53 protein-coding genes and 4 pseudogenes are annotated in these 50,263 nt (G+C 30.3%); 52 read left to right on the forward strand and 5 right to left on the reverse strand.

What is annotated here, in order from left to right:
- From FYJ26_RS10835 to mgtE, 4 genes and pseudogenes are all read left to right on the forward strand, one after another.
- Positions 1–2,895, forward strand: a pseudogene (locus tag FYJ26_RS10835) (hypothetical protein); the annotation flags it as partial.
- Between the two features lie 520 nt (positions 2,896–3,415).
- Complete coding sequence (locus tag FYJ26_RS08950; RefSeq protein ID WP_154541674.1) at positions 3,416–4,000, forward strand: DJ-1 family glyoxalase III; 585 nt, start codon at positions 3,416–3,418, stop codon at positions 3,998–4,000.
- Between the two features lie 453 nt (positions 4,001–4,453).
- Complete coding sequence (locus FYJ26_RS08955; protein ID WP_154541676.1) at positions 4,454–5,656, forward strand: S41 family peptidase; 1,203 nt, start codon at positions 4,454–4,456, stop codon at positions 5,654–5,656.
- 4 nt (positions 5,657–5,660) lie between these two features.
- Positions 5,661–7,019: a magnesium transporter gene (gene mgtE / locus FYJ26_RS08960; protein WP_154541678.1), complete on the forward strand. Its 1,359-nt coding sequence runs from the start codon at positions 5,661–5,663 to the stop codon at positions 7,017–7,019.
- 79 nt (positions 7,020–7,098) lie between these two features.
- On the opposite strand, the gene FYJ26_RS08965 is transcribed toward mgtE, so the two are convergent.
- From FYJ26_RS08965 to FYJ26_RS08980, 4 genes are read right to left on the reverse strand one after another with little or no spacing between them, the layout of a single operon-like run.
- Positions 7,099–8,343: a YkvI family membrane protein gene (locus FYJ26_RS08965; RefSeq protein WP_154541680.1), complete on the reverse strand. Its 1,245-nt coding sequence runs from the start codon at positions 8,341–8,343 to the stop codon at positions 7,099–7,101.
- Positions 8,344–8,364: 21 nt separating this feature from the next.
- The gene (locus tag FYJ26_RS08970) at positions 8,365–9,297 is read right to left on the reverse strand and encodes a 1-phosphofructokinase family hexose kinase (protein WP_154541682.1); all 933 of its coding nucleotides are present in this window, start codon (positions 9,295–9,297) and stop codon (positions 8,365–8,367) included.
- A 31-nt stretch (positions 9,298–9,328) separates the two neighbouring features.
- Complete coding sequence (locus FYJ26_RS08975; protein ID WP_154541684.1) at positions 9,329–10,708, reverse strand: UDP-N-acetylmuramoyl-tripeptide--D-alanyl-D-alanine ligase; 1,380 nt, start codon at positions 10,706–10,708, stop codon at positions 9,329–9,331.
- On the reverse strand, positions 10,701–11,750 hold the full coding sequence (locus FYJ26_RS08980) for a D-alanine--D-alanine ligase family protein (RefSeq protein ID WP_154541686.1): 1,050 nt from the start codon (positions 11,748–11,750) through the stop codon (positions 10,701–10,703). The genes FYJ26_RS08975 and FYJ26_RS08980 overlap by 8 nt, the downstream gene beginning before the upstream one ends.
- Positions 11,751–11,897: 147 nt before the next feature.
- Between FYJ26_RS08980 and pepD the strand changes: the two genes are divergently transcribed.
- From pepD to FYJ26_RS09025, 9 genes are all read left to right on the forward strand, one after another.
- The gene (gene pepD / locus FYJ26_RS08985; protein WP_154541688.1) at positions 11,898–13,316 is read left to right on the forward strand and encodes a beta-Ala-His dipeptidase; all 1,419 of its coding nucleotides are present in this window, start codon (positions 11,898–11,900) and stop codon (positions 13,314–13,316) included.
- A gap of 295 nt (positions 13,317–13,611) precedes the next feature.
- On the forward strand, positions 13,612–13,878 hold the full coding sequence (locus tag FYJ26_RS08990; protein WP_154541690.1) for an HPr family phosphocarrier protein: 267 nt from the start codon (positions 13,612–13,614) through the stop codon (positions 13,876–13,878).
- Between the two features lie 88 nt (positions 13,879–13,966).
- On the forward strand, positions 13,967–15,484 hold the full coding sequence (locus tag FYJ26_RS08995; RefSeq protein ID WP_154541692.1) for a bifunctional metallophosphatase/5'-nucleotidase: 1,518 nt from the start codon (positions 13,967–13,969) through the stop codon (positions 15,482–15,484).
- A gap of 153 nt (positions 15,485–15,637) precedes the next feature.
- Complete coding sequence (gene sufC / locus FYJ26_RS09000; RefSeq protein WP_154541694.1) at positions 15,638–16,369, forward strand: Fe-S cluster assembly ATPase SufC; 732 nt, start codon at positions 15,638–15,640, stop codon at positions 16,367–16,369.
- The gene (sufB, locus tag FYJ26_RS09005; RefSeq protein ID WP_154541696.1) at positions 16,356–17,786 is read left to right on the forward strand and encodes a Fe-S cluster assembly protein SufB; all 1,431 of its coding nucleotides are present in this window, start codon (positions 16,356–16,358) and stop codon (positions 17,784–17,786) included. Before sufC ends, sufB begins: the two co-directional genes overlap by 14 nt.
- The gene (locus FYJ26_RS09010) at positions 17,786–18,832 is read left to right on the forward strand and encodes a SufD family Fe-S cluster assembly protein (protein ID WP_154541698.1); all 1,047 of its coding nucleotides are present in this window, start codon (positions 17,786–17,788) and stop codon (positions 18,830–18,832) included. Before sufB ends, FYJ26_RS09010 begins: the two co-directional genes overlap by 1 nt.
- Positions 18,833–20,053, forward strand: a complete 1,221-nt coding sequence (locus FYJ26_RS09015) for an aminotransferase class V-fold PLP-dependent enzyme (RefSeq protein WP_154541700.1) — start codon at positions 18,833–18,835, stop codon at positions 20,051–20,053.
- Positions 20,053–20,493: a Fe-S cluster assembly sulfur transfer protein SufU gene (sufU, locus tag FYJ26_RS09020; protein ID WP_154541702.1), complete on the forward strand. Its 441-nt coding sequence runs from the start codon at positions 20,053–20,055 to the stop codon at positions 20,491–20,493. Before FYJ26_RS09015 ends, sufU begins: the two co-directional genes overlap by 1 nt.
- On the forward strand, positions 20,483–20,677 hold the full coding sequence (locus FYJ26_RS09025) for a hypothetical protein (protein ID WP_154541704.1): 195 nt from the start codon (positions 20,483–20,485) through the stop codon (positions 20,675–20,677). Before sufU ends, FYJ26_RS09025 begins: the two co-directional genes overlap by 11 nt.
- Positions 20,678–20,740: 63 nt before the next feature.
- Here FYJ26_RS09025 and FYJ26_RS09030 read toward each other — a convergent pair whose 3' ends face one another.
- Complete coding sequence (locus tag FYJ26_RS09030) at positions 20,741–21,571, reverse strand: Cof-type HAD-IIB family hydrolase (protein ID WP_154541706.1); 831 nt, start codon at positions 21,569–21,571, stop codon at positions 20,741–20,743.
- An 81-nt stretch (positions 21,572–21,652) separates the two neighbouring features.
- Here FYJ26_RS09030 and FYJ26_RS09035 point away from each other — a divergent pair, with 81 nt between their 5' ends.
- The 39 genes and pseudogenes from FYJ26_RS09035 to FYJ26_RS09205 all read left to right on the forward strand — a co-directional run bounded on the left by FYJ26_RS09035 (position 21,653) and on the right by FYJ26_RS09205 (position 49,697).
- Positions 21,653–22,870 (forward strand): LCP family protein, encoded by a 1,218-nt coding sequence (locus FYJ26_RS09035; protein ID WP_154541708.1) that lies wholly within the window; start codon positions 21,653–21,655, stop codon positions 22,868–22,870.
- A 9-nt stretch (positions 22,871–22,879) separates the two neighbouring features.
- Positions 22,880–23,899 (forward strand): type 2 isopentenyl-diphosphate Delta-isomerase, encoded by a 1,020-nt coding sequence (fni, locus tag FYJ26_RS09040; protein WP_154541710.1) that lies wholly within the window; start codon positions 22,880–22,882, stop codon positions 23,897–23,899.
- Positions 23,900–24,009: 110 nt separating this feature from the next.
- Positions 24,010–24,633, forward strand: coding sequence for an NfeD family protein (locus tag FYJ26_RS09045; protein ID WP_154541712.1), 624 nt, complete (start codon positions 24,010–24,012; stop codon positions 24,631–24,633).
- Positions 24,633–25,574, forward strand: a complete 942-nt coding sequence (gene floA / locus FYJ26_RS09050) for a flotillin-like protein FloA (RefSeq protein ID WP_154541714.1) — start codon at positions 24,633–24,635, stop codon at positions 25,572–25,574. Before FYJ26_RS09045 ends, floA begins: the two co-directional genes overlap by 1 nt.
- Positions 25,574–26,005, forward strand: coding sequence for a hypothetical protein (locus FYJ26_RS09055; RefSeq protein WP_154541716.1), 432 nt, complete (start codon positions 25,574–25,576; stop codon positions 26,003–26,005). Before floA ends, FYJ26_RS09055 begins: the two co-directional genes overlap by 1 nt.
- Positions 26,006–26,118: 113 nt before the next feature.
- Positions 26,119–27,078 (forward strand): PhoH family protein, encoded by a 960-nt coding sequence (locus tag FYJ26_RS09060; protein ID WP_154541756.1) that lies wholly within the window; start codon positions 26,119–26,121, stop codon positions 27,076–27,078.
- Entirely contained in the window at positions 27,047–27,511 is a 465-nt protein-coding gene (ybeY, locus tag FYJ26_RS09065) for an rRNA maturation RNase YbeY (RefSeq protein ID WP_154541718.1), read from the forward strand. The genes FYJ26_RS09060 and ybeY overlap by 32 nt, the downstream gene beginning before the upstream one ends.
- Entirely contained in the window at positions 27,508–28,326 is an 819-nt protein-coding gene (locus FYJ26_RS09070) for a diacylglycerol kinase (RefSeq protein WP_154541720.1), read from the forward strand. Before ybeY ends, FYJ26_RS09070 begins: the two co-directional genes overlap by 4 nt.
- Entirely contained in the window at positions 28,323–28,724 is a 402-nt protein-coding gene (gene cdd, locus FYJ26_RS09075) for a cytidine deaminase (protein WP_154541722.1), read from the forward strand. Before FYJ26_RS09070 ends, cdd begins: the two co-directional genes overlap by 4 nt.
- Positions 28,721–29,602, forward strand: coding sequence for a GTPase Era (era, locus tag FYJ26_RS09080; RefSeq protein ID WP_154541724.1), 882 nt, complete (start codon positions 28,721–28,723; stop codon positions 29,600–29,602). The genes cdd and era overlap by 4 nt, the downstream gene beginning before the upstream one ends.
- The gene (gene recO / locus FYJ26_RS09085) at positions 29,589–30,338 is read left to right on the forward strand and encodes a DNA repair protein RecO (protein WP_154541726.1); all 750 of its coding nucleotides are present in this window, start codon (positions 29,589–29,591) and stop codon (positions 30,336–30,338) included. The genes era and recO overlap by 14 nt, the downstream gene beginning before the upstream one ends.
- A gap of 11 nt (positions 30,339–30,349) precedes the next feature.
- Positions 30,350–31,225, forward strand: a complete 876-nt coding sequence (glyQ, locus tag FYJ26_RS09090) for a glycine--tRNA ligase subunit alpha (RefSeq protein ID WP_154541728.1) — start codon at positions 30,350–30,352, stop codon at positions 31,223–31,225.
- On the forward strand, positions 31,225–33,294 hold the full coding sequence (glyS, locus tag FYJ26_RS09095) for a glycine--tRNA ligase subunit beta (RefSeq protein ID WP_154541730.1): 2,070 nt from the start codon (positions 31,225–31,227) through the stop codon (positions 33,292–33,294). The genes glyQ and glyS overlap by 1 nt, the downstream gene beginning before the upstream one ends.
- An 8-nt stretch (positions 33,295–33,302) precedes the next feature.
- Positions 33,303–34,115, forward strand: a complete 813-nt coding sequence (locus FYJ26_RS09100) for a pyruvate, water dikinase regulatory protein (protein WP_154541732.1) — start codon at positions 33,303–33,305, stop codon at positions 34,113–34,115.
- Between the two features lie 61 nt (positions 34,116–34,176).
- On the forward strand, positions 34,177–34,692 hold the full coding sequence (locus tag FYJ26_RS09105; protein ID WP_154541734.1) for a GNAT family N-acetyltransferase: 516 nt from the start codon (positions 34,177–34,179) through the stop codon (positions 34,690–34,692).
- An 8-nt stretch (positions 34,693–34,700) separates the two neighbouring features.
- On the forward strand, positions 34,701–36,236 hold the full coding sequence (guaA, locus tag FYJ26_RS09110) for a glutamine-hydrolyzing GMP synthase (RefSeq protein ID WP_154541736.1): 1,536 nt from the start codon (positions 34,701–34,703) through the stop codon (positions 36,234–36,236).
- A 695-nt stretch (positions 36,237–36,931) separates the two neighbouring features.
- On the forward strand, positions 36,932–37,090 hold the full coding sequence (locus tag FYJ26_RS11105; RefSeq protein ID WP_326831250.1) for a helix-turn-helix domain-containing protein: 159 nt from the start codon (positions 36,932–36,934) through the stop codon (positions 37,088–37,090).
- On the forward strand, positions 37,087–39,060 hold the full coding sequence (locus tag FYJ26_RS09120) for an HsdM family class I SAM-dependent methyltransferase (RefSeq protein WP_154541738.1): 1,974 nt from the start codon (positions 37,087–37,089) through the stop codon (positions 39,058–39,060). Before FYJ26_RS11105 ends, FYJ26_RS09120 begins: the two co-directional genes overlap by 4 nt.
- Positions 39,047–40,117, forward strand: coding sequence for a restriction endonuclease subunit S (locus FYJ26_RS09125; protein ID WP_229771241.1), 1,071 nt, complete (start codon positions 39,047–39,049; stop codon positions 40,115–40,117). Before FYJ26_RS09120 ends, FYJ26_RS09125 begins: the two co-directional genes overlap by 14 nt.
- Before the next feature lie 2 nt (positions 40,118–40,119).
- Positions 40,120–40,650 carry a restriction endonuclease subunit S gene (locus tag FYJ26_RS11110; protein WP_326831251.1) on the forward strand — a complete coding sequence of 177 codons (531 nt, stop codon included), beginning with the start codon at positions 40,120–40,122 and terminating at the stop codon, positions 40,648–40,650.
- A gap of 140 nt (positions 40,651–40,790) precedes the next feature.
- The gene (locus tag FYJ26_RS09130) at positions 40,791–41,150 is read left to right on the forward strand and encodes a helix-turn-helix domain-containing protein (protein ID WP_154541740.1); all 360 of its coding nucleotides are present in this window, start codon (positions 40,791–40,793) and stop codon (positions 41,148–41,150) included.
- The gene (locus FYJ26_RS11115; protein ID WP_229771242.1) at positions 41,140–41,355 is read left to right on the forward strand and encodes a hypothetical protein; all 216 of its coding nucleotides are present in this window, start codon (positions 41,140–41,142) and stop codon (positions 41,353–41,355) included. The genes FYJ26_RS09130 and FYJ26_RS11115 overlap by 11 nt, the downstream gene beginning before the upstream one ends.
- A 27-nt stretch (positions 41,356–41,382) precedes the next feature.
- Positions 41,383–41,688, forward strand: coding sequence for an ImmA/IrrE family metallo-endopeptidase (locus tag FYJ26_RS11120; RefSeq protein WP_326831252.1), 306 nt, complete (start codon positions 41,383–41,385; stop codon positions 41,686–41,688).
- Complete coding sequence (locus FYJ26_RS09140; protein WP_154541742.1) at positions 41,681–41,863, forward strand: hypothetical protein; 183 nt, start codon at positions 41,681–41,683, stop codon at positions 41,861–41,863. The genes FYJ26_RS11120 and FYJ26_RS09140 overlap by 8 nt, the downstream gene beginning before the upstream one ends.
- On the forward strand, positions 41,826–42,545 hold the full coding sequence (locus tag FYJ26_RS09145; RefSeq protein WP_154541744.1) for a DUF4417 domain-containing protein: 720 nt from the start codon (positions 41,826–41,828) through the stop codon (positions 42,543–42,545). The genes FYJ26_RS09140 and FYJ26_RS09145 overlap by 38 nt, the downstream gene beginning before the upstream one ends.
- The gene (locus tag FYJ26_RS09150) at positions 42,538–42,954 is read left to right on the forward strand and encodes a hypothetical protein (RefSeq protein WP_154541746.1); all 417 of its coding nucleotides are present in this window, start codon (positions 42,538–42,540) and stop codon (positions 42,952–42,954) included. The genes FYJ26_RS09145 and FYJ26_RS09150 overlap by 8 nt, the downstream gene beginning before the upstream one ends.
- The gene (locus FYJ26_RS09155) at positions 42,954–43,538 is read left to right on the forward strand and encodes a hypothetical protein (protein WP_154541748.1); all 585 of its coding nucleotides are present in this window, start codon (positions 42,954–42,956) and stop codon (positions 43,536–43,538) included. Before FYJ26_RS09150 ends, FYJ26_RS09155 begins: the two co-directional genes overlap by 1 nt.
- Positions 43,539–43,617: 79 nt before the next feature.
- Positions 43,618–43,755 carry a hypothetical protein gene (locus FYJ26_RS09160; protein WP_154541750.1) on the forward strand — a complete coding sequence of 46 codons (138 nt, stop codon included), beginning with the start codon at positions 43,618–43,620 and terminating at the stop codon, positions 43,753–43,755.
- Between the two features lie 182 nt (positions 43,756–43,937).
- A pseudogene (locus FYJ26_RS09165) lies at positions 43,938–45,004 on the forward strand (IS3 family transposase).
- 62 nt (positions 45,005–45,066) lie between these two features.
- On the forward strand, positions 45,067–45,240 hold the full coding sequence (locus FYJ26_RS11500) for a helix-turn-helix domain-containing protein (RefSeq protein ID WP_456237000.1): 174 nt from the start codon (positions 45,067–45,069) through the stop codon (positions 45,238–45,240).
- Positions 45,241–45,397: 157 nt separating this feature from the next.
- Positions 45,398–45,562 (forward strand): annotated as a pseudogene (locus FYJ26_RS09175) (type I restriction-modification system subunit M N-terminal domain-containing protein); the annotation flags it as partial.
- 136 nt (positions 45,563–45,698) lie between these two features.
- On the forward strand, positions 45,699–46,268 hold the full coding sequence (locus FYJ26_RS09180) for a DJ-1/PfpI family protein (RefSeq protein ID WP_176269694.1): 570 nt from the start codon (positions 45,699–45,701) through the stop codon (positions 46,266–46,268).
- A 265-nt stretch (positions 46,269–46,533) separates the two neighbouring features.
- On the forward strand, positions 46,534–46,941 hold the full coding sequence (locus FYJ26_RS09185) for a GNAT family N-acetyltransferase (RefSeq protein WP_154541752.1): 408 nt from the start codon (positions 46,534–46,536) through the stop codon (positions 46,939–46,941).
- A 379-nt stretch (positions 46,942–47,320) separates the two neighbouring features.
- On the forward strand, positions 47,321–47,494 hold the full coding sequence (locus tag FYJ26_RS11260; protein ID WP_268234528.1) for an ATP-binding cassette domain-containing protein: 174 nt from the start codon (positions 47,321–47,323) through the stop codon (positions 47,492–47,494).
- A gap of 28 nt (positions 47,495–47,522) precedes the next feature.
- Positions 47,523–47,972, forward strand: a complete 450-nt coding sequence (locus FYJ26_RS11370) for an ATP-binding cassette domain-containing protein (protein ID WP_320595659.1) — start codon at positions 47,523–47,525, stop codon at positions 47,970–47,972.
- Positions 47,973–48,083: 111 nt separating this feature from the next.
- The gene (locus FYJ26_RS11135; RefSeq protein ID WP_216629212.1) at positions 48,084–48,317 is read left to right on the forward strand and encodes a hypothetical protein; all 234 of its coding nucleotides are present in this window, start codon (positions 48,084–48,086) and stop codon (positions 48,315–48,317) included.
- Positions 48,314–48,700, forward strand: a complete 387-nt coding sequence (locus tag FYJ26_RS11140; RefSeq protein ID WP_216629211.1) for an ABC-2 family transporter permease — start codon at positions 48,314–48,316, stop codon at positions 48,698–48,700. The genes FYJ26_RS11135 and FYJ26_RS11140 overlap by 4 nt, the downstream gene beginning before the upstream one ends.
- Before the next feature lie 65 nt (positions 48,701–48,765).
- Positions 48,766–49,053, forward strand: a pseudogene (locus tag FYJ26_RS09200) (recombinase family protein); the annotation flags it as partial.
- Between the two features lie 203 nt (positions 49,054–49,256).
- Positions 49,257–49,697 (forward strand): GNAT family N-acetyltransferase, encoded by a 441-nt coding sequence (locus FYJ26_RS09205; protein WP_154541754.1) that lies wholly within the window; start codon positions 49,257–49,259, stop codon positions 49,695–49,697.
- Positions 49,698–50,263 lie beyond the last annotated feature (566 nt).

The raw sequence follows: 50,263 nt of genomic DNA on the forward strand, positions 1-50,263 counted from the left end.
GAAGAACAAAAAACAGGTTTAACAGTTAAAAACCAAGACGAAACTACACCAACAACAGTAACAGCCAAAGATGAAGACGGAACAGAAATTCCAGTAAAAGTCGATCCAGAAACAGGAGAAATCAAGGTAACACCAGGAACAAATGTAGATGGACCAATAACTGTTACAATCAAAGATGAAGACTTCAAGACAGATGAAAATCCAGAAGGCATCATCACAAAAGAAGTACCAGTAACAGGACACACAAAAGGTGTAGACGATAACGGATCAGATAAAACACAAGCTGATACAACAAATCCATTAACTCCTGAAAAAACTCCGGTAGTAAACAAAGAAGATCTAACCGAAGAAGAAAAAGCAGAAGTTAAGAAGAAAATCGAAGACGCAAACAAAGATGTATTCCCACAAGCAAAAGAAGGTCAAGAAGCTACAAAAGTAGAAATTGGCAAAGATGGAACAGCAACAATCACCTATCCAGATAAGTCACAAGACACAATAAAAGGTGAAGATTTGGTAAGGGAGAAGACAAAACTAACAGGAACTCCAGTAGTTGTTAATCCAAGCGATGAAGAACAAGCAACAGGAGTGAAAGTAGAAAATCAAGATAAAGAAACACCAATAACAGAAATAACAGCTAAAGACGAAGATAACAATGAATTAGCAGTGTTAATAGATGAAAATGGAAATATCTTAGTAACTCCAACTGAAAAAGTAGATGGACCAATAACTGTAACAGTTAAAGATACTGACTTTGAAGGTGGAAGTCAAACATTTGAAGTACCAGTAACAGGTCACTCAAAAGGTGTAGACGATAATGGATCAGATAAGACACAAGCTGATACAACAAATCCATTAACTCCTGAAAAAACTCCGGTAGTAAACAAAGAAGATCTAACCGAAGAAGAAAAAGCAGAAGTTAAGAAGAAAATCGAAGACGCAAACAAAGATGTATTCCCACAAGCAAAAGAAGGTCAAGAAGCTACAAAAGTAGAAATTGGCAAAGATGGAACAGCAACAATCACCTATCCAGATAAGTCACAAGACACAATAAAAGGTGAAGATTTGGTAGTTGAGAAAGCTAAACCAGTTCAAACAGAAGCTGAAAAGAATCCGGCAGTAGCTCCAGAAAAGACAACTGTTGAAAACAAAGAGAAATTAACACCGGAAGAAAAGCAAGAAGTTGAAGCAAAAGTTAAGAAAGCAAATCCAGAAGCAACAAAAGTAGAAGTAAAAGACGATGGAAGCGTAACATTAACTTACAAAGATGATTCAACAAATACTTTAACACCAGAACAAACAATAGTTGAGAAAGCTAAGCCAGTTCAAACAGAAGCTGAAAAGAATCCGGCAGTAGCTCCAGAAAAGACAACTGTTGAAAACAAAGAGAAATTAACACCGGAAGAAAAGCAAGAAGTTGAAGCAAAAGTTAAGAAAGCAAATCCAGAAGCAACAAAAGTAGAAGTAAAAGACGATGGAAGCGTAACATTAACTTACAAAGATGATTCAACAAATACTTTAACACCAGAACAAACAATAGTTGAGAAAGCTAAGCCAGTTCAAACAGAAGCTGAAAAGAATCCGGCAGTAGCTCCAGAAAAGACAACTGTTGAAAACAAAGAGAAATTAACACCGGAAGAAAAGCAAGAAGTTGAAGCAAAAGTTAAGAAAGCAAATCCAGAAGCAACAAAAGTAGAAGTAAAAGACGATGGAAGCGTAACATTAACTTACAAAGATGATTCAACAAATACTCTAACACCGGAACAAACAATAGTTGAGAAAGCTAAGCCAGTTCAAACAGAAGCTGAAAAGAATCCAGCAGTAGCTCCAGAAAAGACAACTGTTGAAAACAAAGAGAAATTAACACCGGAAGAAAAGCAAGAAGTTGAAGCAAAAGTTAAGAAAGCAAATCCAGAAGCAACAAAAGTAGAAGTTAAAGACGATGGAAGCGTAACATTAACTTACAAAGATGATTCAACAAATACTCTAACACCGGAACAAACAATAGTTGAGAGAGAAAAAACAGATGCTGAGAAAATAGACCCATCAATTCCAGAAAAGACAAAAGTCGAAGATAAAAACAACTTAACTGACAAAGAAAAAGAAGAAGTTAAGAAGAAAATTGAGGAAGCAAACAAAGACAAATTCCCAGAAGGAACAAAAGTCGAAGTAGGCAAAGATGGAACAGCAACAATCACATATCCAGATAATTCAGTAGATACTATTAATGGTAGTGATTTAGTAGAAGCAAAAACAGACGCTGAAAAAATCGATCCATCAATTCCAGAAAAGACAAAAGTCGAAGATAAAAACAACTTAACTGACAAAGAAAAAGAAGAAGTTAAGAAGAAAATTGAGGAAGCAAACAAAGACAAATTCCCAGAAGGAACAAAAGTCGAAGTAGGCAAAGATGGAACAGCAACAATCACATATCCAGATAATTCAGTAGATACTATTAATGGTAGTGATTTAGTAGAAGCAAAAACAGACGCTGAAAAAATCGATCCATCAATTCCAGAAAAGACAAAAGTCGAAGATAAAAACAACTTAACTGACAAAGAAAAAGAAGAAGTTAAGAAGAAAATTGAGGAAGCAAACAAAGACAAATTCCCAGAAGGAACAAAAGTCGAAGTAGGCAAAGATGGAACAGCAACAATCACCTATCCAGATAATTCAGTAGATACTATTAATGGTAGTGATTTAGTTGAACAAAAAGTTAAAGCTACAGGAACAGAAGAATCTCCAAAGAGAAGATCTGAAAAATCAGCAATCAAAAATGATTATGTTAAAAAATCTGATAATGTAAAAACAGGAGTAGGATCAGCTACTGGTATAGTTGCAACAATAGCTGCCGCTGTTAGTGGACTTTTTGCATCAAAGAAAAGAAAAAATAAATAAGATTTTTATTAATCTATAATTTTTAAGAAGGTCATATGACCTTCTTTTTTTATATTGAATTACAATTGTAAGGAGAATATGTATATAGGATTTTTAGATATTTATGATATAATAATTTATTGAGTTTCTATAGCCTTATTATAATCAAGGAAAGGAGAGATAGCTGAGCTTGAAAGGTTAGAAAATGATTACCAAAGGTTAAAAGAAATTTATGATATAGTAGCCATTATAGACAATACAAATAAAGATAAGATATCAGCTAAAGAAAATAAAAGTTTTAGAAAAACTCAAAATACTAAAAAATTTAAGAAAATTAAAGAAGAAATTAAATCAGAAAATATCAAATCTCGTGTAACAAGTATAAGTGCAATCATTGCAACCCTTATAGCGAGTACATTTGCTTTATTTGTTAGCAAAAAAAGAAGAAAATAACATTTACTAAAATCGGGGTCTAAGCTTCGGTTTTTTGTAAAAAATATTTTTTGGGTATAGGTATAATGAAAACTTTAAAGGAGGAATTATGGAAAAAGTATTAGTATTTTTGGCAGACGGCTGTGAAGAAGTAGAAGCTCTTACAGTAGTGGATTATCTTAGAAGAGCTGATATAAAAGTAGATACAGCTTCTATAAAAGATGATCTAAATGTATGTGGCTCTCATGATATTATTATTAAGGCAGATAAGAGAATAGATGAGATAAATAACGATGAATACTCTGCTATTTATATACCAGGAGGTACAAAGGCAGCTGAAAGATTAAGAGATGACGATAGGGTTATTGAAGTTGTAAAAAACTTTGAAAATACAGGAAAAATAATATCTGCGATTTGTGCAGGTCCAATAGTTCTAGATAGGGCAGGTGTATTAAAAAATAAAAAATGTGTATCTTTTCCATCTATAGAAGACGAACTTAAAGATATTGGAGAATATAAAAAAGATGAGTTAGTGGTAGAAGATGGTAATGTTTTAACATCCAGAGGAGCTGCTACAACAATTTATCTAGCTTTAAAATTAGTAGAAAAGATTAAGGGAGAAGAAGCAAAGGAGAACTTAAAACCAACTATTCAACAAAATTTCGTTGAAAAGTATTTTGAATTTAAATATTAATAAAATTTTAAAAGTATATATTAAAATGTCCTCTTAAATCAAAGAGGATATTTTAGTTAAGATGCTTTATTTTTGGTTTCAGCTTATTTGTGATAGGTATAGAGAACTCTAATAAAATACTTAATATTATAAGATTTTTATTTTAATAAATCTAGAAATGAAAAATAGTTGATATAATATTATTTTAAATTAAATATATTTGCCATTATATCCTATTACTATATTTTTTAAAGATATATTTATGGATTTAGTGATTTTTCGTCAGATGAGTTTCACATAAGTAAGTTTTTTCATATATTTATTTTATATCTTATTATAGTGTATTTTAGCCAAAATTCTAAATTCTTTTATTACTTAACTTTGTTTTAAAAAAAATCTCTATGTGTTAAAATATAATAATACAAGGGATTTATTTTTTATTTAAGTAAATTAATATAGATGTATGGAGGTATTATGAAAAAGATAGGTAAAGTTTTATTAGCTTTTTTGCTAACTATAGCTGTAGGCTTTACTGGTTTTACTCTGGGCAAAAACTCATCTAATGATAACCCTATGATGAGTGAGGAAAATCAAAAACATATGGCTCAGATGGATGCCATGAAAAAGCTTATAGATGAAAATTTCTTATTTGATTATGATGAGAGTAAGTTATATGATGGATCATTAAGAGGGATGTTTGAAAGTCTTAATGATCCTTATACTTCTTTTTATAGTAAGGAAGAATTTGACAAGCTTATGGAAAGTGTTAATGGAGAATATGCAGGAATTGGTGTAATTGTCCAAGCAAGTGAAGAAGGCTATATTAAGGCTATTTCTGTATTTGATGATTCTCCTGCACAAAAAGCTGGGATAAAATCTGGAGATTACATTACAAAGGTCGGAGATAAGTCTTATAGTGCAAATGAATTAGAAAAGGCAGTAAGCGAGATTAAAGGTGATGTAGGAAGTGAAGTTAAGATTACAGTCCTAAGACTCAAAGAAGATGGAAAAACTGAAGAAATTGAGTTTAATGTAAAAAGAGAAAATGTTAAGATTGATACAGTTGATAGTAAAATCGTAGAAAAAGATGACAAGAAAATTGGCTATATAAAATTAAAACAATTTGAAGAAGTTACAAAGGAAGATTTTGCAAAAGAACTTCAAAGTGTTAAAGCTCAAAATGTAAATGGTATTGTACTTGATTTAAGGAATAATCCAGGTGGAAACCTAGATGTGTGTTTGGCTATAGCTGATACATTTCTTGATGAGGGAGTTATAGTATCTACTGTAGATAAAAAGGGAAAAGAAATAGTAGAAAAAAGCGATAGTGAAGCTGATACTACCCCTATGACAGTGCTTATAAATGAAAATTCCGCTTCAGCTTCTGAAATATTGGCGGGAGCTTTTAAAGATAGAGCTAGGGCTAAGATTGTTGGCAAAACATCATTTGGTAAGGGAATTGTTCAAAAAATTTTCCCATTTGAAGATGGAACTGGTGTAAAGATTACAATTAGTGAATATTTTACACCAAACAAAACTAAAATCCATAAAATTGGTGTAAAACCTGACGTAGAGGTTGATAATGACAAAGACTTTAGCTTAGATATAGAAAATCTTGATAAGGATAAACAGTTTCAAAAGGCCATAGAGGTCTTATTAGAAGATATAAAGGGATGATAATATGGAAAGCTACAACAGTGAGCAAAGAATTGCAGAGCTTGAAGAGCTTTTGAGGGCTAAGGATATTCCTAATTTAAAGGATTCCCTTAGGAGAACTAATCCAGTAGATATAGAAGAGTTTATGTCAGATCTTGACAATGAACAATCTTTGATTGTCTTCAGATTGCTTAGAAAAGACGATGCAGCAGAAGTATTTGCAGAGCTAAAAAATGAGGGTAAACACAGACTTTTAACCTCTATAACAGATCCTGAAATTGATTCTATAGTTAACGCATTGAACTTCGATGATGTAATAGATACTCTTGAAGAGATGCCAGCGACTGTAGTTAAGAGGATGCTTAAAAACTCTGACGCAGAAACTCGTAAAAAGGTTAATGAATTTTTGCAATTTCCAGAAGATTCTGCCGGAAGCTTGATGACTACAGAATTTGTAGAAGTAAAACCAGAAATGACATGCAAAGAAGTTTTAGATAGGATAAAAAAGGTTGGTTCAACAAAAGTTACTATATATACTTGTTATGTAACTAGTAAGAGAAAGTCCTTACTAGGATATGTTTCACTAAGACTTATTGTAACTAGTGATTCAGATACCAAAGTAAAAGATTTGATGTATGAAGATGTTATTAGTGTAGAAGCCTATGAGGACCAAGAGGAGGTTGCCAAAACTTTTATGAGGTATGGTTTTACTGCTCTTCCTGTAGTAGATAGTGAAAGACGTCTTATAGGAATTATCACAGTAGATGATATCATGGACGTAATGGAACTTGAGGCTACAGAGGACTTCCAAAGAATGGCAGCTATTACTCCAGACGAAGAAGAGTATTCTACAACATCAGCCTTTAAGCTTGCCAAAAATAGGCTTCCTTGGCTTATGTTTTTGATGATATCAGCTTCTTTTACATCAACTATACTCAAGTCAAGTCAACAGGTTATAGAGTCAATTATAGCTCTTAATATGTTTATACCTATGCTTACAGACTCAGGTGGAAATGCAGGAAGCCAATCATCAACTCTAGTTATTCGTGGTATGGCTACAGGTGATGTTGAGCTTAAAGATTGGTATAAGGTGGTATTTAAGGAACTTCAAATAGGACTAATGATAGGTTTAGTTATGGCTATAGTTGCCTTTGGTAAATGTATGTTATTTGATAAGGTAGGTTCTGAAGTTTCTCTTATAGTTGCCCTAACCATATTTATTATTATAGTTATAGCAAAGGTTGTAGGAGCCCTACTTCCTATGGGAGCCAAAAAAATCGGCTTTGACCCAGCCATTATGGCAAGCCCACTTATAACAACTATAGTAGACTCAATTGGTTTATTATGCTACTTTGAAGTTGCAAAAATCATAATGGGTATCTAGGTAAATATTAATTATAAAAATTAGGGGCTGTTGCAAAATTTATTAATTTTGCAACAGCCCCTTTTATTGTATTTATAGATTAATTGTTTTTTTCATTTTCTTTAAGATCTTCTTTTACTTCTTCATTAACAGCTTCTTTGATATTTTTATTATCTATTATTGAAGATTCAATAAGTCTATCAAGTTTTTCTTTTTCCACTTTTCCAAATTCTTCACTATCATCTAGTTTTCTCTTAGTTAGGACATTAATGCCAAATCTTCTTCTCATTTCATGTTTAATTTCTTTTCTTTCATTGAACCATGATAAAACAAGAATTGTAGTAAGGAACATTCCTAAAAATCCTAATATTGGATAAAGAACTGACATAAGTTGTTTAAAACCTAAAAATGATAGGGCAAATCCTATAAGGGTAAAGATAACAAGATTTCTTCTAGATTTATTTTCAGTATCAGAAAATCTTCTTGCAGCAGCATAAAATAAGGATATGGCAGTATTAAATATCATTCCAAATATTATTATTGACATTAACAACCCTAGGTATGGGTGAATTTCCTCTAAAACTATTTGCATAGGTATATCAGAATCTTTTACATTTGGCAGCTGAAAAAATAGGGTGAATCCCACAAGTCCAGTTAGTATTGCTACTAAAAGTCCTCCCAACATTCCACCAATTCCAGCCTTAGCCGAGTTTGTTCTAGATCCGCCTAGTACAAATGCCATTGATATGCCACTCATCATGCATAGACCAAAATAGTTAATTGTAGAAAGCCCTATATTTGGTAGGGGATTAGGAAGTGATTTTCCTAGCGAATTAAGCATATTCCAATTTGGTTTTACTTTAACAAATGTAAAGATTGCTCCGATTATTGCAAAAATAATTATAAGTGGTGTAAAAGCTCCTATAACTTGGGTTACTTTTTCAAAGTCTAGCATTCCAACAAAGATTATAAGTAAGGTACAAATAAGAGCACCAACCCAAGCCTTAAAACCAAATTGTTGTTTAAGATTTGAACCTGCTCCTGCTATCATTACAAATCCCATCAAAAAGCAGTTTACTATAAGGGAAAAGTCCATAAATTTACTCACATATTTATTTGATATTTCATCAAGGACATCAATATGGCTTTCTGCTAAATAATGGCTTCCTAGTTGTAATATAATACCGCCTATAAGTATATGCAAAACGCCGACTATAATAAGTCCAAAAAGTCCTGGTGTGCCAAAGGATATAAAGTATTGCATAAGCTCTTGTCCGCTTGCAAGTCCTGCTCCTGTAAGTACACCTACGTAGGCTAGCATTATACTTATTGTTTTTTTATTCATTTTTTCTCCAGTTCTTAAGTTTTAAGAAAATTGATTAATAACAACTTTCTTGATTTTTTCTTCAATTTCTTCTCTGCTTGGTAAGTCTAATACCTCTGCTGTTGCAGTAGCAGCAGCAACCGCTACCTTATATGCTTCAAGCGGATCACTTGTTCTTACAAATGTTCCAATAAATCCACCTATCATAGCATCACGACAAGATACAGAATTAACTAAATTTTTGATTTCAATTTCTTCAGCTACATAGGAATGTCCATCCCTTGTAAAGAACATGGAACCCTTTTTACCATAGGATACTATAGCATTTTGAGCACCCATTTCTATGATTTTTTTTCCGTATTTATCAATATCTTCTAGAGATTCTATTTTAACATCAAAAATTATACTTAGGTCATCACTATTAGGCTTAACAAGGATAGGTTTTTCTTTTATAACGTCTTTCAAATATTCCGCTGGAATATCAGCTATAAAGTTGGCCCTATTTGCTTTAGCTATAGATACCATTCTTGAGTATATATCATTGTCCAACTTGTCTTTTAAAGGTGGAACAGAGCCTCCCATTATTATAGTATCACCTTCGCCAACCCTTGATAAATAATAAAGAAGTTCATTTATTTCCTCATGGCTTATATATGGCCCCTTAGAATTTATTGTGGTTTCATTTTTATCAAGCAAAAGCTTGATATTTGTTCTGTTAGAGCCTTTTATTTCAACAAAATCAGTCATGATTTTATCTTTTTCTAACCATTCTTCTATAAAAGCTCCTTGATGACCTCCTATAAATCCAGTTGCAATAGTTGGTATGTTAAGTTGATTTAAAACTCTAGAAACATTGATGGCCTTTCCACCAGGAAGGGTAAATTCATTAGAAACGTGATTTTTATCACCAAAATTAAAATTTTCAACTTCTAAAAATACGTCAACTGACGGGTTAAGAGTTACTGTGTATATCATAATTCCTCCATTAACTTTACTTCTATATTAATCATATCCTAAAGTTATAAATTGCTTCTATAATTTCTTCCATATGAAGCCCTCTTGACCCCTTTACAAAGACAAGGCTAGATTTTGTTATTATTTGCTTTAACTTGTCAATTAAATCATCTTTATTTTCAAAATGAAGAGATCTATTTTTTGAGAAGTTTTTAAGGCTTGCCTTGTGCATTTGTTTTGAAAGAGGTCCATAGAATAAAACATAGTCAATTTTTTTAGGATCTATTTCAAGACCTGACTCATAGTGAAGTTTCTCTTCATCCTCTCCAAGTTCAAGCATATCTCCTAATACAGCGATTTTGTTCATGTATCCATCAAGTATTCCTGCAAGGTTTAGCCCTTCTCTTAAGGATTGAGGATTAGATTTATAGGCATCATTAAGGATATCAAAGCCATTTCTTTGGATAAGTTCATTCCTATTTCCAGTATTACTTGCTTTTAGTAGGCCGTTGTTAATATCTTTGTATGAAAGCTTAAAGATTTTTCCAATCAAAACTGCCAAGGCTGCATTGTAAACTTGGTGGGCTCCAAGTAGTGGAACGGTATATTCCTCATCTTTATAGATAAATCTTGTGTAAGTATTTGTAAGACTTAAAGATTTAACCTTAAAATCGACATCATCATTTTGACCAAAAGTTAGGACTTTTTGTGATAGCTTATAGTTTGGAAATACCTTTTTTAGGATTTCGTCATCACCATTGTAGATAAATAATCCATCTTCTTTTAAACCTTCTATTATTTCAAACTTAGCTTTTGCAATGCCTTCTCTTGTTTTAAGTTTAAGAAGATGGGCATCACCTATATTTGTTATAGCTGCTATATCAGGTCTTGCAATGTTTGTAAGAAGAGATATTTCTCCAAAATCATCTGTACCCATTTCTACAACTCCTATCTCAGTATCATCTGAAAATGATAGGATAGTTCTTGGTACACCTATTTCATTATTTAGGTTGCCATGAGTTTTTTCAACTCTGTACTTTTCTGATAATACTGCATGTATTAGGTTTTTGGTTGTAGTTTTTCCATTTGAACCTGTAAGGGCAATTATTGTTATATCAAGTTCATTCCTATAAGCTTTGGCTAAGTCTTGGAGAGCTTTTTTTGTATCATCTACTATGCAATATGGAATAGTGACTGACTTTGGAACCTTGAAATTTTTATCTATCAAAAAGCAAGGAGCTCCAGCTTTTTCACATTCTTCTATAAAGATTCTACCATCAAATTTTTCACCAACTATGGGTATATAAAGATTTCCATTTTGTATAGTTCTAGAGTCTATAGAAACTCCTCTAATAATAACATCAGAAGATGATGGATCTGAAATTTCTCCACCAAGCATCTTACAAATGTGACCTAGCGTTCTTTCAATCATTTAAAACTCCTTTTTTATATCTTTTAAAACCTTCATCTATAAGTAGGTCTAAAACTTCTGTAAAATTTAGGCCAAAGGAAATTTCACAAAGTCTTGCAAAAAATGATGAAGGTGTGAAACCTGGGAAGGTATTTATTTCATTTATAAAGAAGTCATGGTCTCTATAAAATATGTCAACTCTTGCAAATCCTTCACAATCACAAGCCTTATAGCATTTTATTGCAAAGTCTTTAAGCCTTTTTTCATCATCTTCATCCATTTCATAAGGAAGGGCTTCTTTGGTAGACTTATCAAAGTATTTGGCATCATAGTCTAGAAATACATGGTCAGTTGTATAGGCACCTGGTCTACTTGCTTTAGGGTTAATATCTCCAATTACTGCGATTTCAACTTCTTGACCTCGAATAGCCTCTTCAACAAGAATTTTTTCATCATATTTTAGTGCTTCTTTTCCATATTCTTTTAAATCTTCAATATTTTCTGCCTTATTTACTCCTACTGATGAACCATTGGCAGAAGGTTTTACAATCATAGGAAATTTTATATATTCTACACATTTTTTTATAAAATTGTCATCAAAAGAATCTTTTTTTGCATAAAGGTATCTTGCCTGTGATAATTTGTTTTTTTCAAAAATATCATTAGCTGTAACCTTATCCATACATACTGATGATGATAAAAGACCATTTCCAATATAAGCAACATCAAGACAGTCTAAAAAACCTTGAATAGTTCCGTCTTCGCCATATGTTCCATGGATACATGGAATTATCATCAATTTATCCTTATCAAGGTCTTTTATATCTAATAAGAAATCAGAGATTGATTCAAGAAGGTTATCTTTACAATCCTTAACTAAGTCAAATTCATCATCTGTTTCATAAAAGTCAAAAGCTTTTGAAAAGCATCCTTTTTTGTTAACATAAACAATTTTTAGTTTATATTTGTCTTTGTTTAAATTTTTTGAAATGTTGAGGGCACTCCTTAGGGAAATATCATGCTCACTTGAAGGACCTCCACATAATAAATAAGTATTAATCATATATCTCTCCACATTAATTTTATATAAAAATTTTACTACATATTAGAATATAGGGCAAATAAAAGACTTATGGGAGATTCAACTTTGTCAGATGCTTTTATATTTTAGTCAATACTAGTATAGTATTGGTAGGAATTAGGAGGTAATATGGAATATAAAGATTTAGAACCAAAAGAAGTATTTCATTGGTTTGGAGAAATATCCAAAATACCAAGAGAAAGTGGAAATGAAAAGGAAATATCAGATTTCCTAGTAAACTTTGCTAAAGAAAGAAACTTAGAATATTGGCAAGATGATGTCTTAAATGTTTTTATAAAAAAAGAAGCAAGTCCAGGTTATGAAGATTATCCTTCAGTATTGCTTCAAGGTCATATGGATATGGTGGCTGTGAAAGAAGATGGATCAGATCATGACTTTAAAAAAGATCCAATCAAACTTTTACTTGATGGACAATGGCTTACAGCAGAGGCTACAACACTTGGAGCAGACGATGGGATAGCTTTAGCCTTTGCCCTTGCTATTTTAGATGATGATAAGATAGAACATGGTCCAATTTCAGTTCTCATAACTACAGGTGAGGAAACATCAATGGTTGGTGTTAATAACTTAGATACAGATAAACTAGAAAATCCAAAATATCTATTAAATATAGATAGTGAAGAAAATGGAATTCTCACTGTAGGATGTGCTGGGGGAATGGATATAGAATTTTCATTTGATAAAGAATATGAAAAATCTGATGGAGACTTTGTAGAAATTGAACTAAAGAATTTCCAAGGCGGTCACTCAGGAATGGAAATTGATAAGTATAGACTAAATGCTATTAAAGGACTTTTCCGTATGATAGATAGTCTAGAAGATGTAAGAATTGCAGAAGTTTCAGGTGGAGTTAAGAGAAATGCTATACCATCCCAAAGTAGGGCTATAATAGAAGTTAAAAACCTTGATAAATCTCTTAAAAAGTTAGAAGAAGTAAAAGAAGAAATTCTTCATGAATATAAAGGTTCTGATCCAAAGGGTGAGATAAAAATTAAAAGTGTAGAAAAGAGAAGTAAAGTTTTATCAAAGGATTTATCTCAAAGAATGACAGATGCAGTATTAGCAGTATCTGATGGAGTTGTCAAAAAATATAAGGGCTCTCTTGTAACAAGTTCAAACCTTGGTCTTATAGATGAAGATGAGGATAAGATTATTTTTATAGTACTTACTAGAAGTGAAGTTACATCAGCAAAAAGAGCAAGACGTGACCAAATTAAAAAGCAAGTTAAAGCCTATGGGGCAGAACTATATTGTCACAATGAATATCCTGGATGGGAAAGAGAAGACAGTATATTACTTGAGAAAATGATTAAAACATGGAAGGACTTATTTGGATACAATCCAAAAGTTCTAACAACTCATGGTGGACTTGAGTGTGGACTTTTAAAACAAGATTTAAAAGATACCCAAATGGTATCATTTGGTCCAGAGATTGAAGGTGCTCATTCTACAGATGAGAGGCTTAATATAGAATCTACTAAAAATAACTATAAATTCTTATTAGAATTATTAAAAAGATTAGATTGATTTATAAATGGATAAAATAAAGAGGGATAATGACCCTCTTTATATTTATTTTGCGAAAATATATAAAAAAGTTTTGTCAAATATTTTTTTAGTGATATAATAATTTCTAGAAAAGATTACAAATGATAGTATATAGGCTGAGTTATTTTATACATTAATGCAAGAAAGATTTTGTAAAATCGTTTGCTATTGTTTTTATTATAAAAACGTGTATAATAATAACTAAAGAATCTATTATATAAATAAAGTCTAAGATTATACTATTTTGAAATAGCAACGAATTAATGGAGGAATTATGTACGAGGAAAAAGTCACGCTTGTAAATGAAATCGGTTTACACGCTAGACCTGCATCAATCTTTATTAGAGAAGCAGTGAAACATGCTTGTGATATAAATGTTGAAAAAGATGGCAGATCTTATAATGCTAAATCTATCATGTCTGTACTTTCTATGAGTGCTGGTAAGGGTGATGAGATTACTATAAAAGCTCAAGGAGAAGGTGAAAAAGAAGCTGTTCAAGCTTTAGTTGATTTAGTTGAAAATGAATTAAGCGATTATTAGTTGAAATATAGTTTAAATAAAATAAAATACTTATTATAAGAGAACACTTTTATAAAAAGTGTTTTTTTTTGCTAGAAAAGGAGGGCTTATGAAAATAAAACTTTTGTTTACAAGTGACCTTCATGGCTATATTTTCCCTACTGACTATATTAGTAAGGAAGAAAAAAACATTGGCCTAAGTAAACTTTCTACTATTATTGAAGAAGAAAAAGATGAGAATACACTCTTAATAGATTTGGGTGATTTTATTCAAGGATCAGTCCTTGCTGAATATGTATATGAAAGTTCAAATATATCATATCTTGCAAATATTCTAAATACTATTGGATATGATATAGGAGTTTTAGGAAATCATGGTTTTAACTATGGTAAAGACTATGTAAAGAAATATATGAAATCCTGTAACTTTCCATACCTTTGTGCAAATATCAAAGAAAATGGCAAAGATTTTGCAAAAGAGTATGAGGTAATTGAAAAAAATGGAATAAAAATTGGGATTATTGGGCTTTCAACGCAGTATATAAAAAATTGGGAATTAGAGGATAATATCAAGGATCTTTTTTTTGAATCAGCCTTTGAAAAGGCAAAAGAGCTTTCAGAAAAATTAAGAGATAAGGTAGATATTTTAGTAATAGCTTACCATGGAGGTTTTGAAAAAGATCTTGAAACAGGGGAGATAACTGATACTAATATCGGAGAGAATGAAGGGTATAAAATCTTAAAGGAAATTCCAGGAATTGATGTAATTCTTACAGGCCATCAACATAGAAAATTATCTCAAATAATTGATGATGTAGCTATTTGTCAGCCAGGCTATAGAGGAGAGTTTTTGGGAAAGGTTGAGATTTTACTTGATGATGATAAAAACATTATAAATAAAGAAGTATCTTTAAAAGACACAAGGTTTGTAGAAGAAAACAAACTTATAAAAGAGAAATATTCCTATATAGAAGAATCGATGGCAGATTGGTTAAATGAAGAATTGGGGGTAGGAGATGACCTTAGAATTTTAGATACAAATTATGCAAGATTTCATGGACATCCTTATCCTAATTTTGTAAATAAGGTTCAACTAGAAAATTCAGATGCTGATATTTCTTCTACTTCCATATTTCTTATGGAGGCACCTGGACTTGGCAAAAATATTACAAGAAGGGATATACTAAACAACTATCCTTTCAATAATACTCTTGCAGTAATTGAAATTAATGGAAGAGAGCTTAAAGAGGCTCTTTGCTTAAATTCGATGTACTTCATTAAGAAAAATGGAAACTTTGAGGTAAATGAGTCCTATCTTAAACCTAAAATAAAATGCTACAATTATGATTTTTATTATGGTATAGAATATATTTATGACTTAAATAAATCGCTCAATCAAAGACTAGTAAGCTTAAAATATAAGGGAAAAGAAGTAAAAGATGATGACAAATTTAAGCTTGTTACTAACCAATATAGGGCCTTGGGTGGAGGAGATTATTGGATGTTTAAGGGAAAAGAGATTATTTATTCTGTAGATAAGCCCATAAATAGGATGTTAATAGATTATGTTAAAAGAGAAGATTATATAAAAGCAGATAGGAAAATTAATTTCAAATTTATAAGATAAATGTTAAAATTTCAAGTTTTGACAATTCATACTAAAGTAGTATACTTTATAATGTATAAAGCTGGTAAAAATGGTATAATTTAACAGAAATATTATATTTATGAAAATATAGGAATATTTGTTTTTTCTTAAACTTATTTAAAGAGGTATTAAATGAAAGAATTATTAAAAGTTGAAAATTTACATGTTTCAGTAGATGATACTGAAATATTAAAAGGAATAGATTTAAAGGTAAATGCAGGTGAAGTTCATGTGATTATGGGTTCAAATGGGTCAGGTAAATCTACCTTAATGAATGCTATCATGGCAAATCCGATTTATGATGTAACAGAAGGAAAAATTTATTTTGAAGGTGAAGACATTACAGACCTTACAACAGACAAGAGAGCAAAAGCTGGAATTTTTATGTCCTTCCAATCACCAGATGCAATTTCAGGTGTTAGGCTTGGAGATTTCTTAAAACAAGCCAAAGAAGAAGTTACAGGAAAAAAACCTTCAATTTTAGGCTTTAACAAGGAATTAAAGAAGGAAATGGAAGAATTAAAACTTTCTGAAGAATATGCTTATAGATATGTAAATGTTGGATTTTCAGGAGGAGAAAGAAAGAAGTCTGAAATCTTACAACTTAAAATCCTAAATCCAAAACTTGCTATGCTCGATGAGACAGACTCAGGTCTTGATGTTGATGCGGTAAGGATAGTAAGCGAAGGAATTAAAAATTATTTATCAGAAGATAATGCAGTTATAGTAGTAACTCACCACAATGAGCTTTTAGCAAATATCGACGTAGACTATGTTCATGTTCTTAAAGATGGAAAAATTAAATACACATCAGATGCATCATTAATGGAAAAAATTGAAAAAGAAGGATATGAGTGGGTTTAATATGACAGAAAAGAAATTTGATGAATCAAGCTTTAAGGATATAGATAGGGGTATCTATGATGTTATTGATAAGTTTGAATACTCTGATATATCTGATAAGGGTTTAAATAGAGAAATTGTGGAGCAGTTATCAAGAAAGAAGAATGAACCAGAGTGGATGCGTAAAAGAAGACTACAATCACTTTTAATTTTCGAAAAAACAGCAAATCCACTATGGGGACCAGACCTATCTGAGCTTAATATAGAGGATATAACAACCTATGTTAAGCCTAAAACTGATAAAAAGGACAATTGGGATGCCCTACCTAAAGAGATAAAGGATACATTTGATAGGCTTGGAATACCTCAAGCGGAGCAAGAATCTCTTGCAGGTGTAGGTGCTCAATATGATAGTGAGGAAGTTTATCACTCAATTCAAAAACATTTATCAGACCAAGGTGTAATTTTTACAGACTTTGATACGGCTTTAAAAAAGCATGAAGACATAGTTCATAAATATTTTCAAAGAGCAATTCCACCAACACTACACAAGTATGCAGCTTTACATGGAGCAGTTTGGTCAGGTGGATCTTTAATTTATGTTCCAAAAGGAGTAAATGTAGACATACCACTTCAATCCTACTACAGACTTAACGCTCCTGGAGCAGGACAATTTGAACATACCATGATAATTGCAGAAGAAGGTGCAAAAGTTCATTTTATAGAGGGATGTTCTGCACCAAGGTACAACGTAGTAAATCTACATGCAGGTAGTGTAGAGATTTTTGTTCACAAAGATGCAGATGTTAGGTTTTCTACAATAGAAAACTGGTCTAGAAATATGTATAATCTAAATACAAAAAGAGCTATAGTGGAAGAAAATGGTAAAGTTGAATGGATATCAGGTTCATTTGGTTCAAAAGTATCCATGCTTTATCCTACAACTGTTCTTAATGGAGAAGGAGCTAGGGCAGAGTATACAGGAATTACATTTGCATCAGATGGACAATATATAGATAATGGTTGTTCAATGATTCATAACGCACCAAACACTTACTCTACAGCCCTTACAAAGTCTATAACTCAAGGAAGTGGTAAGTCTATGACAAGATCATATGTAAAAATCGGTAAAAAAGCAAAGGGTTCAAAATCTACTATAGATTGTGAAAACTTAATGCTTTCACGAGAGTCTAAGTCTGATACAATACCAACTCTTGATATAAGAAATGATGAAGTGGACTGTGGTCACGAAGCAAAAATTGGCTCTTTAGACCAAAAACAAATATTTTACCTAATGAGTAGGGGTATTCCAGAAAACGAGGCTAAGTCCATGATAGTTAGAGGGTTTGCAGAACCAGTTGCCAAGGAATTACCATTAGAATATGCAGTAGAGATGAATAATCTAATAGATATGGAATTGGAAGGAGCTAATGGCTGATGGAAAAAGTAAATGTAATGAGAGAACCTACTTGGTCTTATACAAAATTAAATTACAGTGAAAAAGCTCCAAGTATAAATGAATTTAAAAAATACCTTAATAAAGAATGTTCAAATAAAGAAAATAAAAATCTTGATGAGGTATTTGCACCAAAGACATATGGACTTTCAGAAGCTTTCTTAAAAGAAAATAAAGAATTTAATAACCTTAATATATATAGGGAGATTGAAGGAGAAAGTGGACTTGAATTTATAAATCTTAACCTTGATTCAAAGTCGAATCAACTTGTAACAAAAATAGATATAAATGCCAGAAAAAATTCAAAATCTTCATTTTTACTTAACTTTTCCCAATCTGAAAAGACAAAAAGTATTATAAATTCCTTGATAAGGGTTAATCTTGATGAAGACTCCTTTGTCAAGCTTGTTGTAGTAGTTGATATACAAGAAAATTCTTCAAATTTCCAACAAATATCATCAATTATAAATGATAGGGCAAAACTTGATATATCTTATATAGAACTACAAGCAGATGAATCTTATGTTTCTATAAAAAACTTCCTAGATGGAAATGAATCAAGTCTTGAAGAAAATGGAATTTACTTTAAAGACAAGAATGAATTCTTAGATATAGCTAGCTTTAATGAACATAAAGGTGAAATAACTTCATCAAACTGCCTATTTAATGGGGCTTTAAAAGGTAAGGCTGAAAAAAGGTGGAAAGGTGTAGTTGATCTTAAAAGAGGTTGCATAAAAGCTGATGGCAAGATAGGTGATTATGCTATGATGCTTAGCCCAGATGCTATAAATAGGTCAGCGCCAGTTTTATTAAATGAAGAAAAAGACGTGGCAGGTGAGCACGCTGCAAGTGTGGGCAGACTTAATAAATCAATGTTATTTTATATTATGAGTAGAGGATTTTCTAAGAAAAAGGCTGAAAGCTTGATGCTTGAAGCAAATTTTGCACCTACTATTGATAAGGTAGATCATAAAGAATTAAGAGAAAAGTTAAGGTATAAAATACACACAATGAATACGAGGGATTAGATGAATATAGAAAAAATAAGAAATGAATTTCCATTTTTGGATGCAGAAAAAACCGGGAAAAAAGTCATATATCTAGATTCAGCAGCTACAAGCCAAAAACCACTTTCAGTAATAAATGCTCAAGCAGATTACTATAAGTATTCAAATGCAAACCCTCATAGGGGCTCACATTATCTTTCTTGGAAGGCTACAGAAGTTTATGAAAAAACTAGAGAAAAAATTAGAAATTTCATAAATGCTAATAGACCTGAAGAGATAATATATACAAGAAATGCAACAGAGTCTTTAAATCTTCTTGCTTATTCTTATGCAAGTGAAAATTTAAAAGAAGGTGATGAGATATTAATATCAATTCTAGAACACCATGCAAATCTTGTACCTTGGCAAAGAGTTGCCAAAGAAAAGGGTGCTGTTTTAAAGTATGTTTACCTAAACGAAGACTTTTCTTTAGATTATAATCAGCTTCGTGATAAGATTACAAATAAAACTAAGATTGTAGCAATAACTGCGTCATCGAATGTAACAGGTGAGATGACCGATGTAAAAAAGATTACTAAGCTTGCCCATGAAGTAGGAGCTATTTCTATAGTTGATGCTTGCCAGCTTGCAGCTCACAAGGCTATAGATGTTAAAGATATTGATTGTGATTTTCTTGCTTTTTCAGGGCATAAAATGTATGCGCCATTAGGAATTGGTATTTTATTTGGGAAATATAGTCTTTTGGAAAATCTTAAGCCTTATAACCTTGGTGGAGATATGATTGAATATGTCTATGAACAAGAATCAACTTTTGCAAAACCAGCTCAAAGATTTGAAGCGGGAACTCAAGATGTTGGAGGAGTTGTAGGACTTTCAGCAGCTATTGACTTTATAAATGAAATTGGAATAGATAATATATATGAACACGAAAATGAACTTGTAAGATATGCCTATGACCTTATAAAAGATATAGATAATATAAAAATATTTTTCCCAGAAAAAAGAAATACAGGTTCAGTTTTATCCTTTGCTTTCTGTGATATACATCCCCATGATATTGCCTCAATCCTTGATATGAATGGGATTGCTGTAAGAAGTGGTCACCACTGTGCTATGCCGCTTCATACCTATTTAGGTGTATCTTCAACTTGCAGAGCTTCATTTGCAATATATAATACTAAAGAAGAAGTAGAATATTTTGCAAAAGAGCTTAAAAATGTAAGAAAGGTAATGGGATTATAATGGACTTAAATGATATATACACCCAAGTTATTTTAGAAAATTCTAGAAATCCAAGAAATAAAAGAACATTAGAAGCTCCTGATATAAAGGAGCCAGGACACAATCCTTCATGTGGAGATGAGATAGTTTTAGAATTAAAATATGATGAAGATAAAAACAAAATTACAGATGCCGCCTTTACTGGTCATGGATGTGCTATAAGTCAAGCTGCAACATCTGTAATGTGTGATGAAATTGTTGGAAAAACACTAGAAGAAGCTAAAGAAATGGCGAAAATTTATATTGCCATGATTAAAAGAGAAGACGTAAGTGATGAAGATTTGGAAAAAATTGGAGATGCAGCAGCTTTCCAAAATATTTCCAATATGCCTCAGAGGGTAAAATGTGCACTTTTATCTTGGAAGACTTTGGAAGAAGTTATAGAAAAAGATGAAAAATAATATAAAAGACTATAAAAGTCTTGAATTTTTAACTAGTCTAATAAGTTTAATTTTGCTTATAATACTCACAGTAATCCAGTATTGGAAGGGTAGACCATTTTGGTGGATATTAGTTTTAGTAACAATACTTATGGCAGCAAATTCATATTTAAAATATAAAAAAATCAAAAAAGAGAGTAGGTAAAATGAATTGAACCTATCAATCAGAATTCCAGATTGATAGGTTCAATTCAAAATCACTCTCTTTTTAGTTTGTATATTTTTCAAAATTATTTTCTATAAGTCTTTTAATAGCATATCCTACACCTGCCTTATTATTTGACTTTGTAACAAAGTCAGAATGAGGTTTTAATAAGTCGTTGGAATTTTCCATAGCTACAGCAAAGCCTGCCATTTCAAGCATAGGTATATCATTCATTTCATTTCCAATTGCCATTATTTCATCAAGTGCAAAGCCTAATTTTTCACTCATTAGTTTAATAGCATGTCCCTTGTTTGTTTTTGGATTCATTACTTCTATAAGGATAGGGGCAGTCTTTACATAGTAAAAATTATCATCTACAACTTTTGGCATATTATTCATCACTTTCTCTATATTCCAAGGCCAACCCATTATTAAAAATCTACCAAAAGTTTTATTCTTATCAAGGTTGTTATAATTAATTTTTTGTAATTTAAGTTTTGTGATAAAAGAATCAAGTCTTGTTAAAATATTGGGATTTTTGTGTCTTGTGTAAAAACTTTTATCATCCATAGCTGAGATTTGAACTTTAAACTTTTCTAGGGCCCTATCAAGTAGAATAAGGTCTTTGGGATATTGATAGGTTCCTGTAATAATCTCCTTAGTGTGGTTGTCAAAAATATATGATCCATTTTGGGAGATAGAAAAGTGACCTTCACCTTCAAGGTCAAGTTCTTTTACATAAGGTAAAATCCCAGAAAAAGGTCTTCCACTAACAAGGGCTATGTGACAGCCCATCGACTTTGCTTTTAAAATCATTTCTTTGTTTTTTTTCGGCAGACTCCTAGTTGATGTTAAAAGAGTACCGTCTATATCTATAGTAATTAGTCTAATCATAAGATAATTATACCATACTTGTAAATTTTATTTTATTTATGTAACAACTATGCTATAATTACAAGATAAGAAGGAGTTATGATGAAGTTTAAAAGATTTTTAGTTAGTATTTTAGTTATAGCCATAACATATTTCGGATCTAATGCTATCTTAAATAAGTTACAAGATAAGAAAAATATTTCAAATTATGGCCTTGCAGCTGCGGATGAGAATAAGGAACAAAAAGTCCCTCATGAGATTTTGATGCTTTTGGTGGGGGTTGATGTAAATGGAGATGATGAAGGTAACTCTGATTTTACAAGGACTGATACCATAATGCTTTGTAAGATAAACTCTGAAACTGGTAAAATAGATCTTTTATCTATACCTAGAGATTCAAGGATAAAGGTTAGGGAAGAATTTACCAAGGCAAATCATGCTCATGCCTATGGAGGAATAGAACTTACACTTCAGTCATTAAGAAAATTTTTAGGTCTTGATATAGATTATTATGCTGAAATAAACTATGATGCCTTGGTTAAAATTGTAGATGCTATGGGTGGAGTAGAATATACAATTCCAGATGGTATAAATATTGACCATGGAGATGTTCATCTTAGACCAGGAAAGACTAATATGAATGGTATGGACGTTTTGTGGTATTTAAGAACTAGAAAAATTTATAATAATGGAGATCTTGGAAGAGTTTCTACTCAGCAAGAATTTATGAAAAATATAGTAAATGAAATGGTTAGGAAATCTAAAACCATGAACTTGCCAACCTTTGTAGAATCTTATTTTAAGTATGTAAAAACTAATGTTCCACTTAACATAATGCTTGATTTTGCACAAAATATTTCGAAATTTTCATCTGATAAATTTTCTACTTATACAGTTCCAGGAGTAGCAAATGATATTGAAGGAATAAGCTATTATATACCAGACTATGAAAAAACCTGGGAATTGGTTGATAAGGTATTTGGAAAGTACAAATTAAGTGGATGGCGAAAAGAAGATAGTGGATATTATGAATACGATAACTTCAATTATGACAATGAAAGTAATGAAGGATATGATTATAAATCTAACGAAGATGGAAGCAAAAATCAAGATGAAAGACAAAATCAATATGAAATTAAAAATCAAGGGCAAATCCAAAACGAAAATCAAATCCAAAACAAAAATGTAACAGAAGAAAATTCAATAATTGATACTAATCCTGAAGAGAAAAAACCAAAAGAAGATATATCAAAAACCGAACAAAATGATGAGCCAGCAGATGAAGTTGAAGAAAGTACAGATAATGTGAATAATAATTAAGGATTTTATATGGACGAAAAAAGAAGAGAAAGAAAAGACCAACACATAGAAAATTACCTTAGGGCAGAGTTTAGGTCAAAGACTCTTTTAAATAATGTATATGTAGAACACAACGCCTTAAGTGATATTAACTTCGATGATATTGACACTTCTGTAGAATTTCTTGGAAAGAAAATTTCTATGCCGGTTATGGTAAATGCCATGACGGGAGGAACAGATATAAGTGAAGATATCAATGAGGATTTATCTAATATATGTAAGGAAATAAATATTCCAATGGCTGTAGGAAGTCAGGCTATTGCTTTAAAAGATGAAGATTCAAGGGCAAGTTTTAGTCTTTTAAGTAAAAAAGATGATATCATAAAGCTTGGCAACTTAGGTTGGGAAAATAATCTTGAAAATTTTGAATTTGCCAAAGATCTTATAAGAGCAAATGCTATGCAAGCTCACTTAAATATTGCTCAAGAGCTTGTTATGGATGAAGGAGATAGGGACTTTTCAAATAATTTTGAAAATCTTAAAAAAGTTGTAAAGAGTTTAAGGGTACCTTTATTTGTAAAAGAAGTTGGCTTTGGTATAAGCAAAGATGCAGCTCAAAAACTTTATGATATAGGAGTAAGGTATATTGATGTTGCTGGAAAAGGCGGAACAAACTTTATAGAGATTGAAGATATGAGAATCTTTGATAAGGATTATTCAGAATTTTATTCTTGGGGTATACCAACATCCAAGGCAATACTTGATGTAAGAAGTGTAGCTGATGATATTTTCTTGGTAGCAAGTGGTGGAATAAGAAATTCCGTTGATGTTTGTAAGTCTTTAATACTCGGGGCTGACATGACAGCTGTAAGTGGGGAAATATTATCATACCTACTAAGGGGAGACTATGACTATGCCCTTAAGTATTTAAAGGAATTACAAGTTAAGATAAAACTATTCATGGCTCTTGTTGGAGTTAGAAATATAAAAGAATTGAAAAAAACACCATACAAGCTTACAGGAAGATTGAGAGAACTTGTAGAAGGATAAAATTTATAAAAATGACTCTTACTAGATAAAAATTTTATTATAAATAGTTCGTTTTTTAATAAAATGGGTATTAAATAATCAAGATAAATATTATCTAGGAAGGAGGTAATATGGCTTATGATATAATATTGGCCCTGTCATTTAGTCTTGCTTTTATAAGTATAGTGGCAGTATTTTTTACAGACAAAAAGCTTCTTTTTGGACTTATTGCCCTAGCACTTTTTATATTTTTTTATAAGACAAATATAGACAGGGGAGATGCGAGCATGCTAACTATCCTATCCTTTATATCAGGTATACTATTATTAGCTTTTGAGCTTTTTATACCAGGTTTTGGTATATTAGGAATTTTAGGCTCTATACTGACGGTTTATTCACTTCTTGATAGCTTTAATAATTCTTTATTTGGAATTATGGTTCTTTTTGTAACAGCAGCAAGTGTTTTTATAAGTGTGACAGTCTTTATAAGACTTGGATTTTCTGCAAGATTATTTGATAGGACAATCTTAAAGGATGTGCAAACAAAGGAAAGAGGTTATAACTCCAAGAAAGATTACAAATATCTCCTTGGTGCAAAAGGATTTGCCAAGACAATACTTAGACCAACAGGTCTTATCGAAATAGATGGTAGAAGCTATGATGCAAAGACTAATAGCGAATTTATAAAAAAGGATAGTCAAATAGAAGTAGTAGAGATAAAAGATGGACATATAATTGTAAAGGAGATTAAATAATGGCATTTGTAATACCAGTATTGGTTGTAATATTATTAATTGTGTTTTTCACCATGGTTCCAGTAGGACTATGGATAACAGCAAGATCATCTGGAGTACCGGTTTCTATGGTATCTTTAGTTGCGATGAGATTTAGAAGAATTAATCCAAGGCACATAGTCTATGCATTAATAAAATCCCACCAAGCAGGAATCAAACTTTCAAGTAGTGACCTAGAAAGTCATTTTCTTTCAGGAGGAGATGTAAACCAAGTTGTAGACGCCTTAATTGCAGCAGAAAGAGCAAATATAGACCTAACTTTCCAACAAGCAGCAGCAATGAATCTTGCAGGAAGAAATGTATTTGAAGCAGTCCAAGTTTCAGTAAACCCAAAGGTTATAAACACACCAACCATTGCAGCAGTTGCAAGAAATGGTATAGAGGTTAAGGTAATAGCCAAAGTTACTGTAAGGGCAAATATTGAAAGACTTGTCGGTGGTGCAGGTGAGGAAACAATAATAGCAAGAGTTGGAGAGGGTATAGTAACAACAGTAGGTTCAAGTGAGTCTCACTCAGAAGTTTTAGAAAATCCTGATAATATATCCCAAACAGTGCTTGAAAAGGGACTAGATTCAGGAACAGCTTTTGAAATTCTTTCAATAGATATAGCAGATGTAGATATAGGAAGAAATGTAGGAGCAGAGCTTCAAAAAGACCAAGCAGAAGCCGATAAAAACATCGCTCAAGCTAAGGCAGAAGAAAGACGTGCCCAAGCGGTTGCTCTTGAACAAGAAAATAAGGCCAAGCTTGTAGAAGCCCAATCTAAAGTTCCTCTATCTATAGCTAAGGCTCTTGAAAGTGGAAACTTAGGAGTTCTTGATTATTATAATATGAAAAATATCATCGCTGATACTCAAATGAGAAACTCAATATCAGATTCAGATGATAGAGAAGAATTCTAATGTTTGATAAAGTAAAGGATGGATTTTCAAAACTAGGTTATGAGCTTGAAAAGTCAGGTAATAAAGGTGGAGAAATTCCAGAATATGACAAATGGATTAAAGAAGTCAAAAAAGAGCTAAATAAGTCCTTACCTAAGGAAAATAGTAAAAAGTTCACTAAAAAATTTATTGAGTCAAACATTGAAAAGAAATTAAAAGAAATTAAGGAAAAAACTTCAAAAAATGAAGATTCTAAGGTTAGAGATAAGATAAGGAATAATTTAGAAAAACAAAGAGAGTTAAAGAAAAAACTTCAAAAAAAACACTCTAAGAGTATAGATGATAAAAGTTCTGACATATATAAGAAAAAGAAAAGCAAAATTAAGAAAAGTGAGCTAAAAAAGGCTATTATTTATTCGGAAATAATTGCTAAGCCAAAATCAAAAAGATGAGTTACTAGGTGAGTATCTCATCTTTTTCTTTATATGCTTAAGATGGTATAATATATAAATAAGGAGTGATTAAAATAAAAGAGATTATAGAAGTAAATAATACAGATTTATTGATGAGTTTATTTGGAAATTTTGATAAAAATAGAAAATATATGGAATCTAGGTTTGATGTAAAAATAAAAACTGAAGATGGAATTATATCAGTCAAGGGCGATAAGTTAAATGTAGACTTAGTAAAAGAGCTTATAAGGCAAGTTCTAGAAGTAGTAAAAAAAGATGGAATAATAGATTTTCAATCTCTAAAATATCATGCTGATATGCTTGTTCGTGAAAATAAGGATGTAATAAAATCATCTCTTGATGATATTATAGTAACAACTGCAAGTGGAAAGCCTATAAAACCAAAAACATTAGGTCAAAAGTCATATATAAATATGATAAAAGAAAAAGATGTGGTGTTTGGCATAGGACCTGCTGGAACTGGCAAAACCTACCTAGCTGTTGCTATGGCAATAAAAGCCTTTAAGGCAAATGAAATAAATAGGATAATATTAACCCGTCCAGCAGTAGAAGCAGGGGAGAATCTAGGTTTTTTGCCAGGTGATCTTCAAGATAAGGTAGATCCATATCTTAGACCACTTTATGATGCTCTTTTTGAAATATTTGGCTTTGAAACTTACCAAAATCTAGTAGAAAAGGGAGTTATAGAAGTAGCGCCTTTAGCTTATATGAGAGGGAGAACTTTGGACAATTCATTTGTAATATTAGATGAGGCTCAAAATACAACATATGAACAAATGAAGATGTTTTTGACAAGACTTGGTTATGGGTCAAAGGCAATTATTACGGGAGATATTACCCAAATAGATCTTCCAAGAGGTAAAAACTCTGGACTTAAGTCAGCATCTAGAATCTTAAAAGGTGTTAAAGGAATTGAATTTATGGAATTTACTTCAATAGATGTAGTAAGACACCCTCTAGTTCAAAGAATTATTGAAGCCTATGAAAAGGATGATAATAAAAGAGAAAGAATGAAAAAAGATGAATCTACTGATAGACAATCAAACGAATGAAGATATAAATCTTCAAAAAACACTTGAAAAAGTTATAAAAGAAGTTTTAAGAGTTAAAGATATAGATGAGTCTAAGTGTGAAATCTCGCTAAGTTTTGTAGATAGTGATACAATCCACAGTCTTAATAAAGAATATAGGAATGTTGATAGTCCAACAGATGTCTTATCTTTTCCTATAGAAGATTTTGCCAATGAAGATATAGAAAAAATATTAGAAAAGGACTATCTTATGCTTGGAGATGTCATAATTTGTGTAGATATAGCAAAAAACCAAGCGCAATACTTAGGTCATAGTTTTGAAAGAGAAATAATGTATCTTACTTGCCACTCCATGCTTCATCTTTTAGGATATGATCATATAGATGAAGCTGATAAAAAGCTTATGAGAGAATGTGAAAAAGAAGTTATGAAAAATCTTGGAGTATTCAAATGAAAGATGAAAAACAACTTATTGAAGAGATTAAGGTCCAGGTCAAAAAAGAGTTAAAAGAAGAGAAAGAAAGAGAAGATGAAAAGCTAAAGTATAAGCCAGAACCAAAAGGACCAGGGGAAAAGTTTGTAAAAGGTTTTGATTATGCCTTTGAAGGTTTGGTTTTTGCTATAAATAATGAAAAGAATATGAAATTTCATATTTTAGCTTCTATCCTTGTTCTACTTGTATCCTTGTTTTTGAATGTATCAAGGGTTGAGATGATGTTTTTAGTCTTATCTATTGCCTTTGTAATATCATGTGAGCTTATGAATACATCGTTGGAACAGGCAGTAAACCTTGCAGGTGGAGGAAAAAAGTCGAAAATTGCTAAGGCAAGTAAGGATTTATCGGCTGCTGCAACCTTTGTATCGGCCTTAAATACACTTTTTGTAGCTTATCTAGTTTTCTTTGATAAAGTTGCAAACTTCTCATCTTCAGTTGTACTTAGGATTTCAAGAAGACCATCTCACCTTGCCCTTATAACTATTTCTATAGTAATTATTTTTACTATATTCTTAAAGGGGATTTTTTATAAGGGACATGGAACTGCTTTCCATGGGGGATTTGCATCAGGTCATACGTCTGTTGCCTTTGCTCTAGCAACCATAGGAGCTATGAGAGTTGAAGAAGGTTTGCTTATATTTGTATTTTATGGTCTTGCCATAATAGTTGCAGAAAGTCGTTTTGAGGCAAATATCCACTCTCTTCCAGAAATTATTAGAGGAGCTATATTAGGAACAGCCTTTGCTTTATTTGTATTTGGAGTATTTTCATGAAAGAAATCAAAGAATTAATTAAAATTGCTATAGATAATAAGAAAAATTCATATTCACCCTATTCAAAATTTAGAGTATCAAGCGTAGTTTTGACAAAGAATGGAAATATCTATAAGGGTGTAAATATAGAAAATGCAGCCTATTCGGTAACGCTTTGTGCTGAAAGAAGTGCCTTATCATCAGCTATAAGTGAAGGAGATAGGGATATAGATACAATAGTAATTACAGGTGATAGTGATTTGACCTTTCCCTGTGGCACTTGTAGGCAATTTATGAGTGAATTTTTAGATGATGATTCAAAGATAGTAATAGCAAATAGTGTAGATGATTATAAAGTTTATGGTATAAGTGATTTTCTTCCATACAACTTTTCAAAAAAAGACTTGGAGGATAAATGAAATCAGGATTTGTATCAGTAGTAGGAAGGGCAAATGTAGGGAAATCAACCCTAATGGAAAAGATTTTGGGTGAAAAGATTTCTATAATATCAAACAAGCCTCAAACTACAAGAGATGAGATAAAAATAATATATAATGATGAAAATTCTCAAATTATTTTTCTAGATACACCAGGTATACAAACGCCTAGAAATAAGCTACAAGAACACTTGCTTGAAGTATCAGAAGAAAGCCTAAAAGATTCAGATATAGTTACCTTTATAGTAGACAATTCCCTTTCAATAGGAAGGCTTGATAAAATGATATTAAAGCTTTTAGAAAAAGTAAATAGACCAAAAGTCTTACTTATAAATAAATGTGATTTATTAGATGAGGGTGAGATTGACCAAATAAAAAAAACCTATATAGGTCTAAATATGTTTGACTATATAATTCCAATATCTGCACTTAATGATGAAAATATTGATAAGTATATAGAAATTATAAAAGAGATGTTAGATGAAGGTCCACTCTACTATCCTAGTGATATGATTACAGATAAAAATGAAAGATTTATTGTATCAGAAATTATAAGAGAGAAAGCTCTTCAAAGCCTTAATAATGAAATACCTCATGGTATATTTGTTAGGATAGATGATTTTAAAAAAAGAGAAAATAAAAATCTTTATGATATATATGCAACTATAATTGTTGAAAGAACTACCCATAAGGAAATTGTTATTGGAAAAAATGGCCAAAAGATAAAGACTATTGGTATGAAAGCAAGACCAGAGATTGAAACTTTTATGGATAGTAAGATTAACCTTAAACTTTGGGTTAAGGTAGAAAAGGACTGGAGAAAAAAACAAAAATTGGTGACAAGATTTGGATATAAATGATAATTCTAATATAGAAGCCTTTGTACTTAGAGAGTTTAACTACAGGGAATCTTCCAAAATTATAGAAGTTTTTGCCAAGGATTTGGGAAAGATTTCTATAATAGCAAAGGGAGTATTAAATAAGAAAAATAGCAATTTATCTTCAACACAAAGATTTGTAAAGGCATCTTATAATCTTTATAGGTCAGGGGATAGGTTTTATGGTATAAAAGATGCAAGTCTTATCAATTCTTATTCGAAATCTAATAAGAATTTTGATATAATAATATATAAATCAGCTATCTGTGATTTATTATTAAGGACTATTGACTTAGATCAAAGGGATTTTGTTTATAATTTAATAGATACAAGCTGGGAGAGCTTTGAAAAAGCAAGTGAAAATTACCTAAATATTTTTCTTTGCTTTTTATTAAAGTACATATCTTTTTCAGGTTTTAAACCAAACTTAAAAGATTGCTCTTATTGTGGAGAAAAAATAAATCCAAACTCTGCCTTCTTTTCTATAGAAAATGGAGGACTAATATGCCATAGGTGTAAAAAACATATAAGAGATAGGATATATATCAGTAGAGATGAGTACTTGTATATACTAAAGTTGTTATATACACCAAGTGTTGAGGTAAGTCAGATTGATATTTCCATAGATAAGAAAAAAATATCCAAATTAATAATTGATTATTGTTTGGAATGTTTAGATATTAAAAAATTTTCTTCCCTAGAATGGGTTATGAAATAATAGGAGATGTAATGTATTTCGAAGACTTAATGTTAAAATTAATTGAATATTGGAAAGGCCAAGGATGTGCTTTCATGTTACCTTATGATGTAGAAAAGGGAGCAGGAACAATGAATCCTCATACTTTTTTAAGAAGTTTGGGGAAAGAACCTTGGAAGGTAGTTTATGTGGAACCATCAAGAAGACCAGCTGATGGTAGGTATGGAGAAAATCCAAATAGACTCTACCAACACCACCAATTACAAGTTTTATTAAAGCCAACTCCAGAAAATATCCAAGACTTATATTTAAAAAGTCTTGAAGTTATTGGAATTGATCCAAAGGAACATGATATAAGATTTGTAGAAGATAATTGGCAATCACCAACTCTTGGAGCTTGGGGACTAGGTTGGGAAGTATGGCTTGATGGAATGGAGATTACCCAATTTACTTACTTCCAACAAGTAGGAGGTATAAACTGCGAGCTTGAAAGTGGAGAGATTACCATGGGGCTTGAAAGAGTATGTATGTATCTACAAAATGTGGATAATGTATTTGATATCAAGTGGTCAGAAAATCTAAAATATGAAGATGTCTTTAAAATTCCAGAATATGAAAATTCTAAATACTCTTTTGAAGATGCAGACAGTGAAGTGATGCATAATCTATTTGATATATATGAGAAAGAAGCAAATAGGTTAATTGACAAGGGACTTGTATATCCTGCATATGACAATGTGTTAAAATCATCACATACTTTCAATACTTTAGATGCAATGGGAGCTATATCTGCAAGTGAAAGAAGTCACTATATAAAAAGAGTAAGGGACATATCTAGTAAGGTTGCCAAATCCTATATAGAAAAAAGAGAAGAACTTGGATACCCCCTTTTAAGAAAGGATAAGTAATGAGCAAATATTTATTAGAAATTGGCGTTGAAGAATTTCCATCAGCCTATATAAATTCAACCAAAAAGCAACTTGAGGAAAAATTTAAAAACTTAGTAAAAGAAAATAAATTAAACCTTGATAAAATTAAGGTCGAATCTACACCTAGAAGATTTGCAATTTTACTTGAAGGACTTAGTGAAAATATATCAAAAGAATTGATTTCTGTTAAGGGACCTTCCAAAAAAATATCCTATGACGAAGATGGTAATCCTAAAAAACCACTTCTAGGCTTTCTTAAAGGACAAAAGGCAGAACTTTCTGATGTTATAATCAAAGATTTTAAAGGTGAAGATTATGTATACATAGAAAAAAAGGAAGAGAGCCAATCAGTTGAAGACGTACTTAAGAAAAATGTATATGAGCTTGTAAAGGGTCTAAATTTTCCTAGATCAATGAGATGGGGTGGAAAGTCGATAAGGTTTGCAAGACCTATAAGATATTTCCTATCACTATTAGATGATGAAGTTTTAGAATTTGAAGCAGAAGGAATCAAAGTATCAAATACATCAAAAGGACATAGGGTATTGGGTAAAGATGAGTTTGTAGTAGATAAGATTGATAATTATCTAAACCTACTTAGAGAAAACTATGTAATTCTTTCATACAAGGAAAGACGTGATACTATCCTTAGAGGTCTAAATAGGTACGCCAAAGAAATAGGAGGCCACTTTCTAAAAGATGAAGACTTATTGGAAGAAGTTATAAATATAGTTGAATATCCTACAGTATTAATAGGAGAGATAGATAATGAATATTTAAAACTTCCAAAAGAAGTTGTAATTACACCAATGAAAGATCATCAAAGATATTTTCCGATAGTAGATGATAATGAAAATCTAATGCCATATTTTCTTTTAGTAAGAAATGGCGATAGCTATGCTAAGGAAAATGTAATTAGTGGAAATAAAAAAGTACTTACAGCAAGACTTGAAGACTCTAAGTTCTTCTATGATATAGACAATAAGAAAAAATTAGAAGAATATGTAGATGATTTAAATAGGCTTACCTTCTTTGAAGGTCTAGGCTCAATGCATCAAAAAACAGAAAGATTAATTTCCTTATCTAAAAATTATCTAGATGAATTTAAGCTAGGAGATGATGTTTTAGATAATCTTACAAGGGCGGCTTATCTGTCAAAGGCAGACCTTGTTACTAAAATGGTAATAGAATTCACAGAGCTTCAAGGAACTATGGGAAGAATATATGCAATAAATTCTGGTGAAAATAAACAAGTAGCTCAGGCTATAGAAGAAGCATATAAACCAAGAAGTTCAGAAGATTCTCTTCCAAAATCAGTCGCAGGTATAGTTTTAGCCATAGCTGATAAGATTGATACAATTACAGGTCTTTATATAATAGAAAAATATGTTACAGGTAGTCAAGATCCATTTGGATTAAGAAGGTCTGCAATAGGGGTTATTAATATCATAGCTGATAATAAAATTGATGTTGATTTAAAAGATTTAGTAAAAGATTGTTTATTTGTCTATACTGAGAAAAATGAAATAGCCTTTGACTATGATAAAACTCTTGAGAAAATTAAGGAATTTTTCATAGATAGGTTGAAAAATATGCTTATAGATAAAGGATTTAGGTATGATATAGTAAATGCAGTACTTGAAACAGGGGAGTCCAATATACTTCAAGTAATAGAAAAAGTTAAGGCTTTAGAAAAATTTGTAGAATATGAAGATAGTGAAGATAACCTAAACTACCTTACAAGGATAAATAACTTTACTAAAGATTTTAAAAATGCTGAAGTAAATAGAGAAGAACTTGAAGATGGACTTGAAAAAGAATATTATGATTGTATAGAAAAAATTGAAACTGATAAGTATTTAAGTCAAAAACTATATCTCAAAGCCTTAGATGAGATATTAAAGACCAAAGAAATAGGTAACAAATACTTAGATAGTACTATGATTATGGTTGATGATGAAAGGGTAAAAAATAATAGGTTAAGTTTGTTAAATAAACTTGCTTTGAGAGTATCAAGTATATTTAGCATTAAGGAATTAGTGAAATAGGAGATAATATGACCCAAGCCGAATTAAAAGTATATATAATCAGTGATTCTACAGGAGAAACAGCAGAAACATTTATAAAATCAGTTACTACACATTTTCCAAAAGTTAATATTAAGATAAGTAGAAAATCAAATATTGATACTAAGGAAAAAATAGATGAACTAATCGAAAAAATTCCAGAAAATTCTATTATAGTACAAACTATAGCAGAAAAAAAACTAGAAGAATATACCAAAGATTTGGCAAAAGAAGAAAATATAAGGGTAATAGATGTACTAGGACCTGCCCTTTCACTTTTTGAAGAAGTAACAGGACAAAAAGCCCTAAGAGAGAAAAGACTTACAAGAAAATTATCAGATGATTATTTTTCAATGATAGAATCTATAGAATTTGCTGTAAAATATGATGATGGAAAAGACAAAAGAGGAATAAAGGATGCTGATATAGTACTTTTAGGTGTATCAAGAACATCAAAAACACCAGTAACAATGCTTTTAGCAACCAAGGACTATAAGGTATTTAACCTCCCTTTGGTACCAGAGATTAGGCTTCCGGAAGAATTATTTGATGTAGATCCTAAAAGAATTATAGGACTTACCATAGACCCTGGTAAACTATCCCTAATAAGAGAAGATAGATCAAAAGGTCTAGGTATAGATGCAAAAAGCGAATACTTTGAAAAAGATAGAATCAATAAAGAACTTAATTATGCTAAGGATGTTTTCGAAGATTTAGATTGTAAGGTAATAGATGTGACCTTTAATACAATTGAACAAACAGCTACAGAAGTACTAGACTATTACAAGAAGAATTTTTCATAGAAAGCGATGTTGCAAATGAATATGTTCATTTTGCAACACTCTTTTTATATGAGGGAGGATTATGGAAAATACTAAACTTATAATATCAAGAAGACTTATTATAAGAAAGTTTGAAGAAGATGACTTAAATAAGGAAATGGAGTTTTTTAAAGAGCCAAAATTCCACTACCTAAGTGATAAATACAAGCCAAAAGAGTTTATAGAAGATATTAATCTTGCTTATGAAAATAAAAGTGGAATAAACTTTTGGCACATAGTTAAACAAGGTATCAATGAATCTATAGGATGCATAAAGGCTGTAAAACATGAAGATGGGGTAAGGATTTATCCTATAATAAATAAGTCTTTAAGAAATAGAGGCTATGGAAAAGAAGCATTTGAGGCAGTAATGGATTATTTTTTTACCTTAGGAGGATATAAAAAAGTCTACGCCAAGTTAAATAAGAAAAACAACGCCTTCAAGACTATTGTAGAAAGTTTGACCTTAAAAAAGTATGATGAAGATGAGAGATATTTCTACTATCAAATAAATAATTTGGACTATATGAAATTTTTTGCAATATTTGGAGAAATATAGGAGGATTTATGGAGAAAAAATCTGAAATAATGGTATTGGACTTCGGAGGTCAATACAACCAGCTTATAGTTAGAAGAGTGAGGGAGATGGGTGTATATGCAAGTCTACACGATTGTGATGTGGACTTAAAAAGCCTTAATCTTGAAAACTTAAGTGGAATAATCCTTACAGGTGGGCCACAATCAATTCACAGCGAAGAAAGTCTTAAGCTAAACCCTGAAATTCTAGATTTGGGAGTACCAGTTTTAGGAATATGCTATGGAATGCAGGCTCTAGCTTATCATTTTGGTGGAGAGATAAAACAGTCTGAGAAAGGGGAATATGGAAAAACCCCACTATTTGTAGACCAAAGATCAGCACTTTATAAAGAAGTTCCACAAGAGTCTATAATATGGATGAATCATAGAGACTCAGTAACAAAACTTAAAGAAGGATTCAAAAAAACAGCTTGGTCACTAAATTGTCCTATAGCTGGATTTGAAAATGAAGAAAGAAGCATCTATGCGGTACAATTTCATCCAGAAGTAGCCCATTCGGAATATGGATTTCAAATACTTGAAAATTTCGTATTAGATATCTGTAAGGCAGAAAAGTCATGGATTATGAAAGACATCGCTCATGAAACAATTGAAAAAATTAGGAAAGAATATAAGGGCGAGAAGATGATATGTGGACTTTCAGGTGGAGTAGACTCAACAATAGCTGCTAGCCTAGTCCATAAGGCAATAGGAGATAATCTCCAATGTATTTTCGTAGATCATGGTCTTTTAAGAAAAGATGAAGCAAAATCTGTAATGGAACAATATAAAAAAATTGGTCTTAATGTAAAAATGGTAGATGCTTCCAAAGAATTTCTAGAGTTACTTAAGGGAGTAGAAGAACCAGAAGAAAAAAGAAAAATAATTGGAAATCACTTTATAGAGGTATTTGAAAGAGAGGCTAAGAAATTTGGAGATGCAAAATACTTAGTCCAAGGAACAATTTATCCTGACGTTATAGAAAGTGGAAAAGGTAAGGGATCGGTAATAAAATCCCACCACAATGTTGGAGGACTTCCAGAAGAAATGCTCTTTGAAGGGGTAGTAGAACCATTAAGAGAGCTTTTTAAAGACGAAGTTAGGGCACTTGGAGAAAGTATAGGAGTGCCAGAAGAAATGGTATGGAGACAACCATTCCCAGGACCAGGGCTTGCTATAAGGATCTTAGGAGATGTAACAGAAGAAAAACTAGAGATAGTAAGAGAAACTGATGCAATCTTAAGAGAAGAAGTTAAAAACGCAGGCCTCGATCGTGATATATGGCAATACTTCACAGTATTTACTCCACTAAGAACAGTAGGAGTAAAAGGAGATGAAAGAAGCTATGACTACGTAGTGGTAGTAAGAGCAGTATCAAGTAAAGATGCTATGACAGTAGAAGCTTTTGATATGCCATACGAACTACAACAAATCCTCTCAAATAGAATGATAAATGAAGTAAGAGGAGTTGGGAGAATAGTCTACGATATAACAAGCAAACCACCAGGAACCATTGAGTGGGAATAATCCTAAGATTTTTTAAAAAACTGTTTTATTTCAAAGGTTTAGCTTGTTAGAATAGACAACTGGCAAAGAGTTTAAAAAGAATAAATTCAACAATAGCTTCAAGTGGCTTTAAAAAAATAAAAAAATTAGACCGTAGCTTAGTTGTTACGGTCTTTTGCGTCTATTTATGTTTTTTCAGGAAACGTAATTTCTTAGGAAAATGTAATTTCCAATTTTTAAATCTTTTGTTATATAGAAAATTCTAAGACATCGAATTTATTAAAAAGAAAAACTTATAAAATAGAATAGAAAAAATTAGCTAAAAATATATTTAACAGAGAAAAAATTCTATATAGTCGACCTCAAACCATTTAGAACTCTAGAATTACTGTTTTTAAATTTAATAAATAATATTAATCAAATAACTAAAGTTACAAATACAATTAACCTTATTAGAAAAAGAATATTGACTATATGAAGGAAAAATTGAAGAGTTATCTAATAAATTATGGAATGTGTATATATATTATTACGAAAATAAACTTTATGAATCCATGCAATTAAAGAATCTTATACCTATAAGAAGTTTAAATTTATTGTATAATATAATTTAAGAAAGTTAATTGGATTTTAAAGGTGCTTGGCACAAGGAGTAAAGAAAAGCCTAGCTTTGAAAAAAATATTTTTAAGATAGACCAAGTTTTAGAAGAAAAAATATAAGTAAAAATAAATTAGAAAAGTGTGCAAATCAACAAAGGACGCAACTTAATTCTTATTGCAATAATAAAGTAAAAAGGATTGACTTAGAAACACTTTCAAAGATATGTTATGTTCTTGATTGCAGGATTGAAGATATAGTGGAGTATCAAAAATGAAGTTAAAAGAAAAAAGTACAGATTTATGGGTCTATGATTTATTAAAAGAGGCAGAATTAAATTTAGATGCACAAGGTTCTAACATAAAAGAAATAGATGAGGCGCTTAAAACTGCGTCTAAAAGAGGAACTGGGAAAGTAGGGTTTCCTGAATATGTAGGAATAGTTAAAGACTTTATTATTGTTATTGAAGATAAAAGTTCTATTTCTATGCATGAAAAAAGAACAGAAGAAGAAATCTTAGCAGAAGATATTACTTCTATTTGTGATTATGCTGTTAATGGTGCTTTATTTTATGGAAAACACCTAATAAAAAATACTTCTTATACAAAAGTAATAGCTATTGGAGTTTCTGGAAATGAGAAAAAGCATAGAATCAGTCCTATATTTGTTAATGATAGAATGGACTACTATGAACTTCCTGAAATAGAAACATTTATTTCCTTTAGCGAAGATAATATTTACGAATATTACACAAAAGAAATCTTAAACGAAAATACAGATTTTGAAAAAGAAACTAAAGAAATTTTAAGAGATGCAGCATTATTACATGAAGATTTAAGAAATTATGGTTCAATTCAAGATAAAGATAAACCATTGATTGTTTCAGGGATTCTACTTGCCCTTAGAGAAATAGAATATGGGAATTTTTCTATTGACATGCTAACGGGCGATTCTAAAAAAACAGATGGGCAAAAGATTTATGATGCTATTAAAGATAACTTAAATAGAGCGAATGTATCTCCTGATGTAAAAAGAGATAAATTATTAAATCAATTTTCGGTGATTAAAGATACTACAAAAATTAATCAAATAGATACTAATCTAGGGAAAACACCAAATAGACATTATACAGAATTCCTATATAAAAGTATATTTCAATCAATTAGATTTCATCAAAGTGGAGAAGATTATTTAGGAAGATTCTATGGGGAATTTATGTCTTATTCTGGTGGAGATGGGCAATCTCTGGGAATAATATTAACCCCAAGACACATTACAGAACTGTTTTGTGATTTATTAGATTTAAAACATACTGATAAAATAATGGATCCATGTTGTGGAACGGCAGGATTTTTAATTGCAGCTATGCATGATATGCTGCAAAAAACAGATGATGATTTTGAAAAAGATAATATTAGAAAAAATCAACTATTTGGAATAGAAGATCAGTCGTATATGTTTACTATTGCTACTACGAATATGATTTTAAGAGGAGATGGCAAAAGTAATCTTGAAAATCAAGATTTCTTAAAACAAAATCCTGCTAAGCTACAATTAAAAGGCTGTACTGTTGGAATGATGAATCCCCCTTACTCTCAAGGGTCAAAAGATAATCCTAATTTATATGAAATATCTTTTACTGAACATTTACTTAATTCACTTGTAGAAGGAGCAAGAGTTGCAGTTATTGTACCTCAATCTACAATGACAGGTAAGACAAAATACGAAAAAGAAACTAAGGCTAATATATTAAAACATCATACACTTGAAGGTGTAATAACCTTAAATAAAAATACTTTTTATGGAGTTGGAACAAACCCATGCATAGCTATTTTTACTGCTGGTATACCTCACCATAAGGATAAAATTTGTAAATTTATTAATTTTGAAGACGATGGATATGAAGTTGCAAAGCATATTGGACTTATCGAAACTCCATCAGCAAAAGACAAAAAGCAACATCTTCTTGATGTATGGTTTGATAGAGTTGAAGCAGAAACAAAATTTTGCGTAAATACAACAATAGAAGCTGATGATGAGTGGTTACATTCGTTTTATTATTTTAATGATGAGATTCCAACAGATGAAGATTTTAAAAATACAATTGCTGATTATATTACATTTGAAGTTAATATGATTACTCATGGAAGAGGATATCTTTTTGGGGTTAAAGATGAAGAAGAGGAATCATTTAACGATAATTCTTTATTAGCTGCTGAAGATAGTGAAGAATATGAAACAAAATAGATTATCTTTAAATGATGTGGAGTGGGGAGAGTTTAAGATAAAAGATATTTTTGAAGTTTATTTATCTAAAGGAGATAACAAGGCTGACTTATTAGATTGTGGAAATATACCTTTAATTTCTTCTGGGTTTAACAGTAATGGAATAACAAAATTTATTAATCGCGGTGATGGTATAAGTGAAATTATCCCTAAAAATACTATTACTGTTGATATGTTTGGTAAAGCCTTTTATCAAGATTTTGATTATTATGCTGTATCACATGGAAGAATTAATATCTTATCTCCTTTATATAACCTTAACAAAAATCATTTATTATTTTGTATAAATTCAATAGATAATGCCACAAAGAATATTTTTTCTTATAATAGAATGTGTTCAAGTTCAAGATTAAGTAAATTAAAAATATTATTACCAGTGTGTAATAAAGGCAATCCCAACTGGCAATTTATGGAAGACTATATTAAGCAAGAGCAAAAAGACATTGCACAGAAAGTTATAGATTATTATGAGCAAAAAATGCTTGAAACATCTTTTGATTTAGTAGGACTTGAAGATGTTGAATGGAAAGAATTTAATTTCAATGATGTATTTAGGAAAATACAGAGAGGAAAAAGACTTAAAAAAGACGATCACATAGATGGTAATACGCCATATATTTCTTCAACGTCTTTGAATAATGGCTTAGATGGATTTATTGGAAATTATGAAAATCTAAGGAAATTCAATAATAATATTACACTTGCTAATAGTGGAAGTGTTGGCTCTTGCTTTTATCATGAATATGAGTATATAGCAAGCGACCATGTTACTTCCTTAACTTTGGATAAAGCTGATAAATACATTTATCTATTTATGGCTACAATAGTGAAAAGACTCGAAGAAAAATATTCTTTCAATAGAGAAATAAATGACAAAAGAATAAAAAATGAAAAGTTTATCTTACCCACAGATAAAAATGGTGAACCTAACTGGGCATATATGAGCAAATTTATGCAAAAAATAGAAGCTGAAAATCTTCAAAAAGTGCTTGAATATATATATATATATATAAGTTAGCCATTTCTTATGAGAAAAAATTACTTCCACTTCACAAAAAAGAGTGGAAAGAATTTTGGCTTGAAGATATTGTTGATATTGAATCAGGAAAAGATATTTATGAAAGGGAAAGAATTGATGGAAATATCCCTTATGTAACAGCAACAGCTCAAAATAATGGTATTGGTTATTTTGTTAATAATATAAATAAAACTTTAGAAGAAAAAGCAATAAGTGTAAATCGAAATGGATCTGTAGGTTATGCTTTTTACCATGATTATAAAGCTTTATATGGAAATGATACAAGAAAGCTAATTCCTAAATATAAAAACAAATATTCTTCTTTATTCTTAACAACAGTCATAACTAAACAAAAAGAAAAATATGGATATGGTTATAAAATGGGAACTGGAAGACTCAAAAGGCAAAAGATATTATTGCCTATCAATGAATTAGGAAATATTGATTTTGCTTATATGAAAAAATATATGCAAATAGGAGAAATAAAAGAAGAGTACAAAATCCTAGACTACTATTACAAATTGTTGAATTGATAAATTAGACCGCAAGAATAGCATAAAACTTGCGGTTTTTTATGTTAGAAAAAAATTTTTCAAAACAACAACCTAAATCAATCTCAAAAGGTTGATTTAGACTTAAGAATAGTATATAATATATGCAAGGAGGATTGAATATGCTTACACAATTAGGAATTTTCTTAAGAAAATTAAGATTAGACCATGGCGAAATAATGAAAGAAATGGCAAAAAAACTTGATGTCAGCTCCTCATTTTTGTCAGCGGTTGAAAATGGTAAAAAGAAAATGCCAGATTCTTGGTATGAAATTATAGTTAACTTGTATAGTCTTGACCAAGAACAACAAGATAAATTAAAGAAATCTATAGAAGAATCTCAAAAATCAATAGAGATTAATTTGAATGATTTGAATTCTAAAAAGAGAAATTTAGTATTTTCATTTGCAAGAGAATTAGATAATTTAAATGAAGAAGAGGTGGATAAAATGAATTTATTTTTAAAAAAGGATGGTGAGTGATATAGGCGGATATATAGCAGCTCCTTTATCTAGAAAGGATTTAAGAAGAATGGCTTATGAGCTTAGAAAGTTATTTGGGTTTGAAAATAAGCTTGATTTTCCTATAGTACAAGTTATAGAATTTTTATCTAACAAAGGAGTGTTTAACTTAGAAATATGTTCTATTGATGAAATGGGGACAAAATATGGGGAAACTGTGCCGTAAGAAAACTTAATAAAATTACGAGAAGATATTTATGAGAAGGCTTGTGATAATGATGGATTTTCAAAATCAACATGTTCTCATGAATTACTTCATTGGTTAATACATGGAGAAGAAACAGTGTCTTTTTGTAGAAGAGAGGAAGATTTAATGAAAAGAAGAGTCTATGAAGATCCAGAGTGGCAAGCAAATTGCTTTGCTGGTGAGTTGCTTGTACCAAAACATATTGTAAAAGGCATGAGTATAGATGAAATTATGGAAAAATGCAATGTGACTTATAGGATGGCTCAGTATCAATTAAGTAAGTATGAAGAAGAAGGATGGGGAAATGATTAGAAAAGAAAAAAACACACTTATTAGATTGTTGGCGCAAACTAAAGTATGTTCTTTAAACTGGATTTTATTTAATAATTCCAAATTAATTATATCAAATCCAGTTTTAAAAATCAATGATTTAAGAGCTGGAGGGTGTAATGAGAAAAAAGCAAATCAAAACAGTTTTAAATGTTAAATTACCAAGAAAAGGTTTAAAAGATAATTTCAATGCATTTATGGTTGAAAATTCGGAATTTGAAGGTAAAGATGATATTCCTATTTGTCCATCAACAATGATGAGATTTCCAACTAAAATTATAACATTTGAAGAAGCAAGAAAAGAAATAAAAAAAGAAGATCCCGATTTTAAAGCAACGGTATGTTTTAGTAAAGATGATTATAAGTTTGATTCAAAAAATAGTGGGATTTGGGTTAAACCTTATGAATGGCTAAAATTTTTAACACCATTTGAGGCGGTAGTGCAGCCAGATTTTTCCACTAATAGTGATTTTCCAAAAGTTATTGCTAAATATAATACGTACAGAATGAGAACAGTTGGGTGTTTTCTTGCTAATAATGGTATTCCAGTCATTAATAATTATAGATCAAATGGAGTTTCTAGTTTTGATTATTGTACAGATGGGATTCCCGAAAATAGTTTAGTTTTTATAAGTACACATGGTTGTATTAGAGATAAATCTAATCGAGAAAGACTAAAACAAGGGCTAAATTATCTAATTTTGAAGAAAAAACCATCTGCAATAGCGATTTATGGGAGAGTACCAAAAGAAGTAGCAAACACTTTAAATAGTAAAAAAATTCCTTTTAAAACCTATAAAACAGATTTAGATAGAAGATTGGAAGAGTCTTATGAGTAAACCATCTTCAGGACTATTTCATGGAACTAATGGAGATAAAGAAGAATCTAAACAAATAGAATTTAATTTATCAAATATAAATGATAATATCAAAAAATTAGAGAAAAAGTTTCAAAAAACTAAGTCTGGATATTTTGGTGAAAGTGGCAAAAGTTCTAAAGTAAGGGTAATAAAGTCTAATAATCAATATAAAACAGCTCAAGAATTTTGGAAAATGCTTTCTAAAGGCGGGAATATTAAAATATTACCTAATAAACATGGATTATTAGTGAATTTTTCTGATGGTAGTTATGCGACTTATAGAGTTAAAACATCAACAAAAGATAGTCCTGCAATGGAAATTAATATTAAAAATGCCAGCGATACTAAATCACAGAAAATTCATTTTATCTTAAAGGAGGATAATTAATGGGGTTAATTATTTCAGATAAGGGTTTAGAAACTTTAAAAAAGATTAAGGGTAAAATAATATTAAATATATGTGCTGATGATTGGAAAGATTATAATAGAAGTTATGGAAATATAAAGATAGAATTACAAAACTGTTTTATAGAAATAGAAAATGATTATAGATTAGTACCATATTTTGGAACAGAAGAAGAGTTGGCAGGCTATGACGCTAAAATATTGAAAGATAATAAGTTTGATTATTCTGTTATGGAAGAAGATCTCTATACAAAAGAAATTAATAAGCAAGTTGTAGGTATAAATATAATACGAGATACTATTATGATTGATTATAAAGATGAAGATAAAAATGAAGTTTATAAAATAGATCAAGCTATTATATTCGATTTTGGAATTATGAAATTTTGTATTTCGCAAACTTCCATTTTTACTCCTATGTCTAAAATAACATTCTCTGAAGATGTTGAAATGGAAATAAAATCTATAGAAGAGGTAAAATCTGAGTGGATAGATGATGATTTAGATACTGAAGTAAAGTCTCCTAAATATAAGGTTCATGTAAAGCGAAAAATATTAGAATTATAGATAGTGGTTATGCATATATTAAAAAAGTATTGGTACTGGGACTGAAAATTTAAAAATATCCTATAATTAGGTGGATTTAGTGATATTAGAAAAAATAAAATTATGTATTTTGAATGCTTCTGCACCACTCGTACATTTGCAAAAGAAGAGTGGGAGTAGTAGCAAAAAAATAAAAAATCTTGTAAATTCAATGGTTGCAGAAGATAAAAAACTGTAATTGGGATTAAAATGGGAACATTTGTTAAAAAGAATAAATTGAATAATAGTCCCAAGTGGTTTGCATTTGGACAAAAAATTAGGGGCTGTTGCAAAAGTCCTATCATAGAAAAAAGACGAGGAAAATATGAACTGCCCCCAAAAGTTGGACCTAAAAAACAACTTAAGGAGGTCAGTTTTTTAATGGCAAAATACAGTACAGAATTTAAAATGATGGTCGTAAAAGAGTATCTAAAAAACACAATAGGATACAGTCAATTAGCTAAAAAATATAAAATACCACAAGAATGCATAGTAAGAAAATGGGTAAATGCGTACAAATCTCAAGGCTATGAAGGTCTAAAAGTGAAAAGAGAGAATACAAAATACACTTTGGAATTTAAACTAAATGTAGTAAACTTGTATCTAACAGGAGAAATGTCCTATCAAAGCCTAGCAAATGAACTTAAATTCAATAATCCAACTTTAATATCGAGATGGGTAATATATTTTAGAAAAAAGGGAATTGAAGGACTAAAATCAAAAAAACGAGGAAGACCTTTAAATATGCCTAAAAAATCAAACTAAGAACGAAGAAAAAAAGATATTAGAAATCAGAAAAGAAAATCCAAACTATGGATATAGAAGAATAACAGCAATGTTAAAAAGATTAGGATTAATCATAAACAAAAAGAAAGTACAAAGACTAGTACAAAAACTAAAAATACAAGTAAAGAGCTTTTCCAAAAAAACAAGAAAATATTCATCATACAGAGGAACTGTAGGCAAGATAGCAGAAAACAAAATAAAAAGATCTTTTAAAACAAATAAACCATATACACAAATAACAACAGATACAAAAGAATTCAAGTATTTAGAAAAGGATAAATCAGGCACATATCAAATAAAGAAACTTTATCTAAATCCATATCTAGACATGTACAACAGCGAGATATTAAGCTACGAAATATCAAAAAATCCAAATCTAGAACCAATATTAAAAGCTCTAGATAAAGCAATACACAACCAAATTAAAGTCAAATGGAATAACTCAATCAATGTCAAGAAAAGGCAATTGCTTAGACAACTCACCAATGGAAAACTTCTTTGGAATTTTAAAACAAGAAATATATTATGGTAGAAAATTCTATTCATACGAACAATTAAAAGAAACAATAGAAAAATATATTAAATATTACAACGAAAAAATAATAAAAGAAAAATTAGGATATCTAAGTCCAGTAGAATTTAGAAAAAAGAATGTAGCATGAAAATTTTCCTACCCCTAGTGGTAGGAAAGGTAAATAAATACCAGAGTAAGTAAAAACTCAATCTGGTATTTGGTACAACTTTTTGGGTCGCCTTAAAAGTTTGTGAGTTATCTCCTGCAACAATTTCTAAAATGGGTAGAGGAGAGTTTGTTAGCATGGAAGTTTTGTATCGTATTGGAACGAGACTAGATGTTGATTTTGGTGATATGGTTTCGATTATAGAACAAAAGAAATAAATAAATTCGAGGTAGTAAGATGTAACCTCAGATAAGTTAGAATTGACCAGTAACAAATTGTGACTGGTTTAAGAAAAAGATGGATTTATTATGATAGAATACAAAAATCTTGTCAATAAGGACTTGTAAAAGTCTAATTAGTAAAGTGAGGAAGAGGATGTCAGATTTAACAAAGGAGAACAAGGAAACAATACAGAGAGCAGAACTTCATAGAAAAATTTGGGCGATTGCCGATGACGTTCGTGGGGCAGTAGATGGATGGGACTTCAAACAATATATACTAGGAATTTTGTTTTATAGATTTATTTCCGAAAATATTACTTAAACAAAGTATACGACCCTACTTGCGGGTTTCGTATCAAAATTATTACAATGGCAAATAGTAACGATGAATATCGAGGGTTAAGCTCTCTATTGGAGAAACTAAATGTTTATATTTAAATTAGGAGGTGATTTTTGTGAAGAAAACCGCAGTTCTTATTTATGATCAATTCTGTAACTTTGAAATATGCGTAGCATTAGAAATTTTAGCATCATACGGCAAAAGTATGGATGTGTTTGCAAAAACAAAAGAAATAGTCATATCTGAAGAAGGTCTAAAAGTTTCTCCAGATAAAACTATTTATGAATTAGATTTAGACGAATATGATAGCCTCTTATTATCTGATGCAGCTGATATTCGTTTCACAGTAGAAGATGTTGAAATAATCGAATTCATCAAAAAATTTGATGGTAAAATAATTGGAGCTATTTCTATTGCACCAATTTTGCTTGTCAAAGCTGGTATGCTAAATGGTAAATCATTTATGATTGGAGCAGATAAGGACGATCTACTAGAAGAAGGTTATAGCGAGGCAGATCTTAAATATATGAAAGATTGGAATGACTGTATAGTAAATCCCATTGAAGAAGGATATATTGTATATGAAAATATAGTTACATCTGTTTCTTTTGAATTTGTAAAATTTGGAATTCAATTTTGTAAGATGTTGGGAATTAAAATATCACCTAAAAGCTTTGGATTATAGATATTAACTGTAAGTTTTATTTATATTCAAAAAATCTGTTAGAATTAATTTTTATAGGATTCTGTCATAATAATTACAATAGGAAATTGGAGGGATGCCGACAAGACCTAGAGAAATTAAAAAATGAACTAGTTTACTTTTTAGAATAATTATATATGGAACATTATTTTTTCAAAAAGTAAACTAGTTAAGTAAAAACAGACCTGAATAATAGATTGAGATGTTTTCCTAAAAAATAATAAAGATTTAATCTTGAGGAGGTAAAATGAAAAATATTTCAATTAAAGAAGGTATAATACCAAAGTTAGATGACATTCTTAATTTATATAATGATGTTTCTTGGAGTGCTTACACTTCTAGTCCAGAGCAGTTAGAAAATGCTTTAAAGAACTCTTTTAAGGTTTGGACTGCTTGGGATGATGATTTATTAATAGGATTAGCACGAGTTATTGGGGATGGTTATACTGTTATTTATATTCAAGATATTATAGTTTTAAATGAATACCAAGGAAAAGGCTTTGGAAGTAAGTTTTTAAAATTAATTCTTGATGAATATCGAGATATACGACAAATTATTTTATTAACTGAAGATAGTTATAAAACTATAAAATTTTATGAGAATAATGGACTTACACAGGTTGGTGAATATAACTGTGTAGCTTTTATGAAATAAAATTTAGTTGACAGAGCAAAAGTTTCATAAATGGTGTGAATAGGACGATGCTTTTTTTAATATTAATTTTCTCATCTAAAACAACATTTATTTTCTGAAGTTCCTTGATTTACTTAGCCATAAAATATCCTATAAATACAATAAAATATTTCGCATCATTTGTCTAGATAAATGACCAACATTTCTATTTATTTGCCTACTTTTTTGACTATGTTCCAAGAGTTTAGATAAAAGGCTAGGAGGAGAGTAAGTGAACACAAGAGTTGCTTACTCTTTTTTTAAGTATATATGCTTTTTGTTTTGCAAAAAAATAGAGTGATTATAATTTGGTTATTTTTTATTATTAGAATTGATTACATAAGAAATGGGGGAATAATATATGGAAATTATGCTTGAAATAAGAAATTTAACAAAGAAAATCAAAGAACAAATGATACTTGAAAATGTATCAATTAAAGTAGAAAAAGGGAAAATATATGGATTGTTAGGACCAAACGGTGCCGGTAAATCGACTTTATTAAAATCAATCACTAAAGTTATGAACTGTACATAAGGGGATATTTTTTTGAAGGAAAAATCATGTGTACAGAGGATTTAAAAAAGTTGGAGCTATTATAGAGCATCCTGCTATCTATCCAAATTTAACAGTTTATGAAAACCTGGGAATTTTAACAGTATTATTAAACATTGATAAAGGAAGAATCAATGATGTGTTAAGAATAGTCGGTTTAGAAGACATAAATAAAAAATTAGCAAAAAATTTTTCGTTAGGTATGAAACAAAGACTTGTAATTGCAATGGCATTGATAAACAATCCAGAATTATTAATACTTGATGAACCAACAAATGGGTTAGATCCTTTGGGAATTCAAGAATTAAGAGAATTGAAAAAAGAGTTTTCTAAAAAAGGAATTACAGTAATTATTTCAAGTCATATTTTGAGTGAGATTCAACAGATAGCAGATAAAATGGAATTATTAATAATGGGAATCTTATTTATGAAGCTAATAACTCTGTTGAGATGGATTTAGAAAAGCTATTTTTAGAAATTATAAAAAAGGATGTGAAAAATAATGATTAGTTTTATTAAAACAGAGTTAATGAAAGAAAAATGATCTGTTAATTTAAAGCTAGGAATTATTGTGCCAATAATTTTTGTGTTATTTAATATAGCTATGGTTAGTTTGATGAGGGAAAGCCTAGAAGGAAAAAGTTATATATTGGCAACTTCTTTTAATTGGTATCCACTTTTAATTCTATCAGTAGTTTTGAGTTTACTAGTTGTGAATATAAGTGGTAAAGAAAAGAGCGAGTATGTTGTTTTACAAAAAAGTAAAAATTTAAGTTTTGCAAAAATAGAATTGCAAAAAATATGATTGTTGTAGCTGAATTATTTACTATTCTAGTAATATCAGCAATGTTAATATTTATTGTTGCTATATATTTTCTAGGTGAAAAAATATTACTAGGTCAATTAATTGTGTCTACTATTTGTCTTTTTATTGGAAGTTTACTGATAGTCGCTTTATCATTTTTGATATATGGACTTGTAAAAAAGAAAGCTGTACTTATATTATTAAATTTTATTTTGACATTCCCATCAACTGTAATTGCAGTAATGAAAAATTGGATTTTATTTCCATGGTCATATAGCTTGCGAATGCTCAGTCCAATTATTGGAGTTCATCCAAATGGCACTTTTCTTGAGACTTGTTCTAAACTAATGAATATAGATGCAACATACTTAGGATTGTTTTAAGTATTGCTATTTATGTAGTTGTACTAACATTAAATCTTTTAATTAAAAATAAAGGAGGTTTTGTGATGGAAAAATTTGCTTTCATGTATCTTCGATTATAAAGAGAAGACGGAGATGTTTCTGAAAGTAGTTCTATTTCAAATTAAAGACAGATAATTAAATAATTTGCTAAAGATAATGCCTTTAATATAGTCTCAGAATATGTAGATGATGGCTTTTCAGGTTCAAATTTTGACAGACAAAATTTTAAAAAGATGATAAAAGATCTTGAGAATGAGAAGTTTAAAATAGTAATCGTAAAAGACCTATCACGTTTTGGAAGAGATTACATCGAGTCAGGAAAGTATCTACAACCTAGTATTTCAAAAATCATTTATGCTTTGGCTAATAAGATGATGTTGAGAGATGTAAAGGAATCGACAGATATACAACATATTTAATCGGTAATGCTTTATTGTAAAGACTGTGGTTCTTCTATGGTAAGAAGAAATGTGTATAAATAACTTAGCTCAAGTTTTTGGAGCTATTTATATAAAATAATATTATGGAGAAATTAATGAGAATAAGGGAAATGAAAGTTGATGATATTAGTAAAGTTATTTCACTTTATATTAATTATTATAATGAAATTGAAAACTCGTGCTGGACAGAAAAAACAGCGTATAAAAGATTATATCAAGTTTTAACAATAATGGATTCTTTTTCATTGATAATGGAAGATGATGAAAATAAAGCTCTTGGTTTTGCTATAGGATATTTTAAGCAATATGATGATATCATAGGATACACACTGGAAGAAATTATTATAGAATATAATGAACAAAATAAAGGATATGGGAGTAAGTTATTAAATAAAGTTGAGGAATTAGTTATAAGAAATGGAGCGTCTTGTATTGAGTTACAGGCGGTTAATGATAAGATGCATTCATATTTTTATGAAAAAGCTGGATATAAAAATTCGAATAGCTTTGTAAATAAAGTAAAATGGTTTGATTAAATTAATATGTATTAAATAATCAATCAGAAGTAAATAGTTATATAAGTAAGGTTTTAAGACTTATATTAGAGAAATTGACTATTCTATTTTAAAATTAGTAGGAAATTTTATGAAAAACTACATTACTGATATATGATAGATAAACAAGTATAGCTTTAGAAATTTTAGCATTATACAATAAAAAATATTTATGCGTTTTTAAAAATAAAAAGATTTTTAAATGTAAATCAAATAAGTTAAGTTAAAATAGTAGTGAATAATAAAGTAATACTTCTTAGAAAATAAGGATTTATCATATATTCTTGCTGAGAAAAAATCAAAAGAATTAATTGCTTATATCTTTTCATTAATAACTTCATTATGAATGCCATCCAAAAAAGATATATTGTCCTTTAATATTTAGTAAATTTGTAATAAAAAAGAAGACATATTTAATCTCGATAGAGTCCGTATAATTGTGTAAAAAGAAAAAGGTCATTTGAAACCCAAACTAGTACAATGTTTTTAACAAGCCAAAACTAAACTAGGAGGTATCAAATGACCCAATTACATTTTACAATTAATCA

It is taken from the genome of Anaerococcus porci, from assembly GCF_009696575.1.
Classification (GTDB): domain Bacteria; phylum Bacillota; class Clostridia; order Tissierellales; family Peptoniphilaceae; genus Anaerococcus; species Anaerococcus porci.

Excerpts from the sequence above, each read along its gene's own strand:
- FYJ26_RS08950 (WP_154541674.1), top strand. The coding sequence starts at position 3,416 with ATGGAAAAAGTATTAGTATTTTTGGCAGACGGCTGTGAAGAAGTAGAA.
- FYJ26_RS08955 (WP_154541676.1), top strand. The coding sequence starts at position 4,454 with ATGAAAAAGATAGGTAAAGTTTTATTAGCTTTTTTGCTAACTATAGCT.
- mgtE (WP_154541678.1), top strand. The coding sequence starts at position 5,661 with ATGGAAAGCTACAACAGTGAGCAAAGAATTGCAGAGCTTGAAGAGCTT.
- FYJ26_RS08965 (WP_154541680.1), bottom strand. The coding sequence starts at position 8,343 with ATGAATAAAAAAACAATAAGTATAATGCTAGCCTACGTAGGTGTACTT.
- FYJ26_RS08970 (WP_154541682.1), bottom strand. The coding sequence starts at position 9,297 with ATGATATACACAGTAACTCTTAACCCGTCAGTTGACGTATTTTTAGAA.
- FYJ26_RS08975 (WP_154541684.1), bottom strand. The coding sequence starts at position 10,708 with ATGATTGAAAGAACGCTAGGTCACATTTGTAAGATGCTTGGTGGAGAA.
- FYJ26_RS08980 (WP_154541686.1), bottom strand. The coding sequence starts at position 11,750 with ATGATTAATACTTATTTATTATGTGGAGGTCCTTCAAGTGAGCATGAT.
- pepD (WP_154541688.1), top strand. The coding sequence starts at position 11,898 with ATGGAATATAAAGATTTAGAACCAAAAGAAGTATTTCATTGGTTTGGA.
- FYJ26_RS08990 (WP_154541690.1), top strand. The coding sequence starts at position 13,612 with ATGTACGAGGAAAAAGTCACGCTTGTAAATGAAATCGGTTTACACGCT.
- FYJ26_RS08995 (WP_154541692.1), top strand. The coding sequence starts at position 13,967 with ATGAAAATAAAACTTTTGTTTACAAGTGACCTTCATGGCTATATTTTC.
- sufC (WP_154541694.1), top strand. The coding sequence starts at position 15,638 with ATGAAAGAATTATTAAAAGTTGAAAATTTACATGTTTCAGTAGATGAT.
- sufB (WP_154541696.1), top strand. The coding sequence starts at position 16,356 with ATGAGTGGGTTTAATATGACAGAAAAGAAATTTGATGAATCAAGCTTT.
- FYJ26_RS09010 (WP_154541698.1), top strand. The coding sequence starts at position 17,786 with ATGGAAAAAGTAAATGTAATGAGAGAACCTACTTGGTCTTATACAAAA.
- FYJ26_RS09015 (WP_154541700.1), top strand. The coding sequence starts at position 18,833 with ATGAATATAGAAAAAATAAGAAATGAATTTCCATTTTTGGATGCAGAA.
- sufU (WP_154541702.1), top strand. The coding sequence starts at position 20,053 with ATGGACTTAAATGATATATACACCCAAGTTATTTTAGAAAATTCTAGA.
- FYJ26_RS09025 (WP_154541704.1), top strand. The coding sequence starts at position 20,483 with ATGAAAAATAATATAAAAGACTATAAAAGTCTTGAATTTTTAACTAGT.
- FYJ26_RS09030 (WP_154541706.1), bottom strand. The coding sequence starts at position 21,571 with ATGATTAGACTAATTACTATAGATATAGACGGTACTCTTTTAACATCA.
- FYJ26_RS09035 (WP_154541708.1), top strand. The coding sequence starts at position 21,653 with ATGAAGTTTAAAAGATTTTTAGTTAGTATTTTAGTTATAGCCATAACA.
- fni (WP_154541710.1), top strand. The coding sequence starts at position 22,880 with ATGGACGAAAAAAGAAGAGAAAGAAAAGACCAACACATAGAAAATTAC.
- FYJ26_RS09045 (WP_154541712.1), top strand. The coding sequence starts at position 24,010 with ATGGCTTATGATATAATATTGGCCCTGTCATTTAGTCTTGCTTTTATA.
- floA (WP_154541714.1), top strand. The coding sequence starts at position 24,633 with ATGGCATTTGTAATACCAGTATTGGTTGTAATATTATTAATTGTGTTT.
- FYJ26_RS09055 (WP_154541716.1), top strand. The coding sequence starts at position 25,574 with ATGTTTGATAAAGTAAAGGATGGATTTTCAAAACTAGGTTATGAGCTT.
- FYJ26_RS09060 (WP_154541756.1), top strand. The coding sequence starts at position 26,119 with ATGAGTTTATTTGGAAATTTTGATAAAAATAGAAAATATATGGAATCT.
- ybeY (WP_154541718.1), top strand. The coding sequence starts at position 27,047 with ATGAATCTACTGATAGACAATCAAACGAATGAAGATATAAATCTTCAA.
- FYJ26_RS09070 (WP_154541720.1), top strand. The coding sequence starts at position 27,508 with ATGAAAGATGAAAAACAACTTATTGAAGAGATTAAGGTCCAGGTCAAA.
- cdd (WP_154541722.1), top strand. The coding sequence starts at position 28,323 with ATGAAAGAAATCAAAGAATTAATTAAAATTGCTATAGATAATAAGAAA.
- era (WP_154541724.1), top strand. The coding sequence starts at position 28,721 with ATGAAATCAGGATTTGTATCAGTAGTAGGAAGGGCAAATGTAGGGAAA.
- glyQ (WP_154541728.1), top strand. The coding sequence starts at position 30,350 with ATGTATTTCGAAGACTTAATGTTAAAATTAATTGAATATTGGAAAGGC.
- glyS (WP_154541730.1), top strand. The coding sequence starts at position 31,225 with ATGAGCAAATATTTATTAGAAATTGGCGTTGAAGAATTTCCATCAGCC.
- FYJ26_RS09100 (WP_154541732.1), top strand. The coding sequence starts at position 33,303 with ATGACCCAAGCCGAATTAAAAGTATATATAATCAGTGATTCTACAGGA.
- FYJ26_RS09105 (WP_154541734.1), top strand. The coding sequence starts at position 34,177 with ATGGAAAATACTAAACTTATAATATCAAGAAGACTTATTATAAGAAAG.
- guaA (WP_154541736.1), top strand. The coding sequence starts at position 34,701 with ATGGAGAAAAAATCTGAAATAATGGTATTGGACTTCGGAGGTCAATAC.
- FYJ26_RS09120 (WP_154541738.1), top strand. The coding sequence starts at position 37,087 with ATGAAGTTAAAAGAAAAAAGTACAGATTTATGGGTCTATGATTTATTA.
- FYJ26_RS09125 (WP_229771241.1), top strand. The coding sequence starts at position 39,047 with ATGAAACAAAATAGATTATCTTTAAATGATGTGGAGTGGGGAGAGTTT.
- FYJ26_RS09130 (WP_154541740.1), top strand. The coding sequence starts at position 40,791 with ATGCTTACACAATTAGGAATTTTCTTAAGAAAATTAAGATTAGACCAT.
- FYJ26_RS11115 (WP_229771242.1), top strand. The coding sequence starts at position 41,140 with ATGGTGAGTGATATAGGCGGATATATAGCAGCTCCTTTATCTAGAAAG.
- FYJ26_RS09140 (WP_154541742.1), top strand. The coding sequence starts at position 41,681 with ATGATTAGAAAAGAAAAAAACACACTTATTAGATTGTTGGCGCAAACT.
- FYJ26_RS09145 (WP_154541744.1), top strand. The coding sequence starts at position 41,826 with ATGAGAAAAAAGCAAATCAAAACAGTTTTAAATGTTAAATTACCAAGA.
- FYJ26_RS09150 (WP_154541746.1), top strand. The coding sequence starts at position 42,538 with ATGAGTAAACCATCTTCAGGACTATTTCATGGAACTAATGGAGATAAA.
- FYJ26_RS09155 (WP_154541748.1), top strand. The coding sequence starts at position 42,954 with ATGGGGTTAATTATTTCAGATAAGGGTTTAGAAACTTTAAAAAAGATT.
- FYJ26_RS09185 (WP_154541752.1), top strand. The coding sequence starts at position 46,534 with ATGAAAAATATTTCAATTAAAGAAGGTATAATACCAAAGTTAGATGAC.
- FYJ26_RS11260 (WP_268234528.1), top strand. The coding sequence starts at position 47,321 with ATGGAAATTATGCTTGAAATAAGAAATTTAACAAAGAAAATCAAAGAA.
- FYJ26_RS11140 (WP_216629211.1), top strand. The coding sequence starts at position 48,314 with ATGATTGTTGTAGCTGAATTATTTACTATTCTAGTAATATCAGCAATG.
- FYJ26_RS09205 (WP_154541754.1), top strand. The coding sequence starts at position 49,257 with ATGAGAATAAGGGAAATGAAAGTTGATGATATTAGTAAAGTTATTTCA.